This is a genomic window from Paenibacillus sp. NMA1017, from assembly GCF_058895805.1.
Window position 1 is genome coordinate 1 of sequence record NZ_JBZXYR010000001.1, and the last position, 57,671, is coordinate 57,671.

The following is a 57,671-nucleotide window of genomic DNA, read 5'->3' on the forward strand; positions in this document are numbered from 1 at the left end:
CAAACTCTCCATTAAAGACCAACCGAAGTTGGTTTATAGAAAGAGCGATAAGCTCATGTTGAAACTGACGAGATAAAAATATCTCTTGTTCGCTTCCATTTCATACAGCCTGAGGCATGTACCAAAATTTCAGCGTTGGATTTTGCAAGCAAAATTCGTACTCACTCGTTGTTCAGTTTTCAAAGATCAAATTTTCATACGGCTTTGTTTGAGCCAGAACAATAATATAACATTTTCGTCTAATTTATTCAACTCGTAAATAATTCCAGGAGATTCATCCAACCCATATTTTTAATAATTATTTTCGGGATGGACTAATAATATATCAATTTAAAGCAATTAAGTCTACCTGTAAAAATTTCCAGCTCGTTCGAACTTATTAAAAATCTTTGATCTTGTTTTATCGGCTGGACTAGTAATTTAACACGTATACCAAATTAATTCTACTTGAAATTAATTCCTTTTAATAGACAACTATAGATAAACACCACAGTAATTCATAATGCCAATAGGCGGAAGTATTACTTAATCTGTGTTATTCTAATTTTACATAAGGATTTGCTTTGTCAGTTTGCTTTATAAGCACAGGAGTAGTAGCACTGGGTTATCTGGCTGTGTTTTTAATAAAAAATGCACGTAAATGAAAACCACATTTCTAATACGGACCAAAAAACGACTCCCTTTTGCTACACACTACAATTTTGTCAGCAAGTAAGAGCATATAACTTTAAAAGTACAAGGGTTGAGAGGATGATCCATTCTGGCAGAGGAATTTATCAAAATTCTAGGGCCAAGATACTTCATATCTTACATGATAATCAGATAGACGTGTATTGTTGGATATACACTTAGTAGATCATTTAGAGGATTAAGAAATTACGAAGTAGACTAAAGAAAGATGCATGACAGAGATAATTATGCTTACGTCACTCAATGAAAGCGAGGGTATACTTAATGCGTATTCCATGGAGTTGATAACTTCATCTGTTCCATGACAGTTAGATTGACCCTGAAATACGAAAAACAGCGGTATCCTTGGATAAGTCCTAGATACCGCTGCTTTATTGAATTATCGTTCCTCGCTTGTTAAATCTCCGAATTGTGTTACAGCATACGCAAACTTCTGCTTTGAGTTCACCTCTCGACGAAGCAAGACGAAGAAGAACCTTGCGCCTACTGTAGGAACAGATTTAGGAAGCCATGACTTCAATGTTCAAGAGGATGCTGCTACCGCAAGCGTACCCGAAGAATCTGCTGTATGGTGAATACTCCGCACAAAGCGAATCGTTTTTGTTTCCGAGTGCATTACGACTGAATGGGTTTCCGCTCTGTGACCGGGAAGAGAACGAACCCCCTGCAACCACTCTCCAGGTGTCACACCTGTAGCTACAAACATTACGCCTTGGCGTCCGACCATATCCTCCATGGATAGCAAAGCACCAGGGTCAGTAATGCCCATACGTTTGCAACGCTCAATCTCTTCTTCACCATGAGGCAGCAGGCGACCCTGGATTTCTCCGCCCATGCATTTCAGCGCTGCAGCGGCCAATACACCTTCAGGAGCGCCACCAGAGCCGATGTGCAAATCTACACCGCTATCCAGGCATGTTTCAATCGCGCCCATCACATCCCCATGCCCAAGCAGTTTGATTCGAACGCCGCTTTCCCGCAGAAGCTTGATGATACCGGCGTGCCGTGTACGATCCAGAATGGACACGGTAAGATCAGACAAGGATTTACCGAGTATTCGTGCAGCTTTTGACAATGTAGTCGGGATTGGGTCCTCAAGTGACAGCTTCCCAGCCAATGCCGGGCCAACGGCCATTTTTTGCATGTACATATCCGGAGCGTGGAGTAGACTACCACGAGGTGCAGCAGCAATGACCGACAGAGCGTTATTCAAACCATTTGCCACCGTTTCGGTTCCCTCCAGTGGATCTACAGCGATGTCCATAGCCGGTCCTCTGCGATTGCCTACTCTTTCCCCGATATACAGCATGGGAGCCTCATCCATTTCGCCCTCGCCAATGACGACCGTGCCGTCCATGGATACCGCATTAAAATGAGTGCGGATGGCTACCGTAGCCGCCTCGTCTGCGCTATTCTTATCTCCACGCCCTGTCCATTGTGCTGATTGCAGTGCCGCTGCCTCTGTTACCCGAACGAATTCCAATGCCATTTGACTCTCCATACCTATCCCTCCACCTCTCCTAAAAATAATTATTACCCTTTAGCAAATGAATATATTTAGGGCAGCTCTGCTGCATTCTTTCTATTTATCTATTAAGCTCCAGTATCCTACCATTTTAATTTTAGTTATATGAGCAGCTACTAGGCTCTATAACATTCTGATAATCAAACCTGCCGTCTCTTCAATCGCCTTATCTGTAACATCAATAACCGGACAATTCAGCTCTTTAAACAAAGACTGCGCATACGCTATTTCCTCTTCCACTCTCGTCGCTGTAGCATACTGCACATTATTAGGAAGCCCCATAACCTTTAGTCGCTCACTGCGTATTTTCAACAGTAACTCTGGCTCGATCGTTAATCCGAACACTCGACCACGCTGAACATCCTTCAACTGAACAGGCGGTGTCAGCTCCGGTACAACCGGTATGTTGACCGTTTTATAACCTTTATGCGCGAGAAACATGGATAAAGGGGTTTTGGAAATACGGGATACTCCAAGCAATACAATATCCGCTTTGAGAATGGCGCTCACATCTTTGCCATCATCGTATTGAACCGCAAAATCCAAGGCCTCTACACGGCGAAAATAGTTGTCGTCCAGTCGGTGCAGCAGACCAGGCTTCTCTTTGGGATCGTTATGGAACGTATCGGCAAACGCCTGCATCATCGGTCCCATAATATCGACAGCCCGCACATTCAGCCGGACAGCCTCTTCTTTCATCGCTTCTCTCAATTCCGGCTGTACCAGCGTATAAGCTACAAAGCCTTTACGCTCGGCAACTTCCTCCATCACCCGGCTCAGCTCGTCTTCATCCCTCACGTTCATAAATCTTTTGATCTCTGTGTCCGGTAACTCAAATTGGCGCATGGTCGCCTGTACGACAGCTTCTGCCGTCTCGCCAATCGAGTCTGAACAGATCGCTATAAAATGACTGCTCGCCTGAACCATTCGATTCCTCCCATTAATCCTCTGCTACCATATCGAGCAACATTTTAATAATATTCGTTTTTGTAATGCGTCCCACGACTTTCCAGTGCTCCCCTGGCTTCTCGGAGTCAGAAGGGACGACGACAGGTAGGCTGTCGATTTGACGGGCAATAATTTTGCGTGCTGCCTCTAATACCGTGTCCTCTGGGGAAACGGTGACAACATTCGCCTGTCGAGTCATCACAAGGCTGACAGGAATGGTTGCTGCATTGGGATTCCCTAACGTTACCTTAAGCAAATCCTTGCGGGAAGCTACCCCTGCCAAATCTCCGTCTTCATCGGTGACGATCAAATTGCTCACATTTTCCAAAAAGAGAGCCACGACAGCTTCCTGAATCGTAGTTGTTTCACGTACGATGACTGGAACTCCATGAAGATCGCCGACCTTCATTTGCAACAGCCGGAATTTTTCCTCCCGGTTCGGCGTGCCCCGCTTTCCAACAAAATATCCGACCTTGGGCTTTGCATCTATGTAATTCAGAATGCCCAATTTGGATAGGTCGGTCCGAATGGTCGCCTTGCTGAGATTAAGCATTTCCGCAATCTGATCCCCGGTGATTGGGGCATGCTTTTGTACGATGTTTAAAATTTCTACTTGTCTTGCCGTAAGGTCGATGATGAACGTCCCTCCTTTTTTTATTTCGATCTAATATTGAATATAATACGTCATATATAACAATAAATCAACCTCAAAAAGCATATAAAACATCACATATATAAAATTAAAGTGGTTATTCATGTCTTTTTATCATTTAAAACAATTATTTAACACAAAAAACGGGCACTTTACACCCTGCTCTTTCGAGTAAGGCGAAGTACCCGCTCCCTTATTCGTATCTTAAAGCATCAATTGGACGCAGCTTCGACGCTTTCCGCGCCGGATATACTCCGAACAACACTCCAACTCCCATACAGCACATAAAAGAGTAAAGCACGGGCTCTATCGAATACACAATCGGCATTTGGACGAATTTCTCGAGCAACTTTGCACCTCCGAGACCCACCATTACGCCAACCAGTCCACCCATCAGACTGAGAAAAACAGCCTCAGCCACAAACTGCAGCATAATATCACTGCGTTGCGCACCAATCGCTTTGCGAATCCCAATCTCCCTTGTACGTTCCGTGACGGACACCAGCATAATATTCATAATGCCGACACCTCCAACTCCAAGCGCAATTGCAGCTACACCGACCAGCAGCATATTCATAATCCGATCAACCCCGGACACTGTTTTTAAGATTTCCGTCTGGGTCATGATCTGAAAGTCATCGCCCTCTGATGGCTTTAGCTCATGCCTGGCACGCAGAACCTGTCGTATTTCAGCACTTGCCTGATCAATTTTTTCCTCTGATGTTGCGGAGGCGTTCACCTGCTGAATGCTCATATTGCCTAGCCGTTCCATCCCCGTTGTAATCGGTACATATACCTGCTGACCGCTGTTACTCATATTGGAATTGGAATTTGCCAGCACACCGACCACCTTAAAAGGAAGCTGTTTGATCATGATCGTCTCACCAACCGCTCTGGAGGCATCCGGGCCAAAAATATTACGGGCCGCATCACTCCCTAGCACGGCCACATTCATTTGTTTATCCACTTCATAGTGCGTAAACGACCTGCCTTGAGCTAGCGACAGCTTTCTCACATGAATGAATGCCAGCGAAGTCCCTTCAATTTGCCCGCTAACCTTATTGCGACTCCACGTAATATCTGCATTGGTCATGGCACTTGGTGCTACCTCTGCTACTGCTTTTTGCTGCTCTAGCGCATTGATATCTTCCAGAGATATTCCTTTCGTCTGATTGAACGACATGGAGCTGGAGCCATCATATGGAGCATAAGGATAGATCATCAGCAGATTATTTCCCATACTGTTGATCTGAGAAGTAATCGTAGCCGTCGATCCTTTACCGATGGCTACAATCATAATCACAGCGGCCACTCCGATAATAATGCCCACCATGGTCAGCAAAGATCGCAGCATATTGGTTCGCAAACTGTTGAGCGATACACGGATAATTTCCTTAAACTTCATGCCTTCACTTCCTCTGCCGCCATTCTTCGTTTCCCAACAGGCTGATCCTCTTCAATCCGCCCATCCCGAAAATGAATCAGACGCTTGGCGTATTCCGCAACCTCCTGATCATGAGTAACCAATACAACCGTTTTTCCCTGATCGTTCAGACGCTGAAAAATCCCCATTATTTCAACACTTGTTTTGGAGTCCAATGCGCCTGTCGGTTCATCCGCCAAAAGAATGACCGGATTGTTCACAAGTGCGCGCGCAATAGACACCCGTTGCTGCTGACCGCCTGACAATTCGTTTGGCCTATTGTTCATCCGATCGCTTAGACCTACGCTAGTGAGGGCCTCCATTGCCCGCAAACGACGCTCCTTTGCAGAAATACCTGCATAGATCATAGGCAGTTCCACATTCTCCAAAGCCGTTGCTCGCGGGAGCAAATGGAATTTTTGAAATACAAATCCGATTTTCTGATTACGTATAATAGCCAGTTCATCCTCGCGGGCATCTAATATCGAATAGCCGTCCAAATAAAATTGTCCCGATGTAGGTAAATCTAGACAGCCGATGACATTCATCATCGTGGACTTGCCTGATCCAGACGGTCCCATGATCGCAACAAAATCACCGTCAGCAATATCAAGTTGTACCTCTCGCAGGGCATGGATTTCCTGATCTCCGACCTGGTACACTTTTTTCAAATCCTCAATCTGAATAACGTATCTCATACCCGTTTAAAAGCCTCCCTGCATGCCACCCATAGCGGAAGGGTCCGGCGGAGGTTCAGGAGCAGGCACAATAAGGGTATCCCCCTCCTTTACACCTGACTTGAGCTCGACTCGATCTGGCGTGTAAAATCCGAGTTCTACGGGCTTGAAAGTGCGCGCCCCTGGATTTGCAGCATTACTAGCGGCAACGTACACGCCATCCTGTCCCCCTTCGGATCTCAGCGCAGTCGCAGGTACGAACAGTACATTTTTGTGTACTCCCAAAATAACGGCCACATTCATAATCATGCCTGTTTTGAGTTTGCCTTTCGGGTCATGTACAGACAGTTCCATCAGATACGTCGTCATCCCTTCATCCGTAGAGGCTTCCGGTGAGACGAATTGCACCTTCCCTGGAAATGATTCACCAGGATATGCATTGGTAGTCAGCACGGCTGAAAGACCCTTCTTTACTTTGACAATGTCGGTCTGACTTACCTTCACAACCACCTTAAGATCGTTGGAATCCGAGTTATTCATGACAATGAATGGAGCCGTCGGACTGGTCCCAACATCCCCGTTCACCTTCAAGATTACCCCGTCCCAAGGTGCTGTGACCTGAAGCTTGTTCAGTTCATTTTTCTTCTGCTCCAGTTCCGTCGCCTGTCTTCGAACCTCTATTCGTGAGGCTTGAATATTGGATGCATCAGCCGGAACCTGAATTTTGCGAAGCTCTGCCATTGCCGTACGATATCCGATTTCAGCCTCTGAAATGGTGCGACGTTTTTGCGACATGATTTTTCGGAACTGCAGATCCAGACCATCATAGTCCGTTTGTGCTTTATCCAGCGCTTGCTCTGCCTGCTCCAATTCACTGTTGGACACCGCCCCGGCATCATGTAAAAACTTTTGGTCTTCATATGCCTTCCGCGCCTGTTCCAACTGCTTTTGGGAAGTTTTCTTCTGACTTTCGGCTTCTTCCAGCTCAAATGATTCTTGCGCTGTATCGATAGCCATTTTGGCCCGAAGTACATTTGTTTTCTGAATTTCAATGTCTTCTGCCTTCGGACCTTTCTCCAATTCAGCCAGCTTGGATTTGGATATTTCCAAAGTATCAGACGCACTCTGAATTTGCATTTTAATTTCAGAACTGTCCAGAAGAGCCAGGACTTGTCCTTTCTTCACTTTGTCTCCGGCCTTCACGTTTACCGCTGCCAGCTTATTTTCGCCTGCGCTTGTAAAATTCAACTTCACTTCCTTGGAAGCCTGTACGGTACCGGACGTATCCAGCTTCTCGCTCACATCGCCGCGTTCTACTTTAAGCTTCTCATCCTGAACCAACGGTGCCGCCTGCTCCTTGGGCAGATTCAGATATACTGCTGCTCCGCCTCCACCGACAACTAGTAGAACAATTGCAGTCCAGATCCACTTTTTTCTCCGTTTTCTCCGTAACTTGATTAAAGCATCATTTAAAACCGTTTCTGCCAACGCCTTTTCCTCCCTATGTGCTCCATGGCTTGTTCAACGTATACTCATTTTGATCCAACTCGATCGCAAGCTCTTCCATTTGCCGTTCAATCTGGTTCACTTTCAACTGATTATTTTTCAATTCCATTTCGATAATTAGACCTCTGGCCCACTTTTTGCGTGATAATTCCAAGGCCTCTTTTGCCGTACGCAAGCTTTCTTCCAATTGTACGTATTTCTTTTGATTTTCCTTAACCGTGGCATACAAATTGCGGAGAGATTCGGCAAAATCCTTTTGACCTTTGTCGAGCTCCTCCTTAGCCGTATCGACATCCATTTTAGCTAGATCGTAAGCACCTGCGCCGTTGTTAAAATCGAAATATCTCACATTGAGCTCCGAAGTCTTGATGCTATCCTCCAGCTTCCATAAATTCGGATTCATGTCCGTCAGCTGTTGTATATGTATTTCGATATCCAGCTTCTTCGGTTCCTTGTACACGGGCCGATCCACCAATTCATAAGCTGTTCCGTTGGGCTGTCCCATGAGGAAGTTTAGAGCATCCCTGGATTTTTGCAACGCAATTTTCCCCTGCTCTACGGTTTGCTGAGCTTGGCTTCTGGCCTGTGTACTCTCGTTTTTCGCATACTCAGACAGCTTGCCGCGTGCAAATTTAGCAAGTGCAATCTTTTCTTCCGCTTGGGCGATTTCAAGCGCTTCTAGATCATTTTTCACCTGATTTTCTGCTACAAACACAGCTTGGTAGCTTTTCATCACATTAAAATAGATCTGGTCTTTGGCGAACTGAGCCTGCTTTTTGCTGGCTAAATAAGAGAGAGTTGATGAATTATAATTTTTCCAGTTTGCTTCATCGCCAACATACTCACCGTCTATAAAATCAACAAATGCATTTCCCAGATCCTTTTCTGCATTTTTCAATTCCATTCTGCGACGCTCTACGTCCCGTTCGGCAGTACGCGTATTGTAACTGTTCGTCTGTGCCCATTCCGCGGCCTGCTTGAGTGTCAATGTAGGTAAAGCTTGACCCGTTACGGATGATGTCTTCGATGTAGCTGCAGTGGATGGACTAACCGACGTACTTGATGCTACATTTCCTGATAAACTCTCAGCCTGTACAGTGGAGGCCAAGCCAGATGATAAGGACAATACAAGCAGCACGGCAGCCGCTTTTTGCTTCATAGATGAATCTCTCCCCTTTCGGTGCATTCGCCAAATCTTTTCCATTTTTTTCGACATAAACTTCCACGAACTCTTTGCATTCTAATTGTACTTTCAGGTTTATGTTGGTACAAGGTGTCAAAACAATACATTTTTGTAACCTTTACTTCCAGCTTACTCGCTTTATACTACTTTTCGTCCAATCAGATATGGATTCAACCTATTTTTACCTGAACTTTACCTAATTTTCAGCTAATTTTAAGGAAACCAACAGCATCTATTAAGGTTTGGAACATATACTAGAGAAAGAATAACAGCCGCTCACGGGGAGGGTTAATAGATGATAAAAGAATCTCGCATGACAACCACTAACGAACCGTCTGATTTGTGGATGACCCGCTTTTTACGTGAATCAGAACAAAAAAAGAAACAACTAATCCGGGAAGCTCGGAAAAATAACGATATACCGCTGATGAATAGCATTTCTTTTCACCTTGCCCAACGGGATCAGCAGCATCTTATCGGATAAAATGACAAGTGAATCTTATGCTATAAATAACAGATTACCTCTAGTTATCTGCTTCGTATGCTAGATGAAAAAGAACCGGGACAAATCGCTAATGGATTTGTCCCGGTTCTTTTTGATGATCAAATCTAATATAAAACCGCATAGCTTGTTCCGTTCCTATTCTTCCATCTCCGCCTGCGGATCATAGAGATATTGATCCAGTGGAATACGCCCGCTTTCATTAAAACGTATGCCTTCCTCCTCCAAATACAGACGCTGCAGGGATGCGGACTCATCCTCCTGCAAAGCAATCTCCCCTAAACGGTTGACTACTCTATGCCAAGGAAGTCGGTGTTTTTGGCTCAACGTATGCAAAATCCGCACCACCTGTCTGGCACCTCTTGGGCTTCCGGCCTCTGCCGCAATTTGACCGTAAGTCATTACTTTTCCCTCAGGGATCAACAGTATAATTTGAATCACACGGGCAGTGAAAGGCTGCATGTTCTAATTCCTCCGTATTACTATTGCTTTTTCAATAATTATAGCACCCTGAACAGAGGCTAAAAACCCCTGCTCCTACGAATGTAAGAAACAGGGGAAAACCCATCGTTTAAATTTAGAATCCGCTCAGACCCTGCCTTTTTAAATCCTGTGCTACCAATCGGGCCAGCTCCCTTGCACCTTCATAGTTTGGATGGAGTGTATCGCCGTTCATATACAAGGACAGTGTGGCGTCTTTACCAATAGAAGTGAAATAAGCTGAGCTAAGAACATTCAGATCGACTAAAGGCGTTTGTTCCTCTTGAGCCAGCGCCAAAATAGCGCTTCTATACCATCTATTTTCTGCGTTGTGTACATTGTTAGCATTAAAGTCAGTGGCTCGTCCTTGCGGAGTTGACAGGATTACCGTGGCCCCCTTAGCCTTAACCTGCCGGATCATATCCCGCATCCAGTCCTTAAACTCCGCTTCGCTTTCGTTATGCTTTGGATTGGTGTCATTAATGCCCAATTGGAGAATAAAATAATCCCCCGGCTTAATATATTGGACGATGGCCTTCAACTGACCGTCCTGGTGGAAGCCTCTAGCAATTTGGCCTCCTGACGCCATATTGCGAATTTGAAAAGTATTCGTGTTCACAAACTCTGGCAGCAGTTGACCCCATCCCGCCTGCACGCTGCTATCTAGCGGATAATAGTTACATACCGTAGAATCTCCACCGATATAAATCGTTCGATTCGTAACCGGATTGCTAGATAATTGCCTGATTTCCAATGCACTGAGTGTGAAGACCGCGCCCTCTTTGCCTTCAGTAACCAGCAGATTTAGCTGTCCGTCTGTCACTGGAATTTGAAAGCGATCCTTGGCCCCATTCCCTGTCATATTAATGACCTGATACACCCCTTCAGCCGCAATACTCGAACGAGAGGTATCTCCTAAAGTAGCCGACACCTCATACAAACCAGGAGGAAGATCAACGTCAAAAGTATTCTCGCTTTTCGTACCTGTAGCCAGGAACCGTACCGCATCACTCGCCACTCCAGTCCCCGAAGCACTGACATTACGCATATTCTCAGGGGTACGAAAACCATAGCCACGTGCTGAGTCATAGGACAGCGAAGCGCTCACTCCACTATAACCCGTTTCGACTGTACCTCCGCCAAAATCAAATTTGTACTCGCCAGTGGATGCATGTGCCGGGGTAACTATGCCCACACCCGGTGCACCACATAAAAAAGCTGCTAAAAGCATACCGGTCAATCCTTTTTTCCATTTCATTCTTCATTCCTCCTCCAGATTTTTAATTGTACGAACCAAAGAATTTTTTGTTTTTTGTAAGCGCATACATAAAATTCTATCAATTGTTGCATGGTTATGCCTATGTAATTCTTATGCAAAAGAAAAGTAATTTATTCGTTAAGCTGAAACTTGTACTTGTACACAAAAAAGCTTCGCAGTTACAACTGCGAAGCTTTATGAAGCAATATTTCGTCAAATCAAAATTACTACATTAATCGGCAACCAAAATCCCGTCAAAGCTCTCTGGACCTACACGTATTGTACCCAGCAGGTTAGCAGAAACAAAAGCAGTATACACCAGTTGTGGCGTAATCGGCGGATTAAAATCATCTGCTGAGAACGCAATAACCTGTGGAGCTAATAAACTCAAACTAAAAGTGGATGTAGCCGAATAAACAACAGGGTCAGTTACCACAGTACCCCTTACAATAGTAATGGTAATTCCTACTAAAGCAAGCGGAAGTTGAAGCGATATGGTTCCTTTAAGTAGAACCCGTGGCGTACCTGTTGCTCCCTGTGTGTTTAATCCGATCTGCCCGAACAATTGAGGTGTATTCAAAGCAGTGATTGGAATGGCAATTGAGTTGGCTGTCGAAGCGTTTTGGGATGTTCTTCCATCAATAAATGTTCCCATGGTTTCCCCTCCTTTCTCTACCAGATACTCATAGACTATGAAAAATTTTGTTTTGTGCTTGGACTGAATAACTTGTAAAACACACAACTTCTGATGAATAGGCTAATGTGCAGCCCTTTCTCTGGCCCTGTGAATACACTAAACCAACACTGGGAAAGGAGGGATGTCATGTCTAATAAGTTTAGAGCCACCTTAAGGGGGGCTAATGAAGTGCCTCCTGTCAGAACAAATGCGACAGGAACAGCCGAATTTCGTTACCGTCCAACGAGCCAACAATTAAGCTTTGAACTGACTGTACGCAATATCTCACGGGTAACCGAAGCGCATATTCATCTGGGACGAAGAGGTGAAAATGGCCCTGTTGTTGCTACACTGTTTGGTCCTTCGAAGTTTGGGATAACCGTTAGAAGAGGCGTCGTTAGCGGCGTGCTCCGTGCATGTGATCTTACTGGTCCACTCAGAGGCAGAACCATTTATGATTTGGTGTGCCAAATTAGAGAGGGTAATGCCTACGTCAATGTCCACACGATCCGTCATCCGAATGGTGCTATTCGTGGACAAATTAGACGCGCACCTATCAAACGCTGCAAATAACGAATGATATGAGTATAAAAAAGAACTTCCATACCACTCATTTTGAGGCTATGGAAGTTCTTTTTTATTCAGGATTTTGAAAATTCGATTCCAGTCGCTCCGAAGTGCAAAATATAGACGAACTAAACCATCTCGATCTATATCTTGTTCATTGGAAGTCGCTTATGGAATTTTTGCAAAATCCTCAATTCTTAACAAAAGTTAAGAAGTTCATAAGCGTTTCTTAAGCCGTTCCCTTTAGGGGTGTTAAGAACTTTATCTTTTAATAGAAAGAGTTCAACAAGATACAGTTCACTCCTGAAAGGAAATGAAGCTTATGAAGCCTAAGACCAAAGAAAAAATTCCCGAATTGCAGTTGGTCAGAGCCATGGCGATTTTAGCCGTCATGATGGTACATGCCACTTCTTATGCAACGGTTCAGCTTACAAATTCCAGTCTTTATTTTGTATACAATGCGCTCAATGTGTTGATGAAGTATGGAACCCCCGTATTTATCGCGCTTAGTAGCATGGTGCTGTTCTACAACTACAAGGATCGTCCAATGGGACGACAGCTCTTAAGTCGCTTTTATAAGCAGAGATTGCTGTATATTCTCTTACCTTACGTCATGTTCTCTCTGTTTTATTGCATCCTGTCTCTTATGGCTAGCAGTTCCGGACCATGGAGTTTAGCTACACTTGCGAAAAGCTTTGCTCTGAAGCTGGCCACTGGCAAAGCATATACACATTTATATTATATTTTTATCATGATGCAATTCTATCTTGCATTTCCATTCGTACTGTGGCTGTTCCAGCGTTATCGGCAACTTCCACAATGGTCTATTGTCCTTGGGCTGTTGCTACAGTGGTCATTTGTAATTGGCAATAAATTTCTATTTCAGGTGCAAAATAAGGGCAGTTGGGCACTGTCTTATGTAGCCTGTTACATGCTGGGTGCTGCTCTCGGTTATTACTACCCACAGCTGAAAACGTGGTTTCTGATGCGTAAGGGGCAACGAAATGTTGCCGGAGTGCTGACATGGATCGCAATTTGGGCTTTATGGCTGATTTCAGCCACCATGCATGTCTATATGTGGTATGAAAATAGAATGTACGGAACCTCGTACAACTCTCTAGTTTTTGAACTTATGTATAATGTGTACAGCCTGTCTAGCACGCTGGTATTACTACAGATTTCCTTTTTAATGTATAGACCACAACATTCCTTTGTTACTCGCAAACTGGAACGTCTGGGCACACTGTCCTTTGGTGTGTATCTGATTCATCCGTTCTTCCTACTCCTGTATCGGCAGTTTTCACCACATATCGGTTCTCCGCAGCTTATTCATGTGTGGTATGCTGGAAGTTTTTTCTTTGCACTTCTTTGCTCTTGGCTCGTCGTGTCGATCATCTCCCGTTTCCTGCCATTTGCTTGGATCTTGTTCGGTCAACTACCGGGAATAGAAAAAAGACAATTCAAGCAGGAAAACTGTATTTCTTCAACTCAAACAGGACTATCCAAAGGCTGACGACCCCAAGCAAGCGAACTGAGATGAGTGTCCATAGCCTCCATCTATAAAAAAGGTTTATAATACGCCCATATTGTATACTGCTGGAAAGAACAGAAAGGGTGCACGGGCCATGCATAACGGAACCATTTTATTAGTAGACGATGAACCTGAAATTATTAAGCTGATGCAAATTTATTTGGAAAATGAAGGATATCGACTGCTTATGGCACGAGACGGACTGGAAGCTCTGGAGCAAATCAGTCGGGAATCGATAGATGTGATGGTACTTGATGTGATGATGCCCAATATGGACGGGGTTGAAGCTTGCATGAAGATCAGGGAAACCGAGCGTTTTCCGATTGTTATGTTGTCTGCGAAGGGACAAGATATGGACAAAATCACAGGACTTAGCGTTGGGGCCGATGATTATGTCACCAAGCCGTTCAGTCCGTTGGAACTGGTGGCACGCATCAAATCCCAGCTGCGCAGAGTTCGGAAATATACCCACTCCTCCCCTGCATTGGAGCATGAAATGATACTGGATGAACTCTCCATTAATTCTGCTACGCATGAGGTCACTCTCGCCGGAGAATCCATTAAGCTGACCCCACGAGAATTTGCCATTGTCGAGCTGTTGGCCCGTAATCGTGGTCAAGTGCTGAGCATGGAGCAGATCTATGAAAAAGTGTGGAAGGAGCAATATCTGGAATCCAACAACACGCTGATGGTTCATGTGCGTAAAATTCGCGAGAAAATTGAGGCTGATCCGAGAAAACCCAAATATCTAAAAACGGTGTGGGGCATCGGCTATAAAATGGAAAAATTCGATTAATGGAGGATTCACGTCTTGAAGGCAAAACGATACGATACGTTAGGATGGAAGCTGGCAGCCCTTAGCCTTGCCGCTTTCACTTTAACTGGACTGATTTTGATGGTGTTTTATTATGGAGCATCTTTGCTGCTATGGCTGAACCCTTCCCGTTCATTTTTTGGCACCCGTCTGGTTCGCTGGACCGTAAATCACATTGGGTCCCCACTGATCATGCTGGTAGGCGGGCTACCTACATATATTTATTTCTTTTTCCTTTTTACCAAAAATACGATTGGCTACCTTCGCGAAATTACGACGGGGATGCAGGAGTTTGCTGACGGAGACCTGTCCTATACGATTCCTGTTTCTTCAGCGGACGAGCTGGGTACCTTGGCGAAAAATATGAACACCATGGCGGACAAGCTCCGTCTCTCGCTGGAAGAAGAACGAGCTTCCGCCAAGGCCAAAAACGACCTGATCACTGGCGTATCCCATGATCTTCGTACCCCGCTAACATCCGTGATCGGTTTTTTGGAATATATTGAAACCGACCGCTATCGGGATGAAATTGAGCTTCGCTATTATGTGAACATTGCTTATGAAAAGTCATTGACGCTAAAAAAGCTGATCGACGAGCTGTTTGAATACACGCGTGTGAGCGGTAGCAGTCTACCACTGGAACTGGAGCCTGTAGATCTCGGCAAATTGCTCACCCAGCTTGCTGAGGAATTTGTACCCTCGCTGGAACAGGCGGACATGTCCTACCGTGTCCGAATCGTCGAGCCTGTTCGGATTCTAGCCGATACCGACGAGTTGGTACGCCTGTATGAAAATTTGTTTTCCAACGCTATTCGATACGGAAAAGACGGCAAACGCCTCGATATCACCATAGGACGCGAAGACGACGAGGCGGTGGTAATCTGCACCAACTACGGCACCCCAATTCCTGCGGAAGATGTCCCGTACTTGTTTGAACGGTTTTACCGGGTGGACAAATCACGTTCCAAGGAAACCGGAGGCACCGGACTGGGCCTTGCGATTACAAAAAGTATTACCGAGCTGCACGATGGCCGCATTTCGGTTAGGAGCAATCGCAGACAAACAGATTTTGAAACCCGCTTCCCCCTCTATCATACTCGGTAGGCGGTGTACACGCTAACCCATTAACAACGTATAGACGATGCCGGGTCCATGTACGCCAATCGTCAGATCATTTTCAATATCCGACGAGCGGCTGGGTCCGGTAATAAAATGAATGCCTGCGGGCAGTTGCTCACGCCCAGCTTCGTCAAAACGGCTTAGAATCTCGCCCAGTCGTGTTCGCAAGCGCTCTACTGGCAGAAGAATGATCAGTGCGGTTGGCAAAAGGCTGACCGCGCGGCCTTTCTCCGGCGAGGATAGCACCGCTACTGAACCGGTGTAAGCAGCCGCTTCGTCGGCGATGACGATGCCGATATCCGCCTCGGCGGCGCGGGCCTTCCAGTCCTCGACTGGATCGGTGTTCCACACCGATAGACGGACTTCCGGCAGCGCCAATTCCAGCTGGAGCGCATCCAGGTCCGGCTCATTCTGCCGGACGATATAGGCCGCTCCCAGCTCTCGCGCTTTGTGCGCGATCCAGTCTGCGGTCTGCTCCAGATCCGGCAGACGCACGACATGTCCGCCAACACTTGTAAAGTTGGCGGTGAACTCCTCGATGCGCTGCTCCGCGCTCCATTCGAATTCGCGCCAAAATGTAGGTGCCCCGCGAAACGGCTGAACTGGTGGCTCCGTCTGTCGTGGACGCTTGAGCCGCGTCGCGATGCCGTCCATAAAGCGTACCTGCTTGGCACGGGATTCTGCTTCCATTTGATGAAGCCACGCTTCATGGGCCGCTTTTGCTTGCGAAGAAGGATTACTCTGCTCACTCATACTGCGTCCCTCCTTTACTTCTATCTGCCAAAATCTTCTCCATTCGGCTGAGAACATCCGGCTGCATCACGTTGCGTTCCTGCTCCAGCTTATGCTCCAGCGTGTTCCATTGCTGACGGAAGGATTTTTTCGCCAGAGAGGGAGCCACACGGTACGTATTCCAGCCCTTTAACGGGCCCAGCTTCAGGGTAATTTCGCCCTTACGGACGATCGCTTTCTGGGCGATCTGCCCGAGCCGAATCGCCGCTGTGAATCTCTTCGAACTGGAAACCACTGTCGCAAAACCTTTCATCCCTGCCGTTTCCAGCTTATCTCCTTGTCCCGCCTCCACCTTGCGTCTGCGCAAATATACCAGCATATCATGCAGCGGTATTTTGACCGGACAGGCTTCATAGCACGCACCACATAGACTGGACGCACTCGCAATATCGTTCCACTCTTCGATGTTGCCATGAAGGGCAGGCGTAAGCACCGCACCGATAGGGCCACTATATGTCCCGCCATACGCGTGCCCGCCAATGTGCCGGTACACCGGACAGGCATTCAGGCAAGCCCCACAGCGAATGCAATTCAGCAACTCTTGAAACTCGGGATTGCCTAGCTGTAGTGAACGTCCGTTATCTACGATGATGATGTGCATTTCGTCAGGCCCATCGGCATCTTGGCTGCGCCGAGGGCCTGAAATACCAGACATGTACATGGTCAGCTTCTGTCCGGTAGCAGATCGTGGCAGTAATGTAGCCATCACCTCCAAATCCGTCCAGGATGGAATAATCCGTTCCATGCCCATCAGCGTAATTTGCGTTTTGGGCAAAGTGGATACCATTCGTGCGTTGCCTTCATTTTCAAACAGGACCATGGAGCCTGTCTCGGCGATGGCAAAATTACACCCGGTCATGCCAATATCCGCTTCTAGAAACTTTTCACGCAGCTTTTTGCGGACAAAGCCCGCCAAAATCGTCGTATCCGCGGACAGTTTCTCCCCTGCTTCTTTGGATAACAGTTCGGCAATCTGATAGCGGTTTTTGTGAATCGCCGGAATGACGATATGAGATGGGGGCTCTCCTGCCAGTTGAATAATATATTCACCGAGGTCACTTTCAATCGTCTCGATATCCGCACCCTCCAGCGCCTGATTCAAGTGTAACTCCTCCGACACCATCGACTTGGATTTGACGACGGAACGAGCTTGGCTATGTGCAGCAATATCCAGTGTAATGCGTACGGCATCGGCTGCTGTATCGGCAAAATGAATATGCACACCGTTGGCACGGGCATTTTCTACAAATAGATTTAAATAATAATCCAGATGGGCAATGGTATGCAGACGAATTTGACGGCCCCGTTCACGCCATTCTTCCCAATTTCCGTGCTGCTCTGAAGCCAACTGCTTTCCGTTGCGCAAACGCTCTGTAGTGAAACGAACTGCATTCCGCAGAAAATCATCATTTAGGGCCAGCTCTGCGCGTTTTTTGACCTTTTGGTTCATGGAATGTGAGTGTAGGGCGGTCATGCGTGCTTCACCCCTTCGTACAGTAGCTCAGCCAGATGCATCACCCGAACTGGCTCCTTCCGATACCGAAGATTTCCGGCAATATTCATCAAGCAGGCCATATCTAGTCCGACCAGTACCTCGGCTTCGGTCTCCCTGATATGATCCACTTTCTCAGTCACCATCGCTCCCGAAATATCCGGCATTTTCACCGCGAAAGTCCCGCCAAAGCCACAGCAGTCCTCAGCAAAGGGAAGTGGTACTAATTGTAGTCCCTTTACACTGCCAAGCAGCTTCATCGGTTCCTCCTTCACGCCGAGCAAACGTGTGCCATGGCAAGACGGATGGTAGGTTACCGTATGCGGAAAAGACGCGCCCACATCGGTCACGCCAAGCACTTGTACCATAAATTGCGTAAACTCATACGTCTTGTGCTTCAGCCTCCGTGCCGAATCGAGCCATTCGGGCTCATCCTTAAACAACTCCGGGTAATGATGAATCATATATGTGCAGGAACCGGAGGGGGATACGACAAAATCGCTATCGTTAAACGCTTTCAAAATCGTTTTGGCCGCAGCCCTCGTTTCATCCCAATAGCCGCTGTTATAGGACGGCTGCCCGCAACATGTCTGCACCTTCGGAAAATCCAGCTGAACACCATATCTGGCAAGCAAGCGTGCCATTGCTTCCCCCACCCTGGGATAAATCGCATCACTCAGGCAGGTAATAAATAAAGATACCTTCATACGGAACACCCCTTCCGTCCATGGAATAGCTATTACTTTATAACTGAAAGGCTACCTATAGTGCCACTGCTAGTGCCACTGCGCAGTCAGATGGTGCTTCCCATCGCTGTTACCCCCAGATTCTTTACTCAGTGCTAAAAATCCGGGGAAGTGATACTTTAGAGGCTTGCAGTGGATTCTCACTTATAACTTTTTTACATCAAAGAATCCCACTGCAACAGCGATCGTAAGATCAAATGAACCGCGGAGCGGCCTCTCCCCCGAAAACTACACGCTTTACACAACCGTAACTGGAATAGCCAGCTCCGCAAGTTGACTACGAATCGGGTCCGACAACCGCGAATCCGTGATAATCTCGGATACCTGCGACAGGTTCACGACATGTGTAAACGCTTGTTGCCCAAATTTGCTCGCATCCGCCAGTAAAATCACACGGTCTGCGATGCTGACCATTTTCTGCTTCAAACGAGCTTGCAGTTCATTCGATTCGCTAATACCGCGATCCAGATGAACCCCCTGGCTGGAGAAAAACAATTTATCCACATAATAGGTTTCTAGTGAACGCTCTGCGAGCGGGCCTACAAATGACAGCGAGCGTTGAAGCAACTGCCCCCCTGTCGAAATGACCTCGATTTTTTCCTTACCCGCCAGCTCTGTAGCTACCCGAATCGAATTCGTTAATATGGTCAAAGGAATATCCGGCAAACTCGAGGCCATATACCAGGCGGTTGTGCTGGCATCCAGCAATATACGATCATGCGGCTGTATCTGCTTGACCGCTTCCTCAGCAATCCGACGCTTTTCCTCTGCGTTCATAATTTCCCGCACCGCATAGGGGGTTTCAGGCTGCTCATTTTTGACACTGACCGCCCCACCATGCGAACGGCGCAGTCGTCCCGCCTGCTCCAGGCGGTCCAGATCACGGCGGATCGTTTCCTCCGTTACTTTGCACAACTCACTCAATTCGGACACCCGTATGCTTCCTTTTTCATTCACGAGCTGCACAATCATCTCATATCTTTCTGCGACCAGCATGGCAATCTCACTCCACATCTTTAATGTACAAAAAGTCCCGCCACCCGCCGGAATTGCCCGTAGGCATCCTCCCACGCTTCTGACTCGGCAGGTTCATATTCATCCACGGAAATAGAATCCGCGATGACCCGGCGTGCTTCCCATATATCGGCGAACTTTCCCTGTGTCATCCATTGTACCGCAAGATTGCCGATTGCGCTCGCTTCTGCGGGTCCCGCCCACACTGGTTTTTGAATCGAATTGGCCGTCCATTGGCACAGCAAGCGATTTTGAATCCCTCCTCCAACCATATGCAAACCATTAAACTGTTGTCCTGACACCCGTTCTGTAAGGTCCAAAATGTAACGGTACTTTAACGCCAGACTCTCCAAAATACAGCGCGTGATCTCTCCCGGCGTCTCCGGCAATGGCTGTCCGGTATTGCGGCAATATTGGCGGATACGTGTTTTCATATCCCCGGCATGCAGAAACAGTTCATCGTCCGGGTCAATCAAAGAAGTGAATGCTGGAGCCTGTTCTGCCATATGAACCAGTTCGGGGAAGGAATAGGAATATCCCTGCCGCTCCCACTCTCTACGCGCCTCTTGTAAAATCCACAAACCCATAATGTTTTTAAGCAGCCTGTAAGTTCGACCGACCCCACCTTCGTTCGTAAAATTAAAACGAAGCGTATCGTCATTGATTACAGGCTGTGCCGTTTCCGTTCCCATCAGGGACCATGTTCCGCAGCTCAAGTACGCAAACGAGCGCTCCAGCGCAGGCACGGCAGCCACAGCAGATCCCGTATCGTGCTCTGCTACAGCAATCACAGGAATCGCTCCAATGCCCAGATCGGTCATGACCGACGAGCGGATAGTTCCTGCAACATTTCCTGGCTCCAGTACCTCACCAAACCAGGAACGAGGGATGTTGATTCCAAACAAAAGCTCATCATCCCATTTTTGCTGCAACGGATTATATAATTGCGTGCTGGTCGCATTCGAAAACTCATTGTACATTTCACCTGTCAGAAAATACCGCAGCAGATCTGGAATCATCAAGAAATGCTTTGCCTGCTCCAGCAATGGTGAACTCGCATTTCGCATAGCAGCCAGCTGATAAATCGTATTAAACGTCAAAAACTGAATGCCTGTACGCTGAAAAATGAACTCTTTTCCCAGCCGTCCCTGTATTTCTTCCATCACCCCGTGGGTATGCCAATCCCGATAATGATAAGGGTTGCCCAGCAATTCTCCGGTTTCCCCAATCAATCCAAAATCGACCGCCCAGGAGTCAATCGCAAGACTGGACGGATTCACTCCCATATGCTTGGCTTTGAGCAATCCTTGCTGAACCTCGTGATACAGACGCAACAGATCCCAGTGCAGACGTTCCCCAACCTTGACCGGATCATTCGAAAAGCGATGGATTTCCTCCACCACTATACGTGAATCTGTCAATTCTCCGAGTAGAACCCTGCCACTGCTTGCCCCCAAATCATAAGCGAGGATACTCACCAGCTTGCACCACCCTTGCCTCTTTGCAAAATCTGCGTGCCATACTCAGACGCTAAGTAAGCTTTCATCGGGTCTGCTGGTAATCCTTGCTCTTCACGGATCACTCTAAGCAATGGTGCCACATCAAACTCAAACGCTTGGCGCACAGCATCCTCTGCACCCAGCACATCCTGGCGGCTCGCCGCTTCCTCTACTTCTGCATGATTGATCAGGAGTGCCTTCGCATATTGAGTCTGCACATTCAGCACCGAACGAATCATCGCCGGAATTTTTTGCTCAATATTGTGCGACTGATCGATCAAATAAGCAATTTTGTCCACCGTATGCCGAATATCTTTATCCACATCCTGAGCCGCATTTAAAATTTGATAAAAAATTAAGAACAGTTCATACGGATTCGCAGAGCCCACGATCAGATCATCATCCGCATATTTGTAGCTATTAAAATGAAAACCACCTAATCGCTTCTCATCAATTAAAAACGCGACAATATGCTCCACATTGGCTCCCGGCAGATGATGCCCTGTATCCACCAGCACCTGTGCCTGCGTCCCCAGCTTGGTTGCGAAATTGTACGCCATGCCCCAATCGGCAATATCCGTATGATAAAAGGCTGGCTCGAACGCCTTGTATTCAATCAGCATGCGCATGTCAGGAGTGAGCGCCTTATACATTTCACTGAGCGCTTCCAGCATCCAATTTTTCCGTTTGCGAATGTCCCCCTGACCCGGATAGTTTGTTCCGTCTGCAAACCATAAGCTAAAATCGTTAGAGTCCGTCTCCTTCGCAATATCCACGCATTCCAGCAAATGGTTGATGGCCTTGCGGCGGATGGCCGGGTCTACATTGGTGACACTGCCGAGCATGTAGTCCTCGTCTTGAAACAGATTGGGATTCACGGCCCCAATCCGCAGACCGAGGCTTTCGGCATGACTGCGAAGCTTGCCGTAATTGTCTACTTTATCCCACGGAATGTGGATCGCAACGGATGGACATAAGCCTGTCACGGCATGAACTTGCGCGGCATCCTCCAACTTTTCGAACGGATCACGCGGCACGCCCGTTTTCTGAAAGACTTTAAACCGTGTACCTGAGTCGCCATATCCCCAGGATGGTGTTTCTATGCTGAGCGCTTTCAGCTTTGCCTTTACTTGCTCCAGGTCAATGCCTCGTTGTTGCTGTTGTTCCTCGAATAAGGCGTACGCTTTGTCACTCATCGTGGTTCCTCCTTGGAAAAATGAAGTGAGTTATGGGAGATCACTTCGCGTGCGGATTGTTCTTCCGATTGCTGTTGCAAAGGCGAACACTTCGTTTCTTCAGAACAATTCCGCCCGCTCCGCTGCTGACCACCCATAAAGTCACTTCTATTTTTAAAGTGTTAGTGTGTATATAAAGGATGAGAGCACGTAAATACGTTATATAACTCATTTACGTGTTCTCAACTAATTAATAAGCCCTTCGGAACTATCGTCATGTGGCTTGGATTAATGAAATAGATTAGTACATTAAATTAGTTCGTTATAATCCTAAGTGTTGAGCCGTTGAAATGAGTCTATCACTTACATAGGTTCATTTTAATTCGGCTAGCGTGTAAAGGCAGCGGGGACGCCGCCGTCGATGGTCAGCATACAGCCTGTCGTTTTCTCTGCCTTGGATGAGGCGAAAAAGGCAATGCCCTCGGCGATATCCTGCGGGTAAATGTTGACCAGCAGCGTCGTCCGTTTGCGGTAATGCTCCTCCAGCTGGTCGGGCTCGATGCCGTAGGCGGCAGCGCGCTCGTTGCGCCAATTAGAGTTCCAGATTGCCGAGCCTTGCAGAATCGCATCCGGCAAAATAGTGTTCACACGGATGCCATATTCACCGCCTTCTGCGGCAATACAACGGGCTAAATGTGCTTCCAGCGCCTTGACCGAGCTATAGGCCGTTACATTTTTACCTGCGTAGACCGAGTTTTTGGAGCCGACGAACACCATGCTGCCGCCAAGTGTCTGCTCCTTCATGAGCTTGAACGCTTCTCGTGCAACCAGAAAATAACCTGTTCCCAGCACATTCACATTTAAATTCCATTCCTTTAATGATGTTTCATCGAACGGACTGGATGTAGCAAGGCCTGCATTGTTGACGATGATATCTACACCGCCATAGTTCAATGCCGTTTCTGCATAGGCAGCCTGAATTTGCTCCTCCTGAGTCACATCCATTTTTACGGCGATGGCACGGTTTTCTCCGTAGCTGCTATTTATCTCTGCGGCTACCTTTTGCGCGCCTTCTAGATTCAGATCTGCCAGTACGACATGTGCGCCTTCATCCACCAAACGACGTGCGGTTGCACTGCCAATTCCGCCCGCACCGCCTGTAATGAACGCAATTTTACGGGAAAATTCAGCTTCTGCTGGCGCGAGTGACAGCTTATAAAGCTCCAGCGGCCAATATTCCACGTTATATGACTCGTTCTCACTGAGCGAAACAAACTCTCCTAACGTCGTTGCCCCTCGCATAACAGCGATAGCCCGATGGTACAGAGCACCGCTCACCTGCGCATTGCTCCAGCTTTTACCTGTGTTGATCATACCGACACCCGGAATCAAAATTACACGTGGCGCAGCCTCAAACATAACATCTCCCTCATGCCGATTACGGTCGAAATAAGCTTGGTACTGCTCTTTATAGGCTGCTATACCCTCGGCAAGCTTAACTCTCAAGCCCTCTACATCCTCCACATCCGGTGTCCAATCTACATAGAGTGGCTTCATCTTGGTATGGACCAGATGATCCGGGCATGCCGCCCCGACCTGGGATAAAACAGCAGAATCCCGGGCGTCCACAAAATCCAACACATCCTCCGCGTCATCAAAGGTGAGGATCATCTTTTTCTCATCACTGACAGCACCCCGGACGGATGGCATAACTTGGGACGCAATGCTTCGGCGCTCTTTAGAAGTAAGCGCTTTATATTTTACGCCTCCAAACGCCTGTTTTTCCTCTTGACGAGCTTTAATATAGCTTTCTGCTTCTTGAATGATTTCGATCGTTTTGGCATAAGCCGCTTCGGATGTGTCTCCCCACGTAACCAGACCATGCTTTTCCATCAATACCAATTCAGCTTGTGGATGATCGATTACACCTTGGGCAATCATTTTCGACAGCTTAAAGCCAGGACGGATATAAGGCACCCATACAAAACGGTCACCGAAAATTTCCTTTGCGATTTCCTTGCCGTTGTGCGCACAGCACAAGCTGATAATCGCGTCCGGGTGTGTATGATCCACATGTCTAAAAGGCAAAAAAGCATGCAATAGCGTCTCAATCGAGGCACGCGGATGCTTGGCATCTATCATACAATTCGCCAGATAAGCAACCATATCCTCGTCAGACATATCTTCCCGCTCAAACAAAGGACGGATATCCTCCATGCGAAGACCTGTAAAGTTATGCGCTTTCATTGTTGCAAGATCGGAACCACTGCCCTTGACGTACATCACTTCCACTTCACGTCCGCGGAAATCCTGTATCGTTGTTTTGGCCGAAGTATTGCCGCCTCCCCAGTTGCACACGCTTCTATCCGTACCAATGAGGTTGGAACGGTATACGAGCTGTTCCAGCGTGTTTTTTTGCTCAGATGCTTGTGAAGAATTCCACAGACTTTGTACCATAGGAAAAAGACCTCCAAGTTCTGTTTGGTTTTGAATCGCTTTATTATAGTGTTTGTTTTTGCTTACGGAGACTATAACACTTTTGTTTAAATTTGAAAATATGAAATACAAAAATAATCAAAAAATAAATTTAATTTTTACTAACTGTAAACCGAGTATATTAGCTTAAAATATAATAAGGCCGTGCCGGGTCAGGTCATAAGAACCTTTTCCAGTACAGCCTTTTGACAAGTAAATCACTTCATTGCCAAGTATATTGCTGCGAATTTGAATGCGCTCTGTTCCAAGGGAAGAAAGCTCAGGGTATATCAAGTCGTTTTTTAACGACAGCTGGTACACCTGCAGCCATGGTAAATTCGGGTATATCCTCTTTAACAAAGGCCCCACCACCGATCATAGACCAACATCCGATGTGACGTTTCTCCCGTACCGAGGCACCAATGCCGATATAGACTCCCTCATCTATGGTTACATTGCCTGCCAGATTCACACCGGGTGCTATAGTTACATAATCGCCAATAACCGCATCATGACTCACGTTAACACTCCGATTGATAATTACATGCTGTCCGATCTTAATATTGTCCGACAGGACAGCCCCTTCAAAGATCATGCTTCCCTCTCCAATGGTGTTTCTTCGAGACAAACGAACACGTGGATGTATTAGCGGGGCTGCGATACGAAATCCCGATTGAATTGTATGATAAGCGAATCGCTTCTTTAATGCTGGGTCACCCACTCCCGCACATATTAGCTCCACCTCATATTTTAACGCTTCAATGTCGGTCAACGTCCCCAGTACAGGAACCCCATTTACGCTCTGCCCTTTCGTCTCAGGCCGTTCGTCTAAGAAACCTATCACTCGAACACCTAACTCTTCACATAACCAGTTAATTTCCCTGGCATGTCCGCCCGATCCCCAAATAACGAGTTTCCTCATCTGGCTGTCTCTCTTCCCAAGCTTCCTAGAACATTTACAATTCTTCGAACGATAATCTCATCCAGTTCCTCCCACAAGGGCAGGCTGACAATATGTTTAGTAATATGCTCGGTAACATGAAGAGTAGACCGGGGATAACTTTGGAACTGCTTCTGCTGATGGCACGCCGGAGAAAAATAGGTTCTGGCTTCTATTGAATTAGAGGCTAATAACTTAACGACCTCTTGATTCGTGTGTGAATCCGGACTAAGAATAGGGATAAATTGATGAACAACCGATCCTTGTGTTTTTTGTACAGACCATCCTCGTTCTAATAAGTCTGCTTGGAGCAGCTCTTGAAGATAATATTCGTAGATCGTCCTTCTATTTTCCCGTACAGTCTTGAAGTGATCGAGAGTGGCTAAAGCGATAGCTGCGGTATACTCGGATATCTTACTGTTAAGACCTTGGGTGACAGACTCTCTGCTGCTGGAGAAACCGAAATTCCCCGCCTGACGAATTCGCTTAATGAGATCCTGGTCCAAACTGTATACCAATCCACCTTCTCCAATACCAAATGATTTGGTGGCATGAAAGCTGAATACTACGGCTCCTCCAAAGCCTTTACCAAAATGGATGGCTTCCTCGGGAGTTATAGTTCCAAAACTGGCAGCAGCATCAATGACTACCGGAATTCCTTGCTCCTGCAGCTTATTGTATACAGATAAATCAATGGCTGTACCGAAAGTGGCATAAGGAACGATTACCGCAATCTCATCCCCCAGCAGCTTGACTGCCTGCTCTAACTGCTCCCTATTCATTTGCCAATTCTCCGGTTCAATGTCAAGGAAATAGGGTTCTAACCCGCACCACTCAGCAGCAAGTGGGGTGGCAGCAAAAGTAAAACTTGGCATAACTGCATATTTGCCCTGTGGTCGCTTGCTTTGGGCGATCGCCAAAATCAAGCCGATGGTAGCGTTATGAACGGTCACAGCCGAACCGATTCCATTAAACATTTGCGCAATGACTCGCTCTTCAAACAGGTTATTTAAGGGGCCATAATTGGAGTAAATCCGCGTCTCTTCTATTTTCTCAAAATTGGCAATAAATCGTTCCTTTTTTACTAAACTAGGTCGTAAGAAGGGAATGTCAAACATAAGCCAGCCTCCTTTGCACATGGGATGAGCAAGTTAGGATTCCAATGTTTTTAATATCATTTCAATTCGCTTGATATCTGCAACAAATTGTGGACGGCCTTTTATACGTTCATGATAAGAAAGAAGTGCAGTTTTAAACAAATCGTTGGTATCAAGAAATCCATCATCTCTCGAGGCAATCATAATATCTAACCATTCCGTGAACGCATTTTGACCAAGCGTTTGATTATTTTGATTGGGATGTATTCGAAAATAGCTTAGCGCTTCAGGAATATAAACTGCTTTTCCTTTGGATAGTAAGTTCAACCAGGAAGCTAAATCATTAAGAAGAGAATACTGTTTTCCTTTATAAACCCCAAACCGTTCGATAAGATCTGTTTTTTTGAAAAACACTGTTGTAGGTTCACCAATCACATTTAAACAACGAGTTAATGCAACGTTTGCCAACATTCTTCCGTCCATTATCCTTGTTTCTTCGTATAACTTTTCCGTTGCATAGAGCGGTGGGAGAATAGTACCTGATTCATTCATGGTTTGTCGATACGAGGTAACCAGTGTGATGTTTTCGAAATTTTCAAAAAAATAGAGCATCCTTGCTATTTTTTCTTTATGAAACATATCGTCATCCATCAAGTAATTGATATATTCACCTGATGCCAAATCAAAACATTTATGCCAATTTCCAAGAAAAAGATTTTTATCATTTTTATAATATTTAACTTTGGGAAAAGAATCTAAATAAGAATCAATCATTTCTTGGACTTCATTCGTTGTACTGTCATCACAGATAATGATTTCGATGTTCGGGTAAGTTTGTTCCAATACACTGTCGATGGCGATTTTTAGTGTATGCGGCCGGTTATATGCAGGTATAACTACACTTACTAATGGGCATTCCACACTTACTCCACCTTTCTTTTATGCTTAGGTGTTTACGTCGGAGGTTTCAAACGGTTTATTCGCTATGTTCATATGGGCTGGCATTTTCCTCACATCCCCGAACACATACACATACACATACACATACACATACATATATACTACTGGGAAATAAAATGATGCCAGGAAAATGGTTGTTTCAATAAAAATAATAACTTACGTCTGAACGGCACCTCCCTCTCGTTGGTGTTCGAAACTGGTAAAGGGGAATGATCATGTCATTGAATTTCACTCCGCTACTGACAACTCATTTATTTGTATCGAAGAAGGTTTTAAAGGATCATGTAAAAGAATTGATAGATAGATTGGAAGAAAATCACATTACAATAAACTTGTATGAGGCTGATCAGCCACTTATAGACAATAGCCTCCAAAAGCCTCGGGTTTACGTCTCGATCGGAGAAGAGTGGGGAGAATTTTCAGCACTAAAAGCGTTGCCTGGTCACGAAAAAAAACGCTGGTTGCACTTCCAATCACCAAACGAAATTCAACCTATGCATTTATTTTTCTGCTGGCTTAAGGCAACAGATCCTCTGCCGGAGAATAGAACGATTCCTCCAACACATTTTTCTTCAAACACACCTTTAATATCCGTCTTTACTGCCAGCTACAGATCAAAGGAAAAAATTCAACGACCTTATCAATCTTTATTGAAGCAGACCTACAAGAACTGGGAATGGGTAATCGTGGATGATTCCGGTGATGAAGATGAGACGTACAAGGAGTATTTACTCCCTTTAGAGGATCACCGTGTGCGGAGATATCGCCAGGATTCCCGCAATGGCTATATAGGGGCCATCAAAAGGTTTGCGGCAGGTCTATGTACAGGGGAAATTTTGGTAGAAGTCGATCATGATGATGAGCTAACTCCTGACTGCCTAGAGAAAATCGTCAAAGCATTTCAACAAAACCCTGACTGTGGCTTTGTTTATGGGGATTGTGCTGAGGTGTATGCAGGGAGCAATCATGCACATTGGTATGGCTGGGATTGTGGCTTTGGTTACAGTGTTCATTATCGAGTCTGGCTGCATGAAATGAACAGATGGCAAAATGTACAAAAACATACGACCATTAATGGCAAAACCATTCGCCATTTGGTCGGTTTACCCAATCATCCACGTGCGTGGACGAGGGACTGCTATCATCTGATCGGAGGCCATCGCAATGAACTACTGGTAGCAGATGATTACGATATGCTAGTCCGGACGTTTCTTTGTACTAAAATAGTAAACGTCCCTGATTTGATATATATCCAATATCGTAACGAACATGGGAATAACACTACATTCCTCAGAAATAAGCAGATTCAGGTTCTTGTAGGGGAACTATATAGATGCTATTTTCAAAGAATCCAAATGAGATTGAAAGAGCTCGATTTACCAGAGCTATTGCCTTATCGTCGTATATGGGAGACTTCTACGGATGATCCTGCCCGGAAATCTGCTCACGTTATTCAAGAAGATACTTCAAGATTCTCGATATTGTTCCCTATCCCCCATTCCTGCCCTGAAATAGAGCATACCCAATTAATTAAGACACTCCAAAAGGGCATTGAAAACAACTTTAGAGAGATCGAAATTGTGGTTGTAGGTCGAATTCCATCAGAAATCGAAACCTATGCCTCCAAAGTTCCCAGGGGAGCCATACGATGGTGGCCTATGGAGCCAAATGATTCATTAGAAACTTGTATTCAATATGGAAAATTTGTTGCGTCCTGCAAAGAGAAAGTGGTTGTGTTGCCCTAAATTACAACAAGGCTGATTAGAATATTAGCCAACAATTATTTCTATAGTTAGCGCGTGCCGATACTCAATCGCACGCGCTCTTTAAGTTTAGCTTTAAAGAATTTAATCGTGTATTATATGCTTGAGACATGTACTGAAAACTCTGATCCGAACGGAGTACGACTTCCGATATGTCTCTTTTTTGCGTCCACTGCTCAAGTGGTATCAGCACCAGCATGACATCGATCCGATTCTACCTGGGTCGCCAGATATTCTCACTCCTCTCAGCTCTCACGCGACAAAATGACCCAAAGGTTATAAATAGCCTTTGGGTCATCTAAATTTACATATAGCTTAACATTAATTAGACAATGCCTTGAGGTCCTTGATCACCTTGCGGGCCTTGAACGCCTTGAGGTCCTTGGTCGCCTTGTACGCCCTGAACACCCTGAGGTCCTTGGTCGCCTTGGACGCCCTGAACACCCTGAGGTCCTTGGTCGCCTTGGACGCCCTGAACTCCCTGAGGTCCTTGGTCGCCTTGGACGCCCTGAACTCCCTGAGGTCCTTGGTCGCCTTGTGGTCCTTGAGGTCCTTGGTCACCTTGTGGTCCTTGAACTCCTTGAGGGCCTCCAGCACCTTGTGGACCTAGAGGGCCTTGAGCACCTAGAGGGCCTTGAACACCTTGTGGACCTAGAGGGCCTTGAGCACCTTGTGGTCCTTGAACACCCTGAGGTCCTTGATCGCCTTGGACGCCCTGAACACCCTGAGGTCCTTGGTCACCTTGGACGCCTTGAACTCCTTGAGGTCCTTGGTCGCCTTGGACGCCTTGAACTCCTTGAGGTCCTTGATCGCCTTGGACGCCTTGAACTCCTTGAGGTCCTTGGTCGCCTTGGACGCCTTGAACTCCTTGAGGTCCTTGGTCACCTTGGACGCCCTGAACACCCTGAGGTCCTTGATCGCCTTGGACGCCTTGGACACCTTGAGGTCCTTGGTCACCTTGGACGCCCTGAACTCCTTGAGGTCCTTGGTCGCCTTGGACGCCCTGAACACCCTGAGGTCCTTGGTCACCTTGGACGCCTTGAACTCCTTGAGGTCCTTGGTCGCCTTGGGCTCCTTGAACACCCTGAGGTCCTTGGTCGCCTTGGACGCCTTGAACGCCTTGAGGTCCTTGGTCGCCTTGGATGCCTTGAACGCCTTGAGGTCCTTGGTCGCCTTGGATGCCTTGAACGCCTTGAGGTCCTTGGTCACCTTGGACGCCTTGAACACCCTGAGGTCCTTGGTCACCTTGGTCACCTTGAACTCCCTGAGGTCCTTGGTCGCCTTGGGCTCCTTGAACACCCTGAGGTCCTTGGTCGCCTTGTACGCCTTGAACTCCTTGAGGTCCTTGGTCACCTTGGACGCCCTGAACACCCTGAGGTCCTTGATCGCCTTGGACGCCTTGGACACCTTGAGGGCCTTGGTCACCTTGGACGCCCTGAACTCCTTGAGGTCCTTGGTCGCCTTGGACGCCCTGAACTCCCTGAGGGCCTTGGTCGCCTTGGACGCCCTGAACTCCCTGAGGTCCTTGGTCGCCTTGGACGCCCTGAACTCCCTGAGGTCCTTGGTCGCCTTGGACGCCCTGAACACCCTGAGGTCCTTGGTCGCCTTGGGCTCCTTGAACACCCTGAGGTCCTTGGTTGCCTTGGTCGCCTTGAACTCCCTGAGGTCCTTGGTCGCCTTGCACGCCTTGAACTCCTTGAGGTCCTTGGTCGCCTTGCACGCCTTGAACTCCTTGAGGTCCTTGGTCACCTTGGGCTCCTTGAACACCCTGAGGTCCTTGGTCGCCTTGGGCTCCTTGAACACCCTGAGGTCCTTGGTCGCCTTGGGCTCCTTGAACTCCTTGAGGTCCTTGAACACCTTGTGCTCCTTGAACACCCTGCGGCCCTTGAACACCTTGAGGTCCTTGATCGCCTTGCACGCCTTGAACGCCCTGAGGTCCTTGGTCGCCTTGGGCTCCTTGGGCTCCTTGAACACCTTGAGGTCCTTGGACGCCTTGATCGGTTCCTAAAAGTTCATCAGATACTAAACGATGCGCAGGTACTAATTGCCCCAATGCATCTTTACCCCAAACAGAAATTTGAGTTTCATCCTCTGCTGGTCCGCTTGTGGTAAACACGAATTCAAATGCGTCTAAATTTGCAAAGAAATTCCTAGTTATAACCGCATTTGGTCCCACTGGCACTAGTTGTTGTATATATAATGTTCTGCTGCCGTTTAAAATAAAACCCTCGATCAAAACAGTAGAAGAATTTACAGAATCTCGGTTATCTATTTTTACTGTGACCAGTTGGGTGGGTCTGACTCCTAGAACAGGATCGTTTGCAATGGGTCCAGTAGATAATACTGCCATTTAGACATTCCCTCCTTTCTAGTAAAAGCAAGCTTTTCTTGTGAACAATGAGGTCTTTCTCAAGATCATGTTCCCTCTATTTTATTTCTAAAATATGTGATATGATTGTGGCTTTACCTCTGTACATTTGTTGAGTTTTAAGACTCTAACTGCTCATCCGCAACAATACGCTGAGCACCAATGATTGTACCACTCCCGTTTTTTCCCCATATAGAAATATCAGTACTTTCTTCTGCCAAACCGCTTGTGGTAAAAACGAATTCGTATGCGTTGAAATTTGCTGTATAATTTCTCGTAATAACTGCATTGGGGGCTAAAGCTATTTGTTCTAGTGCATTCAATGTTCGTAAACCATTTAAAAAGTATTCCTGAATTAAAATAATTGAAGAATTGACTAAATCGCGGTTAATTATTTTAACAGTAACCTGCTGGATAGGCCTGATCCCACTAACAGGACTATTCTCAATAGGTCCAGTTGATAATACAGCCATTTAGTTGGTCTCCCCTTTCCTATTTATTAACTACAAATCCATATCATATAAAAATACTATATATATATCGAACTTTAAAAATTTATATTTGAGTTTAAATACACTATATTTATTTTGCAGTTCAATCTATATAGAACAGAATAGGATTACTGTAGTTCCATTATCATATTAGTAATTAGTTTCATTTGATTGTTTGGTTGCCTATTAAAAATAAAATAGATATATACTTATTCAAGCCTTTTTAAATTCCGGGGATATTAAAAGGTAGTGACCGAGCACTAAGTAAGCTGATTCTTCAATTCATTTCCAATCATAAAAAGGATAAAGGCCCCCTGAGAAAAAAGGTGCCTTTATCCTTGTAAATCTACAACACTCTAACAGATTTATTTTTTAATTCCTCGAATTGTTCCAACCTTTGTTTTTCATCCCATAAATAATGAAATCCCCATCTATTTGCCGTGTCCCCTTCTCGCAGCCCTTGTTTTAAAGCCGGGAAACGTGAATTTATATAGTCAAGTCCCAAGTATTTATAATGTAGCAATAAAACATCATTGTTGGATGGCTTTTTGACGTCTCCTGTAGGTGAAGCAGTATGCCTGCCAGGACTGAAATTTATTTCTTGTATCGCATTTGGATTAAATATTTGAGGCTTATCGTACGTTTGACTTCTTACACCATTCCTTACCGTCTCATGTAATGGTTGATCGCTACTCGGAAAAAAATTAGAAACCATCTCATAACCATCAGGGACAATCAACGTTATTCCTTTAGAGGTGCATTCTTGCAGATATATTCTAAGGTTAGGGTGATAGAAATGTTCATCAGCGTCACAGACAATAACCCAGTCTGCCTTTCCTCTACTTCCTTTCCAAAATTGATTGAATTTATCTTGTGCTGATTTCACGAGAGAATTACCTTCTATTTCGAATCTATCTATAACAACTTTGGGATTTTCCCTTAACATGGATATAGAATTATCAGTTGAGCCGTTATCGAAAATATAGTATTGATCCGCTATATTATCATAGTGCTTAAAAAAAAACGGGAGCATTTTTTCTTCATTCCAGCATAAAGCATAAACATGGATTATCACATACTCTTCCCCTTTCAAACTCAAAGCTTATGGACCAACTTGCTTGATAATATATGCAACTTATATTTGTGGGGTTCAAGTCGTGGAAGACAAGCTTTTCGTTAAGCGAGTATGTGAGAGATGATAAATCATAATGCTGAATTGTCGGATTGCACCAGGCTTTAATCATTCTGATCGTAGCTAAGTAGTGTCTCTGCGTACAGTTTACGTTGGGTTTGAACAAGCTCCCGAAAAACGATCTCCATAACAAAGCCTTTTCACTTTACGGCAGTTATCTGATCAACAGCTACTGTCACGCGTGGAGCTGCACCCCAACCTATTTGATTCGTAAATATAAGCTTTAAAATATAATAAGGCCATGCCAGGATCAGGTTATGAGAACCTTTTCCGGCACGGCCTTATGGTTTGACCAACTACTCGTCTGTTCGCATCACTTTGGCTAGCAGTTCGTACGAGCGCAAGCGCGCCTGATGGTCATATACCTGAGAGGTTGTAATCAGCTCATTGGCTCTAGTCTGGTCGATTATCCAATCCATCTTTTGCTTGACGGTGTCAGGACTGCCGATGGCTGAATACCCCAGCATATTACCACGAACCATCTCCTTCTCGTGCTCACTCCAAAGCTTTTCCATGTCATCCACTGGTGGCTTCAGTCCTCCGCTGTTCCCACGTAGCACATTTAGAAACTGCTGTTCTTGTGAAGTAAAGAGCCATTTTGCTTCCTCATCAGAATCTGCAACAAGCACATTAACACCGACCATCACATAGGGCTTATCCAGTGCTTTGGATGGCCGAAAATTGCGATGATACAACTCCAGAGCCTGTAGCAAATGGGCCGGGGCAAAGTGGCTGGCGAACGCGAACGGCAGCCCAAGCTGACCTGCCAGCTGTGCGCTGAATCCGCTTGATCCCAGTAACCAGATGGGAATATCCAGCCCTTCTCCAGGAATCGCTCTGACCCCCGGAACGGCTCCGTTTAGCGCTGGATTCAGGTAAGAACGCAGCTCATTCAATTGCTCGGGGAAATCCTCCCCAGTACTGTGAAGCCCTCGCCGCAGTGCCCTCATCGCGGGTTGGTCCGTGCCTGGAGCCCGACCAAGTCCAAGATCAATTCGTCCCGGATAGAGCGACTCTAACGTTCCAAACTGCTCCGCAATCATGAGTGGAGCATGGTTAGCCAGCATAATGCCGCCAGAGCCGACTCGAATCTTGTTTGTATGTGCAGCTACATGCCCGATGATCACGGACGTAGCCGCACTGGCAACCGCCTGCATATTATGATGCTCCGTTAGCCAGTACCGATGGTACCCCCATTGTTCGGCATGCTGGGCAAGATCCACCGTGTCGCGGAAGGAATCAGCAGGAGTACCGCCTTCAATGACAGGTGCAAGATCTAATATAGATAGTGAAACGTTCCGCGTAGTCATTATATATCAATCCCCTATCAAAATATTATTTTATGAATTTTCCTCAACGCCTTAATTCTTTGACCCATCAATTGATACGTCAATTATGATAATGTGTCCCGTTATAAATTGCAAATGATTTAAATTTTTAGTTTTTGTTCAAAAACAGTTTACTTTTACGAGAAGCTCGTCTATCATGCATTTATGTAGATAATCATTATCCACATTAGCCTGGTTATAAATATTGAGGTGATTGCTAGTGCATATGAAAACAGGTGTCGAACAATCTGTCTACGCTCTTCTTCTACTCACGATGCTGCCGGACAAAGCTGTTTTACCTGGGGAGGCCATTAGCCAGCAGTTAGGTGCTTCGCCTACTTATTTTCATAAACTGTTACGTAAATTGGTTAGCTCCGATTTGATTACTTCTGTGCCTGGTGTCAAGGGCGGGTTCAAATTAAAGAAAAAACCTGAGGATATACGGGTATTTGATATTTATCTAGCGATTGAGGGACAACAAACCCTTTATTCTTCCAGTGGTATATACAACGAAATACTTGAATTAAAGAAAGACGATCAGTGTTGTTTACTGGCAAATTTGATGGAAGAAGCGGAAGCCTCCTGGAAAGCCGTTCTGAAAAGAGAAACTATCGCGTCACTATCCGCTGACTTTTTTAAAGAAGGATATGATGCCAAAATTACTTCTTTGGAGAACTGGATTCAGGAAAAAATGGTCTTGTAAAGAACTCTAATTATCAGAAAGGAACATGAACATGAACGATTATTTAGTAAAAGCTCTTGCCTACAATAATCAGGTACGGGCTTATGCCGTGAGAACAACGGAAACGGTAAGTGAAGCCCAACGGCGTCATTATACCTGGCCCACAGCATCGGCTGCATTGGGACGTTCTATGACGGTCGGCGTCATGCTGGGAGCCATGCTTAAAGATGAGGATAAACTGACGATCAGGATTAATGGCGGCGGACCTATCGGCACTATTCTTGTCGATACCAACTCCAAAGGTGAAGTTAGAGGTTATGTAAAAAATCCACAAACCCATTTTGAGCTTAATCAGATAGGGAAATTAGATGTCGCCAGAGCTGTCGGAACAGATGGAGCGCTAATTGTATCTAAAGATATAGGCTTAAAACACCCGTTTGTTGGACAAGTCCCTCTCATATCGGGTGAACTGGGCGAGGATTTCACATCTTATCTCGTCCAATCCGAACAAATTCCCTCTTCTGTAGGAGCGGGAGTTATTGTTAACCCGGATAACTCTATTCAGGCGGCTGGAGGTTTCATTATTCAGCTGATGCCAGATACGCAGGAAGAGGTTATCAGTTTTATCGAGAGACGCATTGAGAGCATTCCAAGCATTTCCGCAATGGTCATGGAAGGTCTTACACCAGAGCAGATTCTGGGTCAGATTTTGGGAGAAAGTAACCTGAACATACTGGAAACCATGCCTGTACAATTTCATTGTCCCTGCTCAGAAGAAAGAGTTACCCATGCCATTATCAGCTTAGGGAATAAAGAAATAGAAGATATGATTCATACCGATGGACAGGCTGAAGCTCATTGCCACTTTTGTAACGCACACTACCATCTTACCAAAGAAGATCTCGAAGGCATGCTGGAAACAAACATCATTTAAATAGGGCTGTTCCCAAAAAGTAGGTTTAGCTACTGGGGAACAGCTTTTTTCTTTCCCAATGCTTCCGATGGTCTCTTTATCCCAATCACGGTAGACTTGTTCATGATACAAGTGTTAATGTTATATTATTCCAATCACTTGAGATGAGGTGCGCTATGCTCGAAAAAGATACGCATGAAATTCTGGCTTATTATGATGGCGGTGCAGAAATAGGCAGATTAGAGCAAGGCATCGGAAAAATAGAGCTGGAAAGATCAAAAGAAATCATTTCCCGTTATCTCAGCAAGTCTACTCATGTTATTTATGATATTGGCGGCGGTGTAGGGGTCTACTCTTCGTGGCTGGCAGAACTGGGATATGAAGTTCATCTATTTGATCTTTCTTCTCAAGCCATTGAATTCGCTCGTCAGCAGCAACTGAATAACCCTATCATCAGCAAGCTGGAAACCGCAGATGCCAGAAATCTTGATCGTAAAGATGAAAGCGCGGACATCGTGCTATTAATGGGACCTTTGTATCATTTAACGGAACAGAAGGAACGAGTAAAAGCACTGCAAGAAGCGGCGCGTGTCTTAAAGAAGGGCGGAACGCTGATTACTTCAGCTATTTCCAGGTTTGGCTCGTTACTGTGGGGACTATCGGTGTACGGCGAGCGCAATACCATTGTGGAGGAAGATGAGTTCATGGATATGGTCAGACAGGAGCTGGCAGATGGTCAGCATGTGCGCCCTGCTGCTTATCCCTCTTTTCTCACACGCTCCTACTTCCATACACCAGATGCTTTGCGCGCAGACTGGAAGGCGGCTGGATTGCCGAAGCCTCGTGTACTGGGCGTGGAAGGTCCCGTCTGGATTGCACCCGGATTTGAGGAAAAGTGGGCGGTTCCTTCCCATCGTAGTCGCTTGCTGGATATATCACGGCAGGTTGAAGAACAGGAACCTGTAATCGGTATGAGCCCGCATATGCTTGCGGTCGGTACCAAGTCTTGAAGCTCATCACCTCTACAACTATGGAGAGATATAGCCTATGAGAAGATGTAATCGTTACATCGTTAAGTCTGCAATCATTCTGATCGCAGTTATAATCGGAATGATTTATACCGTAAATCTGGATACTTCTTTTAGAAAAGTCATTTTGGATCGCATGGATACATCCAAGATTAATACTATTCTTATTAGCAAATCGCCAGACTATACAGACCAATTGGTAAAAGACAAGAATGAAATTCAAAGTATCCTCAATGCTCTCGCTGAAATGAAATTAAGAAAATCCAGTGTATTAGATAAAGGTCTTAATTCCGCATACATGCTCAGTATTTTCGTAGATCACGAAAACGAAAGGGACTTATTTGGCATAACACTGTATGACCAAAACTATATAGAAATATATGATGAAACCAAAACGAAAAATAAAGTTACTTCCTATAAAATTACGAGTGATTATGATGTAGAGCCCATTCGTAAACTATTCAAATAGGCCACCAGATATGGCGGCCTTCCTCTATTGCATTCTATCCTTTTATTCAATCGATTCAGCAAGAGTACGAGCAATCTGCTCGCTGTTTGCTTCCTTATAAATAAAATCATGATAATGTGGCTGATGGATGTCGATCCATCCCTTCTCGATTGCCTTCTGATAATAATGTCGTGCGCGTTTTTGTTCACCCGTCAAATAAAACATGCAGGCGGCATTCCAATATAGCCCCGCATCTCCACTCCAATCCCAGCCTTGATCAAGTGCTTGTGCGTAACTCCAGGCTGAGCGGGCATAATCAGGTGCTACACCATATTTTATATTGCCATGCATATAATAGTTCCCGTTCACCAGAAGATTGTTTAAGGGAAGATTCCATCCAAACAGAATCGGAAAATCCGCAAGCAATGTAAAGCCTACAGATAAGGCTGTTCTTTGAGAAGCTATATTATCGGACCAGCACTGCCAGCCGACTCTAGCGATCCCCCGTTGTTTGGCCAGAGAAAGCGCACCGAGAGCTACCTTTCGGGCCCATCCTTTTTTCTGATAGCTCGCAACAGTTTGAATGCCTAACTCACACTCTTGACCCACGACCCAATCGGTCAAGCACCAGCTGACAATAGCCGGGCCTTCCTCCGTATGTTGAATGGCAGCGCATCCAAATCCATTTTTTTCATAAGCAGCCTGAGAGGGCCAACCGTCCAGGATCTCATGAATGATATCCTCAAGACCCGCCAGATGCCGCTGCTTTAATAGTTCACGATCTATTGCTACGATATCCTCCCCAAGCGGGCTAGCTATACTGTCCAAATGCTGAGTAAACGTCATTCGGCCACTCTTCATAGGCCGTACATCCTTCATCACGGTTTCAAGAGCAGCTTCCCACTTCTCATCTGCCGGGTAATATAGCACATAGTCTAATTTTCCTTTAAATGCAAGTTGAGGTAATAGGATTTCTTGAAGCAACATGTTGATTTCTTTAAAGAAGGCTTTATTGTCCAGGCTTCCTCCCAGAAAAATGCCTTGGGGGTTGCTCAATACAGCGGTATTCCCATCATTAGATACAAAAATTCTACCCGGTATGATGCCGCTAATGACACCTTGAATCGATATGTGATGCTTCATTGTATCAAAAAGACCGAATGCCTTATAAAAATAAGATTCCGCGAGTTCCATTCCTTGAATCATGTGATGAGCACACATTTGTCTGTTTTGCCTCCCATAAACCTATGAGAGATTCTTATTCATCTAAAGACATAAACCTCTCATAAGCTTTTTGATTTGTTTGTTCGTATTCAAACATCATCACTCCTTTAAACGTATTAGAGGATTAGGCTCTAAGATGGTCTGTACTTGATGCCTCCGCTTCATTATGGATAACACATACAATTCGGTCAAGTGTACTTTTGGTAATAAAGATGGCCTCGTCTGCACTGTTGAATGGCTTCTGTCTATAGGCTATTGTAAGGATAGGAGACTTTTCCAGATAAAAGAACTTACAGGAGGTTGTTTTCCTTGATGATCCTTGAGCTAGTGGCCATTATTTCTATTGCTCCCTTGTCCATGTTTTTCTCCTTTAGATGCCGCTTGTGGAGACAACTATTATGAGAAGTGAACATGAAATGCTTCATACCATTCTCCATTTTGCTCAAGAGGACGAACGGGTACGTGCCGTGATTCTGAATGGTTCACGCGCCAATCCACATGCCCCACGGGACATTTTTCAGGATTATGATATCGTCTTTCTCGTATCCTCCATGGACAGCTTATTCAGGAACGTCGCTGGATCAACCATTTTGGTGAATTGATCATTATGCAGACGCCCGATGAGCATATGGAACCTACTTCGACGCCCCGTGATCGTTTTGCTTTTCTCATGTTATTTACGGACGGCAATCGCATAGATCTTACACTCTACCCTGCGAATAACATCGCCAATTGGACCCGAGACAGCTTAAGTGTACTGCTGCTGGATAAAGACGGGCTTGTGGAGCCTTTCCCACCGCCAAGTCTTCAAGATTATAAGACATTACCTCCAACCGCCCAAGTCTATGCGAATTCCTGCAACGAGTTCTGGTGGGTCAGTACTTATGTAGCTAAAGGATTATGGCGACAGGAGCTGCCCTATGCCAAATTTATGCTGGATCGGCCTGTGAGAGATGCGCTTCACTTGATGCTGGAATGGCATATTGGTATACGAACAGACTTCGCGGCAGATCCGGGTAAACAGGGAAAATATTTCGAGAACCACCTTGAACCTGGACTTTGGACGCTCTACATCCAAACGTTTGCGGATGCAGATTATGAACATATGTGGCAGTCTCTTTTGATCATGGGAAATTTATTTAGAGAAGCCGCCTTGGAAGTAGCGAACCATTATGGTTACGAATATCCGACTCTGGACGATCAACGTGTTACGAACTATCTCCATCACGTAAAAGCTCTCCCCGCAGATGCTAAGGACATTTATTGATAAAAAACCAGTCTGCACTTGATTTATATGTGCTAGGCTGGTTTTATTTTTATACACTAACGTTATTCTGTCCTATGTGCTGCTTTAGATATTGCGCTGTTCGTTCCGGTTGCGAGATCGGAAAATGATGAGCTGCCGGAATATTCAGCGTATGCAGGGCATGAAATGGCTCGGGCAACTTATAGATCTGATCCTTCACACCCCATAGAATCGAAACCTCCTCTTTATACATTCTTTCGGATATCTCAGGGACTGACCGGAAGCTATCGGACTTCGTTAGCATGGCTAGGGCTTGCGCAGTCGTCTTTCTTACGCGTGGGGAACGCATTTCTTCAAGAACATACGTGATGTATGCTGGCGGGATATCGTCGATACTTTCAAAACAAGTCTGCGCAAGCAATTGCTTGCGTAAGCCTGAATCGCTGAATCTGCCTAGCATACTCTCCGTAATTCGTGCGCTCCGATATCTGCGCGGAGCAGTATGCAATACAGGCTGCAATAGGTGTAAGCTACTGATACGCTCAGGTACGCGTTCCCATGCCTTAGCAGCTAGTAGTCCGCCGAACGAATGACCTACAAGGCAGATTGGCGTTTCCAAAGCCTGAATAGCCTGCACTAACGATTCAATGTGGCCTTCTAGTACATCCTCCTTATGATGGTATGGGGAACGGCCAAAACCGGGAAGATCCACCAAGCAAACAGAGGATTCCGGAAATTGATTTGCCAGCGATATCAAACAATCTGCCCCGCTGAAAGTACCGTGAACTAATACGATCGTTGGATTTCCATTCTTCACCCTTCGCTCCAGTGTAGCTAATGGCCCACGTCTGTTGCGGACATATCCATCTGTATCTATGGTGGAATGAGCAATCCTGAAATCAAGATCAGTAATGACAAATGGGAACACACTTTTGTTCATCGCCTGTGACAACCCGTATTTACGCTGAATCTCTCGTGCTGCATTCAGTGGGTAGTCCACATCCACGATAAAATCAAGTGATTCCTTCGGAATACCTAACTTTTGGCCCAGAGGAGTACCCAGTATACTGGTTAGCCAAGCTGGCGAAATCGAACCGAGCGGTTTACAGACACGAAGCTCCTTCGCCATATTCGTTCCCAGCTCTATCATCGTTGGACTCTGCTGTCTGTCATCCATCAAGTAGTATGTTTCACTAGCAGGATGTGATTCCTTCGTAAGAACACTGATCAATTCGGCTGCATGATCTACATGGACCAAGGGGAGCCAATGAGATTTTCCTCCGGGGACAAGTCCCATAAGCTTGCGCGCTGTAGAACCTACGAGAATGCCTAGTCCACCAGTTTGGGGCGTATCCCCAGACTCTGAGTCACCAATGACAACGCTCAAATGGACAACCGAAAGCGGAAATCCTTCCTTGTGTGCTCCTTGACGGATACGCAAATCAGCCAAAAATTTCATCCGTTCATATGGAGGTGCCTGTTCCAAATGATCGATGACGGGCTCGGGAGTAATCCAGTTATGATCATTAAAAGGGCTTTTGTACCCAACCAAATGGATAAAATGTCGTACCCTTTGCTCGTATGAATATGTGTAGCCAACGTTATCATTTCTTCTGCCGCTTGTAGAAAAGCTGCTCTCGCATCCTCCTCTCCCAGCAGAATATCCATCGGACCTCCTGCGTGAATTACCACATCTGCTGTCTCCACGAGTTGCCTGTCAACAGGATTTAATCCTAGAGCAGGTATACTCAAATCGCCAATAACCGGTGTTAATTTCCCGATATGCCATGCTGTCTCCAAATCCATTTGCCTGCATATTTGTTCCCACTTTTGCTGCGAACGAACCAGGACGGTAATAGTGTGTTCCTCCTTGGAAAGTTGCCGTAACGTATGCATGCCGATAAATCCTGTGCCGCCCGTGATAAAGATATGTGTCATATACGAAACCTGCCTTTTTTATTTTTTAGTACTTCATAGTACTAATAAAGATTAAAAAAAATCACTTTAGCAGAAGTGCTAAAGTAAATTTTAAATTTTCAAGTATGCTCGGGTCCTGGCTTGCATGCTGCAGAAAGAGCGCACCTTCAATGGCCGAGACGATGAATTGGGCCGTCGACCTCGCAGGAAGTTCAGCCTGAATCTCTAATCTCTCCCTTCCCTCGTTCAGCAATATTTCTACGGTAGTGATCTGGCTTTGGAAGAACTGGCTTATTTTATTCCGAAACAAGGCGCTATCTTGAGGCATTTGCGTATAAAGAGTAATAAAGGGACAGCCTCCCAAATAATCTGTCTCTTGCTCTGTCAGCAATTGAAGAAGGATTTCAAAACGTTCCTGAACGGACTGATCCTTACGCGAAACAACTTCATAAATCATCTCATTATACGTTTGAATCAGTTGATCCAGAATGGCTGAAAGTAGCTCTTCTTTACTTTTAAAATAATAGTAAATGTTCGTTTTGGACACATTGCTCACAGCCACAATTTCATCCATACTTGTTGCATGATATCCTTGGGTAAGAAACAATGAAGTAGCGATGCGCAGAACAACATCCCGATTAGTGATTTTATTTTTTTTCATCATATTTAGCACTATACAGTACTAAAAAAGACTTGTCAACCTTCGTTGGAACATGTCTGCTCCAAAATATTACTTTTCAGTCAGAACCCGGTCACCTCTGCTCGCAGGCTGAGAAATAACCAAAAATTCAACATCCTGATTCGTTTCATTAAACATTTGATGAGGCACCATAGGAGGAACCTCACACCCTTCCTGAGATCCTAATTGGATTCGTTCACCATCCACTTCAAGTACCGCTGTACCTGATAAAATAAAGAAAAATTGGCGCGCATGATGATGATAATGTCTGGCCTCTTGTGTATTTCCGGGCATCCGCTCATGAATAATGCTCAAATCATTATTTTTCACCAAGCGCCAACCATCACATTGATCTCCCCATATATAATGTTCAGCATTATTTTTACTAATTTTCATTATTGAACTCCTCCTTTTGCAATTACAGTTTATTTTAAATATAAATTCATAGAGCTACAATCTTAATTATAAAACGGCGAGACAAATGAAAAAAACACTCCGATTTAGTCAGACTGTTTTTTTTATATATCCGCCTCGATAATTTCCTCCAACTTAATCCAGCTAAAATCCTCTTCCCCACGGGACAGCTTCACTTCTCGCCGACTTGTATTAATTACCGTGACCAGTCCACGCAGCTCCTCATCATCAAACGGATTGAACACTTTTAGCGTAATAGGCTTACGTTCGTTATAGGATACGATGATGGCCTGTTCAATCTGCTGCATTTCCTGATCGTCCAGTGCTGGCTTGCCGCGCCTTCCTTGCTCCTTCATTAGTCTTAAATATGCCTCCCGATGCTCAGGCAAAATCATGCGCGAGCTTTCCCATATGCCATTTCCTTCAAGCTTTTTCCCCATCGTAAGCCCCTCCTATGCTGTTCTGGTTACCGGATGCCATGCCAATACATGATCTAATCGAAAAACACGTGGCTGGCCTGTCTGTAAACAGGTGGCTCGTATCAAGCCATTCTGCACACGATGCACCTCGATACGCCGATGAGACAGTTTGCCCTTCCGATCCAAATACACGATTTCCACGATCTGCCCCACGTATTTTTCCAACATGATCCTTCACTCCTTATCAGAACGTTTGTTTGTATTATATGCGAACATGCGTTTGATTATCAATGTAAAAAAATCCCCTGAGGGATTTGACTCTCTCAAGGGAATTAAAATTCATAGGTGGATAGCTTAATATCTTCTTTATTCAAATCTTTCAGCGGATAGACAGGGCCATTCCAATAAGTCAGAATATCAAGCGGCTCATTAGTACCATGTTCTTTTAAAGAAAGAGATAATTCAAGTAATAAATGTGGAAGTTGATAAGAGCTTGTTAAAAACTGATATTCCTCTGGACTTTCACAGTCTTCTGCTCGATAGAATACAAAGTATCCCTCGGTATGATCCCCAATGAGTACAATGTAGCGAGCAAGAAACATAATTTCGCCATTGGCAAAAGGAATGGAATATGTCGAAGCAGAGATCAAATCAGTCTCTAATCCCTCAATACGAAGGGTAAGTTCATTGTTAAGAGCATCCATTCTTTCTCTTTGTTCGCTTACGAGGTGTTCATAATTTACAGGGACAAGCCCTCCATTCTTGATCGTAGCGATCAGTTCGTCTATAAATACTTTTTGAGACAACACTCGATTGCTCATCCTATTCATCTCCATATTCGTGAAAATAAGCATGGAATTCTCGCTTTAACATGTTCAATATTTATGTATTAAAAATCTTGATTCATTAACTCCCTAGCATTTTTGTGACTGCATTCACGACCCTTTCCATCTCAAATGGTTTAACAATAAAGTCTTTTGCACCTGCCTGAAATGCTTTTATAATCGCTTCCTGCTGCCCCAAAGCAGAACACATCAAAATGTTGGCTTGGGGATCAAGCTCTACAATCTTTTTAACAGCCTCAAGTCCGTCCATCTTAGGCATATTAATATCCATGGTGATTAAATCGGGACGAAAGTGTGCGTATTTCAAAACAGCATCATACCCATTTTCTGCTTCCGCGATAACAGCGTGACCTAAATCCAAAAGAATATCCTTAAGCACAGAACGCATAAATAAAGAGTCATCCACTACTATAACTGTTGCCAAATTAACCTCTCCAATCCGTTGTCAAATGATATGCACGCCCAAACTTCAATATCGGTGAATAAACTGATAATATTAATAGAAAGAATCTGTAAAAATAAAAACGCTACCAATGAATTATAAAAGAAATTTGAAACTAGCTACTACAGAATTAGTTTTCAAAAAAACGTTTCACAATGACGTAAATCATTTCTGAAAAGCAAATTACAAAGGACTATATAGCTACTGTATCTAGAGAACTAGCCAAAAAAGCACATTTTTCTTAGATAGTTATAAAAAAACTGACGCCGGTATCCTTCCGACGTCAGTTTATAAACTTATTCGTTTTAAGAATTTCTTATTCATTCAGAGCTTTTTTCAAAGCCTCCAGATTGTTTTTCATCACACCAAGGTAATCCAGGTTCTTCTGTTTGTCCTCATCCGTCAATCCTTCGAGCGGATTCAGTACATCAGTTTTTGAACCGATTTCAGTAGCTACGGTCTCAGCGACCTTCGGATCAACAAGAGTTTCGAAGAAAATCGTTTTAACATTATTTTCTTTAGCGAATTTGATAATACCCGCCAACTTGTCTGGTGTAGGCTCTTGCTCTGGAGAAAGTCCGGCAATCGGCACTTGAGTCAAACCGTATTGCTTAGCCAAATAGCTAAAAGCAGCATGCTGTGTAATAAAGTCTTTACGTTTTACATCCTTCAGACCTGTTTTGAACTCGGTATCCAGCTCTTTCAGCTTGGCGATATAAGCATCAGCATTTTTCTCATAGTCCGCTTTGTTTGCAGGATCGGCTTTTACAAGTCCTGCTTCTATAGCTTCTACTTCTTTTTGAGCTAAGACTGGGTCAAGCCATACATGGGGATCCAGCACATGATCGTGATCATGGCCTTCCTCTGCGTGCGCTTCTTCTCCTTCTTCCTCAGCCGTGCCTTCCATCAGGTTTAACCCTTTGCTCGCTTCAACTACAACACGCTTATCATTGGACGCGCTGCTCAAAGCCTGTTCTGCCCAACCTTCGACGATACCGTTATAAACAAACACGTCAGCATCCTTAACCTGTGCCATATCTTTGGCGCTCGGTTCCCAGTCATGCGGCTCAGCACCAGCAGGAATCAACGCGGTTACGTTAGCATGGTCTCCAGCAACCTGCTTGGTAAATTCATACATCGGATAAAAAGTGGTAACCACATTCAGCTTCTTACCACTGTCTGCTGTTTGCGCCGCATTCGGCTCGGTTTGGGAAGCATTTGTAGCTGCATTATCAGATTTGGCTCCGCAGCCAGACAAAATAAGTGCTAGTCCCGCAGACATGACAAATGATTTTTTGAACCATGTATTCATATTCATTACTCCTTTATGCGTTAGATATTTAGTCATTCTCACTGTAATTACACTCACTGGCCTGTCGCATTCTTTCGCCGGGAAGCCTGTTGCTTGCCCAGCTTGCGGACCAGCTTTTGAATACCAGCTCCTACAATCAGGAATAATAACAGCACCATGGCAATCGTCCCCCCTGGGGGTGTACTGAGTTCATACGATGCCGTTAAACCCATAAATACGCCGATCAACGCAGTGACCATAGATATCCAGATGGCTGCCGCGAAGCTCGGTGCAATTCGAATCGCCAGCGCCGCAGGGAGCACGATGAGTGAGGAGACAAGCAGCACACCGACAATCGGCATTGCAGCAGCTACAATCATCCCTGTTAAAATACTAAATGCAAATGAAATGGACTTGACAGGAAGACCATTAGTCTTCGCCGTTTCTTCATCAAAGGTAATCTGATACAAAGGGCGCCGAAACACGAAAAAGAAAATACCTCCGATGACAGCCACAACGATCATCAACATCAGCTCTGTCTGATTGACCGCTACGACCGAACCGAACAAATAAGCGGAAAACCCTTTGTTGATGCTCTGATTCAGATTCATTAAAATAACGGCCGTCGAGAGGCCACCTACCATAATAATAGCCACAGATATCTCACTATATGTTTTATAAGACCTGCGGACGTATTCAACGATAATCGCGCCGATTACGGCAACAATAAATCCGGTTATCGTCGGGTTAATGCCTAAATAGGCACCTGCTGCCACCCCTGCCAGCGATACATGCGATAGCATGTCCGCCATGAGAGCCTGACGCCGTAGCATCAGGTATACTCCAAGCACCGAGGCCAGCAGTGCAATTACCCCACCGGCACAAAATGCCCGCTGCATGAAGTCGTAGTGCAGCATTTCCATCCGCCATCTTCCTTCCTCTCAAGCTCAATAATTCGATCCAGATAATGTTGCACTTCCGATAGTCCATGGGTCACCATGACCACGGTTCTTCCATATTCCTTAACCTGCTGATTCATCAGATCGTAGAAATGATGGCGGCTTTCCTGATCCATTCCGGTTGTGGGCTCATCCAAAATGAGCAAATCCGATTCCTGAGCGAGCGCTCTTGCCACACAAATACGTTGCTTCTGTCCACCGGACAATTCGCCGATTTTACGGTGACGCAAATCCCACATCCCTACCTGACGCAGCGCCTGCTCAGTCAGATCATGATCCTCAGACCGCATACGACGTAACCAAGAGCCATGAGTATATCTTCCTGAACGAACAAATTCCAAAATGGTACTTGGAAATCCGCCATTGAAGGCAGCAATCTGTTGGGATACAAAGCCGACAACAAGCTTTTTGCCTTCACCTGTACGGCTAGACATGAACACCTTGCCCTTCCAAGGCTGAAGCAAGCCGAGCAACAGTTTGAGCATGGTTGATTTGGAAGCACCATTCGGTCCGGTAATAGCCACAAATTCTCCCGAAAAAATTTCAACATTGGCATCCACCAAGTTAGGAACATCTCCGTAGCCAAATGTGACCTGTTCCAATGAGGCCAATAACATGACGCAAATCTCCTTTTCCTTTAAAAAGCCTGGAGCCATCTGAGCGATCATCATTTGCGCAGATTCTCCAGGTCGTTTATGATCATTAAACCATCTACCGTAATTATTACGATTTGGTAATAAAAAAATAAGCGTTTGATAAACGTAACCTTTACGCATTAGCAAGTTTAACAGTTTAGGCAAGGTTCGTCAACGTTTTGGCAACTCTTTTGTTTGTTTACTTCACCTTGTCCGGGTATAAGCCTGCCGCCAAGGTTTTCAACGCGATCGGAGCGCGCACGCCTTCAGCCGCTGCGGATAATGGCAGCACTATAAACCGTTTGTTTTTGATCGCTTCCACACCAGCCAGCGCAGGCTTGCTCAGGAGCAGCTTCTCTTTATCCGCCAGTGAAGTATCACCATAGTCGAGGATGACGATCACATCAGGGTTACGGTTCACAACCTCTTCCCAGCTTACCTCGGTAAAACTTTTGTCGATATCATCAAAAATATTTTTCGCCTTCACACTTTCAATCAAAGACGTTAGGTAATTGTTGGCAGCCGTAAAGGGCTTGTCTTCTCCGCTGTCATAGACAAACACCTTGGGTGCCTGTTCAACAACACCAATTTGAGTCTGAATAGACTGCACTTGTTCACGAATGTCATTTACCAGCTTTTCTGCACGCTCCTCAATCCTGAAAATACGCCCAATATTTAGTATATCCTGATACACATCTTCTAACGTGGGACCCGGTTTATTGGAGGACTCTTGTACATAGGTCAGCACCCCTTGTTTGGCTAGCTCCTCACGGGAACCCAGATTTTTATCATTAAAGGCACTCTTCCAGCCGGCATAGGCAAAATCCGGTGCAGCGGCCATAAACACCTCTTTGGACGGATATTGTTCGGCCAGTACCGGGATTTTGTCATATTGAGCCTTATATTTTGGCAAAATCTGATCATCTAAATACGCAGTTCCTACCATAGAGGATTCTAGTCCAAGAGCTAGCATAACCTCAGTCGCGTGCTGGTTCAATGTAACCGCGCGTTTGGGCGCCTCGGGAAATGCCATTTTAACGCCCATGTTCTCAAGCTCTACCGACGTCTTATTGGTTGCCGATTGCAATGCGGCAGGTTGCTGCCCGTTTGCCAATGGATCGCTTGTTTGAGCCGTGTTTCCTGCTGCGCAGGCTGATAACAACAGCATCATCGCCAAAGCGAGCATAACCAGCGGTAACGCGGGCTTGCTATATTTTTTCATATGTACCGTCTCCTCTTTTATTTGTAGTTTACTTACCTCATCGTATCACCTTTTCTGTTGACGTTATGGATAGCCTCCTCTCCTGAGAGAATCCGGTAAAAAGGTAATATTCGGCTTCCCGGTTTTTGGATGAATGCAGATTTCTGTCTCCACCCCGAATACACTCCATAGCAGGTCTGGCTGAAGCACATCCTCCGTTATGCCAGAGGCTACCACTTTGCCTTCTTTTAATACATACATTCGATCACAATAAAATGCCGCCAAATTCAAATCATGTAGTGCAGCTAGCGTAGTTATCCGAAGTGTTTTGACCAAATCCAAAATTTGCAGCTGATACCGGATGTCCAGATGATTTGTTGGCTCATCCAAAACAAGAAATTTCGCCTGCCCGGCCAAAGCTCTGGCGATCAATACCCGTTGCTTTTCGCCGCCGGACAAGGTGGCAAAGCCCTGATCCGCCTGAGCATTCATGCCTACCCGCTCCAGCGCCTGCTCGACCAGTTCATGATCGACGACAGTATCTGCTTCCAGCAGTTTCTTATGCGGATGGCGACCCATCAGGACGATGTCCCGTACTGAAAAATCAAACGTTTGCGGCGCATCCTGACTCACCACTGCCATTTGTCGGGCCGTCTCTTTATACTTCATCCGCAGCATATCCTGGCCATCCAACGTAACCACACCACTGTCAGGCTTTAGCACACGATACATATTTTTGAGCAACGTCGATTTCCCGCTGCCATTCGGACCGATCAATCCGACCAGCTCCCCTGCTTTTACCTGGAGACAGATGCCGTCGATCAGTCGTTTATTGTGAATACTGAAGGTCACGCATTCGACTTCTATAATCATTTTTCGCCTCCAAACGAGTAGGAACTACGACGCAGCAGCCACACAAAAAAGGGTCCTCCGCACACAGCCGTCACAATACCAATCGGTAGCTCCTGTGGAGCCAGCACGAGCCGGGCACATACATCAGCCCACACGACAAAAATAGCTCCCGCCAACAGACTGACGGGCAGTACACGCCGATGATCTGATCCCACTATCAGCCTAACGATGTGCGGAATCATAAGCCCGACAAAGCCAATCGAGCCACTAACTGATACGACTGCCCCGGTTAAAAGAGACGCCACGATAACCAGTAATACGCGGAACGCCTGTACGTTCACACCGAGCGTTACTGCGGTCTCCTCACCTGTTAGCAAAGCATTCAGCGACCGGTATCGGGTCAGGAGCACAGCTGTTCCAACGGCTACAATGAGGCTTGGAATAAAAAGCGTGTCCCATTGAGCACCTGCCAGACTTCCCATCATCCAATACATCGCGTCACGAATGCCTTTTTCATTCGGGGCCATCGTCACGATAAAGCTAGTCACAGCCGACAGCATCATAGACACCGCCACCCCTGCCAGCAATAAGCGGGTCGTCGATATGCTCCCAGCCACACGGGCTAACGCGAACACCATAAGCATTGCAGTTAACGAACCTATAAAAGCAGATAAAGGCAGCGCAAGTCGTCCTAAAAATCCGAAAGCTCCGAACACAATCACCAACGTGGCTGTTACCGAAGCCCCAGACGAGACTCCTAAAATATAGGGGTCCGCTAACGAATTACGAATTAATGCCTGTATAGTCGCCCCTGTAACAGCAAGTCCTGCTCCTACGACAACCCCTAGCAGCACGCGTGGAAAGCGGATTTCCCAAACGATATATTGCTCAGGCTTGGTCCATGTCACGGGTATCCACTGGTCCAGCCAGGGAAGATGGGACAGTGCAATTCGCCATATCGTCCCTGGTGCGACAGCTACAGGACCCAGCATGACCGCGAGTGTGACGGAAAGTAACAGCCCAGCAGTTAGCAGCAGAATTGTTGTAAATCCCCAAGTAGGCTTGCCAGCTAGGTGTGCGCGAGAATTATGTTGTGATGGATTAGGTCTTGATGGATTAAGGTTGCTCGTTCTCGAAGTCATGAACTACTCAATGGCTTTTCGGCCGCTTCCAGCTTTCTCAATTGTTCCTCGACCTCGGAAGCAGAGAAATTCTCACCCATGACAACCGCTACATCGTTCACCGGCTTTTGCGGGCGGATCGGAATGATCTCCAACTCCCGATAGGCAAATTGAAACATCATCTGACCCTCTGATTCCAGAAACCGCACAATTCCTTTGGCACGGTAAATTTCAGCTGGCAAACTACGGAACAACTGTTCAAACTCGGAGCGTGGCACAGGTTGTCCAAAGAAATGCGTGTGAACCACTACATGGTCGTAGGAATGATAATGCTCCCCATGTTCGTGGTCATGGGCGTGGTCATGGGCGTGGTCATGGTGATCATGAGACTGATGGTCTGTATGGTCATCATGATCATACGTGTGCAGATGATTTGCCGAATGAGGATGTTCACTCTCAATATCGACTGTGGATTCCTTTTGCTGCGAAACGTCCATACGCCCCTCTCCTTGAGTGGAGAAAAAGGTACTCGCGTCCACGTCACTTCGTTGCGTGCTTACAGTCAAAGCATATGGATTTAACTCTTTTATGAGGGCCTGTACTTTCTGTAACTCGCCCGCAGCCAATAAATCAGTCTTGTTAATAATCAGTTTGGAAGCGCACCGAAGCTGATCCTGCATCAAACGAAGCGACTTGCTTCTCTCGTTCCCCGTGACAAAATCCAGAAATTGACGCGCATCTATGACCGTGATAACGGATTGTAAAATCATAGAAGAATAGATGGAGGCGTCTGTCACTGCATCTACAATTTCCATCGGGTTAGCCACTCCGGTACATTCTACAATAATCACGTCCGGCTTATATTCTTCAGCAAGATTCATGAGCTCGACGCCCAAATCCCCGCGAATGGTACAGCATATACAGCCACTGAGCATTTCCTTCATGGGTGCTTGGCCATTCACCAAACTGCCGTCCAGATTAACATCACCCAACTCATTCATCAAAATGGCTGGCTTGAGCCCCTCCTCCTTGTAGTAAGCCAGCGCATGCTGAAGAAGAGTGGTTTTACCGCTACCCAAAAAACCGGATAAAACAACTATCGGTATCATATAACCCCTCCTTGTCTTTACAACATTTAATATGGATCGTACCGTAAAAGTTTCCTTCTTGCAATCATTTATCGGAATTTAATCGTAATAATTACTAATAACAAACATAAATATATATGACCACTCTTTGAATTGTCAATATAGGAGGTGAGACAAGCACAATCCAGCGGGCATGATTGTCCCTCTACAGACATAGGATGTAGATAAGAACCCTTATTCCCAAGGAGACGTGGAATGAAAAACAGTACGCTGTTGAAGATGCTGCCTTTTATGATTCCGTTTGCCTTTCTCATCCCTGTACTTGTTACGCTATCTCCCCAGTGGCTTCGTTTGTTAGATATGGGCCAGCTGCAACCGTTAAAAACGGTATTTATGGGTATTTTTCTGGAAGCTGTTCCGTTTCTCCTTATCGGCGTGCTCGTTTCATCTCTTTTGCAGTGGCTTGTACCGGAGACATGGATTCGCAAAATAGCGCCTGCGCATCCTGTACCGGGTGTCCTGCTGGCCTCCTTACTAGGTATGCTGTTTCCCATCTGTGAATGCGGCATGATCCCTGTCGTTCGCCAATTAATGCTCAAGGGAATGCCTGCTTATATGGGTATCACTTTTATTTTAAGCGGGCCCATTATCAATCCCGTGGTACTGGCTGCGACGATGATGGCTTTCCCTTCCCATCCCGAGGTCACTGCCGTTCGAATGGGTTTGGCTTTTGCCGTTTCCGCAATCATTGGGCTGATCGTGTATGCCTTTGTGCGAGTGCATCCGCTCAAACGGTCGTTGCTCTCTTTTAACCAGCAAAAGCAGAACAATCAGACTCATCGGCATAGTCGCACATGGCGGGGATTTTTTGTACATGCTGGTGACGAGTTTTTGGACATGAGTAGATATCTCATTATCGGCGCATTATTAACAGCCTGTATCCAAAGCTTCATCCCACGCGATGAAATGCTTTCGTTAAGCGAAGGAACGGTCGGAGCGTACGCCTTTATGATGGGTTTTGCCTATATACTGTCGCTGTGTTCCACCTCCGATGCCTTTGTAGCCACTGCTTTTTCACATACCTTTACACTGGGCCCGCTGGCAGCCTTTCTTGTACTCGGTCCGATGCTAGACTTCAAAGGCACGCTCATGCTGCTCAGCACCTTCCGCACCAAATTTGTCGCCATCTTGGGCTTGCTCATTGTTTCACTCGTCCTAGTGGGTTCTATAGCTGCAGAATGGTTATTGGGGAGGTGAATACAAACGTGAATTCAACCTTTAGCATCCGCTGGCAATACGGCATGCGCTCCTTGCTCCTGATCGGATTGGCTGTGTACATTATCTCATTAAACCGTACGAATGCACTTCATTACTACTTGGCACCCCATATGCAAAAGTTGCTCCTACTCTGTCCTGTACCACTCTTGTTCATCGCATTGGCGATGGCATGGCACGGAATCATCGGGGAGCGGGACGGTGAGGATGTATGTGATTGTGAGCATCCGTTGCCGCAAAGCTGGTTCAAAAAAACACTCGTATATGGAATGCTGCTCATCCCGCTCCTGTTCGGTTCTCTGCTGCCCAATCAGGCACTTGGTAGTGATATGGCCGCCAAAAAAGGCATGTCCTTCACGTATCCCAACCCGGATATCCGACGAAAAACAGATATACAGACCACGAAAGCATCCACCACCTCCCGTTTTTCAACTGCATCTTCTGTCCCAACTTCACCCCCTCCAGAGGGAAAATGGAGTCAGGAAACGCTGGATAAGCTGTTCGTTCCGCCTGATAAGTACAATGTAGAATTCGCTGAGCTGGCGAAACGCCTATATCAGCAACCTATCATACAGATCAAGCCGGAGATTTTTTCCGAAACTATTGGAGCTATTGAATTATATAAACAAGCTTTTGAAGGAAAAAAAGTACAGGTGACTGGCTTCGTCTATAAAGATGACAACCTGCCGGGTAAAGGCCTATTTGCAGTAGGAAGATTCCTCGTCATGTGTTGTACTGCCGATGCCATGCCCTTCGGGATCATCGTCCAATCCCAGAAAGCCCCGTCCTTTGACAAGGATACCTGGGTGACCATTGAAGGAACACTGCATGCCACACAAAAGGGCAACGCTCCGGTACTTGAAATTCGATCCGAAAAAATAACCGCTGTCGAGCAGCCAGAATCCCCTTATGTCTATACCGAAGCAGACTCGGTAGCTACCTTTGATCGCCTGAACACAGCACAATAAACCCGCCAAGGAGGAAAAATGATGAACAAAGTTCCTGTTATTTTAATCAGTGGTTTTCTTGGAAGCGGCAAAACAACACTGCTTTTGCGCCTGTTAGCCCATACCCGCCAAATTCCCCTTCGTGCTGCTGTTTTAATGAACGAAATGGGTGAATATGATGTAGACAGCGCTATAATTTCAGAGGAAATGCCTGACGTAACCGTAGAAGGATTGCTAGAAGGCTGCATTTGTTGCAGCAAAAGAAATGAGCTGGCAGGGGCTCTGCATACCCTGCTCAGCCAGAAGCCAGATCTGATCTTCATGGAAACCACCGGGGTAGCCAACCCCGAACAAGTACTGGAGGAGCTGCGCTCCCCTCAACTGGCAGATCGGCTTTATCTGGTTCACAGCATCAGTGTTGTGGATGCTGAGCTGTTCCATGAATACAATAGCCGCTTTACGGCTGATAAAGAACTGGTTCGCACCCTGCACGGACAGCTGCGCACCGCAGACTTTATTGTGGTGAACAAGACGGATGCAGCAAGCAGCCGTGAAGTGACGAAGGTCGTCAAGAGCATCCGCAAGCTCAACGATACGGCCAAGCTGCAAACTACTGAATATAGCCGGGTTGACCTTGAACCACTACTAGAGCCTGTTCTGGCCTCCGCATCCGTTGCCGCGAAACCTGTACAAACACTTCAACCAGCACCTGCACAAGTCCAGTCCACCGATGCAGGTGTACCGTCCGTTTCCGTTCCCGTCAAAAGTATCAGAAGCACCAGTAGTGTCTCCCGAAGTACGGCTTTCAAAGTTATTTCGGCACACAGTCATGACCACGATCCTAAGCAGCCTCATTCGTTCTCCCGTCTGGAGAGCTTAACGCTGCATCAATATTCTCCTCAGCCACTCGAAAAACAACGATTAGAAAACTTTCTAACCGGGTTAGGTTCCTCGCTGCTTCGAGCGAAAGGTTATTGCGTGCTTCCTCAGGAAGGTACAATGCTTTTGCAATTTTCAGGAAATCACTTGGAGTGGCAGCCTACTGCACTTCCCGTGAGTCAGGGGTATGTCACGCTCATTGGGGAGCAACTGGACAAAGCATCCATTGCCGACCAATGGGAACAGTGCTTCACTTCGCTATAAATAACAGGTCTGGATTAAGACAAAAAAACCTCCTGCAGATGCAGGAGGTTTTTTAAAAAGCGATGTTCACGGATTATTGACATAATCCATGAACATAACGCTCGACTGTTCTTACTTAAGGTTATATTTTTTGTTAAAGCGATCCACACGGCCACCGATATCCACGTTTCTTTGTTTACCAGTAAAGAACGGGTGGGAAGCAGAGCTAGTATCTACACGGATAACTGGGTATGTGTTGCCATCTTCCCATTCCATTGTTTCTTGCGAATATTTAGTGGATGCACTCAGAAAAGTAAATCCACAGCTAGGGTCCAAAAAGATAACTTTGTTCAATGTTGGATGAATATCTTTTTTCATTAGTTTCACCTAATCTTTCATATAGTTTTAGTTTCAAACTCAAACGTACTGGCGCAATACTCCATCAGTTGGCAAAAGGAACGGTTATGTCCCAGAAAAAAAGACGACAGATCATAACGGTTGCGCTCAAGCTCGTAAACGACTAACAAACGATGCCGCATATATCGCATCGCCCATTGCACGAACGCTCCGGATCTTTCGTCAGCCTTCATCGTTATATAAGCATATAGTGAATGGTCCTCCGGCTCGTCCCAAATGCTGACACCAGCACAGGAGAACTCGGTAGCCACGTGCTTTCGATTCAAAAGGCAAAGCGTGCCCTATAGCTCGGCATCTATCATACAGCCTTGAAAAAAAGCCGTTTTCTTAGGTGCAAGCTTTAACTTTGGACGCTCTGTCCACTGGACTAATTCAAGTTTTCGCCGGTTCCATAACGCAGGCTTTTGCAAACTTAACACGATTTCTTCATCGTTAACTGGAGTTATCTAGTTTCACGGTGGATCGTGTACTTTTTCAGACGCGGAGAGTATTTTTTCATTTCAAGACGGTCCGGATGATTTCTTTTGTTCTTGGTTGTTGTATAGTTGCGATCACCGGATTCGGTGCATGCCAAGGTAACAATTACGCGCATTTCTCTTCCTCCTTAATTGGAATACATGGTATACAATTACAATAGTAATTTTTACGATTAGTTCTATTCTATAATTCATGCTCCACTTTGTCAACCTTAGAGTCACGGTTTGTCGCTTCTTCTACCGTATTCCAGCGATTACGGTACTGTGCAAGCTTCGGATGAAGTTCCTGGGGTTCGCTCGAAAGCACCAATCTGACATTTCTAATCCATTCTCCGAACGATGCATAGGAAGCGCACAAATTTGCAGTTTCAGGACTCATGTACAAAAAAAGTGGGGGCGTATACTTTTCCGCCAAAAAACGGATGGCTGCTTCAATCGGCGTATATTTTTTACGCTTACCTTCCCAGCTCTCAATCACAACAGCACTCACAGCCTGCTCCCGCTGCCACTCTCCCAGCTCGTTCACCCGCTTGTAATACGAACGTACCGGCTGCTTCCACATTCTTCTGACGGTTTCTTCATGTAGCGGATACAGCACCAGCTTTGTAAAAGATAATGCAGTCCCCGTTTCGGCAAAAAGCTCCAGCTCTCTGGCTGTAATCTGCTCGAATGTATCATAGTAGACCATGGTCCCTTTATGCGTCTCGATCGGTGGCTCATAACCATAGGGTACATATTGAAGGTTTCTTGTCATACCGGACACTCCGTCCTTCCATAAATGAACTTTTCCTTCTATATTATACCCTTGTTTTGGCATGAGTTTGCATTAAATGTTTATCCTTGTTCAACAGCAGGCGTATTACGGCGTGAACCCCTTCGGAATTGCAGCGCATAAAGTCCCATCGTCACAAGCGCAATCAGCGCGAGCACCGTAAATATATTACTAAAGTTGAACACCTGCACATTAGATACGACAGGATTCAGATGAAAGGACGACGAACTATCCAGCGTTTTGCCCAAAATACTTGTCGTAATCGCCCCGGCAATGAAATTCAGCAGAGATAGCAGCCCCATTCCAACACCAATCTGGTCTTTCGACAAGGTACGAGAAATCGTGTTGGACATGGCAATTTGCATGAAGGTCTGA

59 protein-coding genes and 1 pseudogene (1 of these 60 running past the window's edge) are annotated in these 57,671 nt (G+C 45.8%); 14 read left to right on the forward strand and 46 right to left on the reverse strand.

Annotated features, from left to right (window positions below; translation table 11 throughout):
- Nucleotides 1-1,213: 1,213 nt before the first annotated feature.
- From glpX to AC5ELV_RS00035, 7 genes are all read right to left on the reverse strand, one after another.
- A complete protein-coding gene (gene glpX, locus AC5ELV_RS00005; protein WP_493428658.1) occupies nt 1,214-2,191 on the reverse strand; it encodes a class II fructose-bisphosphatase in 978 nt (325 codons plus the stop codon).
- A gap of 147 nt (nt 2,192-2,338) precedes the next feature.
- Complete coding sequence (locus tag AC5ELV_RS00010; protein ID WP_039275150.1) at nt 2,339-3,142, reverse strand: pyruvate, water dikinase regulatory protein; 804 nt, start codon at nt 3,140-3,142, stop codon at nt 2,339-2,341.
- A gap of 13 nt (nt 3,143-3,155) precedes the next feature.
- The gene (locus AC5ELV_RS00015; RefSeq protein ID WP_493429331.1) at nt 3,156-3,827 is read right to left on the reverse strand and encodes a helix-turn-helix transcriptional regulator; all 672 of its coding nucleotides are present in this window, start codon (nt 3,825-3,827) and stop codon (nt 3,156-3,158) included.
- 181 nt (nt 3,828-4,008) lie between these two features.
- Nucleotides 4,009-5,220 carry an ABC transporter permease gene (locus tag AC5ELV_RS00020; protein ID WP_493428659.1) on the reverse strand — a complete coding sequence of 404 codons (1,212 nt, stop codon included), beginning with the start codon at nt 5,218-5,220 and terminating at the stop codon, nt 4,009-4,011.
- Entirely contained in the window at nt 5,217-5,936 is a 720-nt protein-coding gene (locus tag AC5ELV_RS00025; RefSeq protein WP_493428660.1) for an ABC transporter ATP-binding protein, read from the reverse strand. Before AC5ELV_RS00025 ends, AC5ELV_RS00020 begins: the two co-directional genes overlap by 4 nt.
- A 6-nt stretch (nt 5,937-5,942) precedes the next feature.
- Complete coding sequence (locus AC5ELV_RS00030; protein WP_493428661.1) at nt 5,943-7,403, reverse strand: efflux RND transporter periplasmic adaptor subunit; 1,461 nt, start codon at nt 7,401-7,403, stop codon at nt 5,943-5,945.
- 13 nt (nt 7,404-7,416) lie between these two features.
- Nucleotides 7,417-8,580 (reverse strand): TolC family protein, encoded by a 1,164-nt coding sequence (locus AC5ELV_RS00035; protein ID WP_493428662.1) that lies wholly within the window; start codon nt 8,578-8,580, stop codon nt 7,417-7,419.
- 319 nt (nt 8,581-8,899) lie between these two features.
- Here AC5ELV_RS00035 and AC5ELV_RS00040 point away from each other — a divergent pair, with 319 nt between their 5' ends.
- Nucleotides 8,900-9,088: a hypothetical protein gene (locus AC5ELV_RS00040; protein ID WP_013370989.1), complete on the forward strand. Its 189-nt coding sequence runs from the start codon at nt 8,900-8,902 to the stop codon at nt 9,086-9,088.
- A gap of 156 nt (nt 9,089-9,244) precedes the next feature.
- Here the strand turns inward: AC5ELV_RS00040 and AC5ELV_RS00045 are convergent, their stop codons facing one another.
- From AC5ELV_RS00045 to AC5ELV_RS00055, 3 genes are all read right to left on the reverse strand, one after another.
- Nucleotides 9,245-9,568, reverse strand: coding sequence for an MGMT family protein (locus AC5ELV_RS00045; RefSeq protein WP_493428663.1), 324 nt, complete (start codon nt 9,566-9,568; stop codon nt 9,245-9,247).
- A 115-nt stretch (nt 9,569-9,683) separates the two neighbouring features.
- Nucleotides 9,684-10,844: a rhamnogalacturonan acetylesterase gene (locus tag AC5ELV_RS00050; protein WP_493428664.1), complete on the reverse strand. Its 1,161-nt coding sequence runs from the start codon at nt 10,842-10,844 to the stop codon at nt 9,684-9,686.
- A gap of 232 nt (nt 10,845-11,076) precedes the next feature.
- Nucleotides 11,077-11,499, reverse strand: a complete 423-nt coding sequence (locus tag AC5ELV_RS00055) for a hypothetical protein (RefSeq protein WP_307350337.1) — start codon at nt 11,497-11,499, stop codon at nt 11,077-11,079.
- Between the two features lie 168 nt (nt 11,500-11,667).
- On the opposite strand from AC5ELV_RS00055, the gene AC5ELV_RS00060 reads away from it, so the two are divergent.
- From AC5ELV_RS00060 to AC5ELV_RS00075, 4 genes are all read left to right on the forward strand, one after another.
- On the forward strand, nt 11,668-12,093 hold the full coding sequence (locus AC5ELV_RS00060; protein ID WP_023988435.1) for a CHRD domain-containing protein: 426 nt from the start codon (nt 11,668-11,670) through the stop codon (nt 12,091-12,093).
- Between the two features lie 316 nt (nt 12,094-12,409).
- Nucleotides 12,410-13,600: an acyltransferase gene (locus AC5ELV_RS00065; RefSeq protein ID WP_493428665.1), complete on the forward strand. Its 1,191-nt coding sequence runs from the start codon at nt 12,410-12,412 to the stop codon at nt 13,598-13,600.
- A gap of 112 nt (nt 13,601-13,712) precedes the next feature.
- Nucleotides 13,713-14,414, forward strand: coding sequence for a response regulator transcription factor (locus AC5ELV_RS00070; protein ID WP_493428666.1), 702 nt, complete (start codon nt 13,713-13,715; stop codon nt 14,412-14,414).
- Between the two features lie 15 nt (nt 14,415-14,429).
- A complete protein-coding gene (locus tag AC5ELV_RS00075; protein ID WP_493428667.1) occupies nt 14,430-15,536 on the forward strand; it encodes a sensor histidine kinase in 1,107 nt (368 codons plus the stop codon).
- 12 nt (nt 15,537-15,548) lie between these two features.
- On the opposite strand, the gene AC5ELV_RS00080 is transcribed toward AC5ELV_RS00075, so the two are convergent.
- From AC5ELV_RS00080 to AC5ELV_RS00125, 10 genes are all read right to left on the reverse strand, one after another.
- Nucleotides 15,549-16,304, reverse strand: a complete 756-nt coding sequence (locus AC5ELV_RS00080; protein ID WP_493428668.1) for a LutC/YkgG family protein — start codon at nt 16,302-16,304, stop codon at nt 15,549-15,551.
- Nucleotides 16,297-17,817 carry a LutB/LldF family L-lactate oxidation iron-sulfur protein gene (locus AC5ELV_RS00085; RefSeq protein WP_493428669.1) on the reverse strand — a complete coding sequence of 507 codons (1,521 nt, stop codon included), beginning with the start codon at nt 17,815-17,817 and terminating at the stop codon, nt 16,297-16,299. Before AC5ELV_RS00085 ends, AC5ELV_RS00080 begins: the two co-directional genes overlap by 8 nt.
- Nucleotides 17,814-18,542 carry a (Fe-S)-binding protein gene (locus tag AC5ELV_RS00090; RefSeq protein ID WP_493428670.1) on the reverse strand — a complete coding sequence of 243 codons (729 nt, stop codon included), beginning with the start codon at nt 18,540-18,542 and terminating at the stop codon, nt 17,814-17,816. The genes AC5ELV_RS00085 and AC5ELV_RS00090 overlap by 4 nt, the downstream gene beginning before the upstream one ends.
- 276 nt (nt 18,543-18,818) lie before the next feature.
- A complete protein-coding gene (locus AC5ELV_RS00095) occupies nt 18,819-19,577 on the reverse strand; it encodes a DeoR/GlpR family DNA-binding transcription regulator (protein ID WP_493428671.1) in 759 nt (252 codons plus the stop codon).
- A 20-nt stretch (nt 19,578-19,597) separates the two neighbouring features.
- Nucleotides 19,598-21,073, reverse strand: a complete 1,476-nt coding sequence (gene rhaB, locus AC5ELV_RS00100) for a rhamnulokinase (protein WP_493428672.1) — start codon at nt 21,071-21,073, stop codon at nt 19,598-19,600.
- Complete coding sequence (gene rhaI / locus AC5ELV_RS00105) at nt 21,070-22,290, reverse strand: L-rhamnose isomerase (protein WP_493428673.1); 1,221 nt, start codon at nt 22,288-22,290, stop codon at nt 21,070-21,072. Before rhaI ends, rhaB begins: the two co-directional genes overlap by 4 nt.
- A 366-nt stretch (nt 22,291-22,656) precedes the next feature.
- Nucleotides 22,657-24,726: a bifunctional aldolase/short-chain dehydrogenase gene (locus AC5ELV_RS00110; RefSeq protein ID WP_493428674.1), complete on the reverse strand. Its 2,070-nt coding sequence runs from the start codon at nt 24,724-24,726 to the stop codon at nt 22,657-22,659.
- A gap of 298 nt (nt 24,727-25,024) precedes the next feature.
- The gene (locus tag AC5ELV_RS00115; RefSeq protein WP_493428675.1) at nt 25,025-25,666 is read right to left on the reverse strand and encodes an acetyltransferase; all 642 of its coding nucleotides are present in this window, start codon (nt 25,664-25,666) and stop codon (nt 25,025-25,027) included.
- On the reverse strand, nt 25,663-26,802 hold the full coding sequence (locus AC5ELV_RS00120) for a DegT/DnrJ/EryC1/StrS family aminotransferase (protein WP_493428676.1): 1,140 nt from the start codon (nt 26,800-26,802) through the stop codon (nt 25,663-25,665). The genes AC5ELV_RS00115 and AC5ELV_RS00120 overlap by 4 nt, the downstream gene beginning before the upstream one ends.
- A 33-nt stretch (nt 26,803-26,835) precedes the next feature.
- Complete coding sequence (locus AC5ELV_RS00125; protein WP_493428677.1) at nt 26,836-27,702, reverse strand: glycosyltransferase family 2 protein; 867 nt, start codon at nt 27,700-27,702, stop codon at nt 26,836-26,838.
- A gap of 254 nt (nt 27,703-27,956) precedes the next feature.
- Here AC5ELV_RS00125 and AC5ELV_RS00130 point away from each other — a divergent pair, with 254 nt between their 5' ends.
- Nucleotides 27,957-29,486, forward strand: a complete 1,530-nt coding sequence (locus AC5ELV_RS00130; protein WP_493428678.1) for a glycosyltransferase — start codon at nt 27,957-27,959, stop codon at nt 29,484-29,486.
- A gap of 339 nt (nt 29,487-29,825) precedes the next feature.
- On the opposite strand, the gene AC5ELV_RS00135 is transcribed toward AC5ELV_RS00130, so the two are convergent.
- The 5 genes from AC5ELV_RS00135 to AC5ELV_RS00155 all read right to left on the reverse strand — a co-directional run bounded on the left by AC5ELV_RS00135 (nt 29,826) and on the right by AC5ELV_RS00155 (nt 34,865).
- On the reverse strand, nt 29,826-30,101 hold the full coding sequence (locus AC5ELV_RS00135; protein ID WP_493428679.1) for a hypothetical protein: 276 nt from the start codon (nt 30,099-30,101) through the stop codon (nt 29,826-29,828).
- 54 nt (nt 30,102-30,155) lie between these two features.
- Complete coding sequence (locus AC5ELV_RS00140) at nt 30,156-31,478, reverse strand: BspA family leucine-rich repeat surface protein (RefSeq protein ID WP_493428680.1); 1,323 nt, start codon at nt 31,476-31,478, stop codon at nt 30,156-30,158.
- A gap of 513 nt (nt 31,479-31,991) precedes the next feature.
- Entirely contained in the window at nt 31,992-32,345 is a 354-nt protein-coding gene (locus AC5ELV_RS00145) for a hypothetical protein (protein ID WP_493428681.1), read from the reverse strand.
- Between the two features lie 364 nt (nt 32,346-32,709).
- Entirely contained in the window at nt 32,710-33,438 is a 729-nt protein-coding gene (locus AC5ELV_RS00150; RefSeq protein ID WP_493428682.1) for a glycosyltransferase family 2 protein, read from the reverse strand.
- A 413-nt stretch (nt 33,439-33,851) separates the two neighbouring features.
- The gene (locus AC5ELV_RS00155; protein ID WP_493428683.1) at nt 33,852-34,865 is read right to left on the reverse strand and encodes an LLM class flavin-dependent oxidoreductase; all 1,014 of its coding nucleotides are present in this window, start codon (nt 34,863-34,865) and stop codon (nt 33,852-33,854) included.
- 238 nt (nt 34,866-35,103) lie between these two features.
- Between AC5ELV_RS00155 and AC5ELV_RS00160 the strand changes: the two genes are divergently transcribed.
- The 4 genes from AC5ELV_RS00160 (at nt 35,104) to AC5ELV_RS00175 (ending at nt 37,975) form a co-directional block, all read left to right on the forward strand.
- The gene (locus AC5ELV_RS00160) at nt 35,104-35,586 is read left to right on the forward strand and encodes an RrF2 family transcriptional regulator (protein WP_493428684.1); all 483 of its coding nucleotides are present in this window, start codon (nt 35,104-35,106) and stop codon (nt 35,584-35,586) included.
- A gap of 31 nt (nt 35,587-35,617) precedes the next feature.
- Nucleotides 35,618-36,499 (forward strand): Hsp33 family molecular chaperone HslO, encoded by an 882-nt coding sequence (gene hslO / locus AC5ELV_RS00165; RefSeq protein ID WP_493428685.1) that lies wholly within the window; start codon nt 35,618-35,620, stop codon nt 36,497-36,499.
- Nucleotides 36,500-36,654: 155 nt separating this feature from the next.
- Nucleotides 36,655-37,488: a class I SAM-dependent methyltransferase gene (locus AC5ELV_RS00170; protein WP_493428686.1), complete on the forward strand. Its 834-nt coding sequence runs from the start codon at nt 36,655-36,657 to the stop codon at nt 37,486-37,488.
- A gap of 37 nt (nt 37,489-37,525) precedes the next feature.
- Nucleotides 37,526-37,975 (forward strand): DUF5301 domain-containing protein, encoded by a 450-nt coding sequence (locus tag AC5ELV_RS00175; RefSeq protein WP_493428687.1) that lies wholly within the window; start codon nt 37,526-37,528, stop codon nt 37,973-37,975.
- Nucleotides 37,976-38,017: 42 nt separating this feature from the next.
- On the opposite strand, the gene AC5ELV_RS00180 is transcribed toward AC5ELV_RS00175, so the two are convergent.
- A complete protein-coding gene (locus tag AC5ELV_RS00180; RefSeq protein WP_493428688.1) occupies nt 38,018-39,175 on the reverse strand; it encodes a GNAT family N-acetyltransferase in 1,158 nt (385 codons plus the stop codon).
- A 401-nt stretch (nt 39,176-39,576) separates the two neighbouring features.
- On the opposite strand from AC5ELV_RS00180, the pseudogene AC5ELV_RS00185 reads away from it, so the two are divergent.
- A pseudogene (locus AC5ELV_RS00185) lies at nt 39,577-40,445 on the forward strand (aminoglycoside 6-adenylyltransferase).
- Nucleotides 40,446-40,494: 49 nt separating this feature from the next.
- Here AC5ELV_RS00185 and AC5ELV_RS00190 read toward each other — a convergent pair.
- The 15 genes from AC5ELV_RS00190 to AC5ELV_RS00260 form a co-directional block, all read right to left on the reverse strand.
- The gene (locus AC5ELV_RS00190; protein WP_493428689.1) at nt 40,495-41,874 is read right to left on the reverse strand and encodes an alpha/beta fold hydrolase; all 1,380 of its coding nucleotides are present in this window, start codon (nt 41,872-41,874) and stop codon (nt 40,495-40,497) included.
- A 5-nt stretch (nt 41,875-41,879) separates the two neighbouring features.
- Entirely contained in the window at nt 41,880-42,362 is a 483-nt protein-coding gene (locus AC5ELV_RS00195) for an SDR family oxidoreductase (RefSeq protein ID WP_493428690.1), read from the reverse strand.
- A 61-nt stretch (nt 42,363-42,423) separates the two neighbouring features.
- Nucleotides 42,424-43,005 (reverse strand): TetR/AcrR family transcriptional regulator, encoded by a 582-nt coding sequence (locus tag AC5ELV_RS00200; protein ID WP_341161606.1) that lies wholly within the window; start codon nt 43,003-43,005, stop codon nt 42,424-42,426.
- A gap of 66 nt (nt 43,006-43,071) precedes the next feature.
- Entirely contained in the window at nt 43,072-43,416 is a 345-nt protein-coding gene (locus AC5ELV_RS00205) for a cupin domain-containing protein (protein WP_493428691.1), read from the reverse strand.
- Between the two features lie 122 nt (nt 43,417-43,538).
- Complete coding sequence (locus AC5ELV_RS00210) at nt 43,539-43,874, reverse strand: YolD-like family protein (RefSeq protein WP_013310132.1); 336 nt, start codon at nt 43,872-43,874, stop codon at nt 43,539-43,541.
- Nucleotides 43,875-43,886: 12 nt separating this feature from the next.
- Nucleotides 43,887-44,081: a hypothetical protein gene (locus AC5ELV_RS00215; RefSeq protein WP_013310131.1), complete on the reverse strand. Its 195-nt coding sequence runs from the start codon at nt 44,079-44,081 to the stop codon at nt 43,887-43,889.
- A gap of 104 nt (nt 44,082-44,185) precedes the next feature.
- A complete protein-coding gene (locus tag AC5ELV_RS00220) occupies nt 44,186-44,674 on the reverse strand; it encodes a hypothetical protein (RefSeq protein WP_493428692.1) in 489 nt (162 codons plus the stop codon).
- A gap of 85 nt (nt 44,675-44,759) precedes the next feature.
- On the reverse strand, nt 44,760-45,122 hold the full coding sequence (locus AC5ELV_RS00225) for a response regulator (protein ID WP_023988407.1): 363 nt from the start codon (nt 45,120-45,122) through the stop codon (nt 44,760-44,762).
- A 334-nt stretch (nt 45,123-45,456) separates the two neighbouring features.
- Nucleotides 45,457-46,452 carry a metal ABC transporter substrate-binding protein gene (locus AC5ELV_RS00230; protein ID WP_493428693.1) on the reverse strand — a complete coding sequence of 332 codons (996 nt, stop codon included), beginning with the start codon at nt 46,450-46,452 and terminating at the stop codon, nt 45,457-45,459.
- Nucleotides 46,453-46,505: 53 nt separating this feature from the next.
- Entirely contained in the window at nt 46,506-47,354 is an 849-nt protein-coding gene (locus tag AC5ELV_RS00235) for a metal ABC transporter permease (protein WP_023988405.1), read from the reverse strand.
- The gene (locus AC5ELV_RS00240; protein WP_250268195.1) at nt 47,300-48,007 is read right to left on the reverse strand and encodes a metal ABC transporter ATP-binding protein; all 708 of its coding nucleotides are present in this window, start codon (nt 48,005-48,007) and stop codon (nt 47,300-47,302) included. Before AC5ELV_RS00240 ends, AC5ELV_RS00235 begins: the two co-directional genes overlap by 55 nt.
- 217 nt (nt 48,008-48,224) lie before the next feature.
- A complete protein-coding gene (locus AC5ELV_RS00245; RefSeq protein WP_493428694.1) occupies nt 48,225-49,247 on the reverse strand; it encodes an ABC transporter substrate-binding protein in 1,023 nt (340 codons plus the stop codon).
- A gap of 63 nt (nt 49,248-49,310) precedes the next feature.
- Entirely contained in the window at nt 49,311-50,099 is a 789-nt protein-coding gene (locus AC5ELV_RS00250) for an ABC transporter ATP-binding protein (protein WP_493428695.1), read from the reverse strand.
- Nucleotides 50,096-51,220: a FecCD family ABC transporter permease gene (locus tag AC5ELV_RS00255; protein WP_493428696.1), complete on the reverse strand. Its 1,125-nt coding sequence runs from the start codon at nt 51,218-51,220 to the stop codon at nt 50,096-50,098. Before AC5ELV_RS00255 ends, AC5ELV_RS00250 begins: the two co-directional genes overlap by 4 nt.
- A complete protein-coding gene (locus AC5ELV_RS00260; protein ID WP_493428697.1) occupies nt 51,217-52,308 on the reverse strand; it encodes a CobW family GTP-binding protein in 1,092 nt (363 codons plus the stop codon). Before AC5ELV_RS00260 ends, AC5ELV_RS00255 begins: the two co-directional genes overlap by 4 nt.
- Before the next feature lie 234 nt (nt 52,309-52,542).
- Here AC5ELV_RS00260 and AC5ELV_RS00265 point away from each other — a divergent pair, with 234 nt between their 5' ends.
- Genes AC5ELV_RS00265 through AC5ELV_RS00275 form a run of 3 tightly spaced genes read left to right on the forward strand, consistent with a single transcriptional unit; the run spans nt 52,543 to nt 55,652 of the window.
- Complete coding sequence (locus tag AC5ELV_RS00265; protein WP_493428698.1) at nt 52,543-53,544, forward strand: permease; 1,002 nt, start codon at nt 52,543-52,545, stop codon at nt 53,542-53,544.
- A gap of 8 nt (nt 53,545-53,552) precedes the next feature.
- On the forward strand, nt 53,553-54,530 hold the full coding sequence (locus AC5ELV_RS00270) for a TIGR03943 family putative permease subunit (protein ID WP_493428699.1): 978 nt from the start codon (nt 53,553-53,555) through the stop codon (nt 54,528-54,530).
- Nucleotides 54,531-54,548: 18 nt separating this feature from the next.
- Nucleotides 54,549-55,652 carry a CobW family GTP-binding protein gene (locus tag AC5ELV_RS00275; RefSeq protein ID WP_493428700.1) on the forward strand — a complete coding sequence of 368 codons (1,104 nt, stop codon included), beginning with the start codon at nt 54,549-54,551 and terminating at the stop codon, nt 55,650-55,652.
- 111 nt (nt 55,653-55,763) lie between these two features.
- Here the strand turns inward: AC5ELV_RS00275 and AC5ELV_RS00280 are convergent, their stop codons facing one another.
- The 5 genes from AC5ELV_RS00280 to AC5ELV_RS00300 all read right to left on the reverse strand — a co-directional run.
- Complete coding sequence (locus AC5ELV_RS00280) at nt 55,764-56,009, reverse strand: type B 50S ribosomal protein L31 (protein ID WP_013310118.1); 246 nt, start codon at nt 56,007-56,009, stop codon at nt 55,764-55,766.
- 17 nt (nt 56,010-56,026) lie between these two features.
- Entirely contained in the window at nt 56,027-56,314 is a 288-nt protein-coding gene (locus AC5ELV_RS00285) for a hypothetical protein (RefSeq protein ID WP_230486430.1), read from the reverse strand.
- Between the two features lie 176 nt (nt 56,315-56,490).
- A complete protein-coding gene (gene rpmG / locus AC5ELV_RS00290) occupies nt 56,491-56,640 on the reverse strand; it encodes a 50S ribosomal protein L33 (RefSeq protein ID WP_013310116.1) in 150 nt (49 codons plus the stop codon).
- 68 nt (nt 56,641-56,708) lie between these two features.
- Nucleotides 56,709-57,278, reverse strand: coding sequence for a hypothetical protein (locus tag AC5ELV_RS00295; protein ID WP_493428701.1), 570 nt, complete (start codon nt 57,276-57,278; stop codon nt 56,709-56,711).
- Nucleotides 57,279-57,358: 80 nt separating this feature from the next.
- A protein-coding gene (locus tag AC5ELV_RS00300; protein ID WP_049827761.1) for an MFS transporter crosses the window boundary here: on the reverse strand, nt 57,359-57,671 show its 3' end. The gene runs 1,070 nt beyond the window's last position; only the last 313 of its 1,383 coding nucleotides appear in the window; its start codon lies off the right edge, out of view; its stop codon occupies nt 57,359-57,361.

Bases quoted from the DNA above. Each gene is read 5' to 3' on its own strand.
- glpX (WP_493428658.1), bottom strand. From the start codon at position 2,191: ATGGAGAGTCAAATGGCATTGGAATTCGTTCGGGTAACAGAGGCAGCG.
- AC5ELV_RS00010 (WP_039275150.1), bottom strand. From the start codon at position 3,142: ATGGTTCAGGCGAGCAGTCATTTTATAGCGATCTGTTCAGACTCGATT.
- AC5ELV_RS00020 (WP_493428659.1), bottom strand. From the start codon at position 5,220: ATGAAGTTTAAGGAAATTATCCGTGTATCGCTCAACAGTTTGCGAACC.
- AC5ELV_RS00025 (WP_493428660.1), bottom strand. From the start codon at position 5,936: ATGAGATACGTTATTCAGATTGAGGATTTGAAAAAAGTGTACCAGGTC.
- AC5ELV_RS00035 (WP_493428662.1), bottom strand. From the start codon at position 8,580: ATGAAGCAAAAAGCGGCTGCCGTGCTGCTTGTATTGTCCTTATCATCT.
- AC5ELV_RS00040 (WP_013370989.1), top strand. From the start codon at position 8,900: ATGATAAAAGAATCTCGCATGACAACCACTAACGAACCGTCTGATTTG.
- AC5ELV_RS00045 (WP_493428663.1), bottom strand. From the start codon at position 9,568: ATGCAGCCTTTCACTGCCCGTGTGATTCAAATTATACTGTTGATCCCT.
- AC5ELV_RS00050 (WP_493428664.1), bottom strand. From the start codon at position 10,844: ATGAAATGGAAAAAAGGATTGACCGGTATGCTTTTAGCAGCTTTTTTA.
- AC5ELV_RS00055 (WP_307350337.1), bottom strand. From the start codon at position 11,499: ATGGGAACATTTATTGATGGAAGAACATCCCAAAACGCTTCGACAGCC.
- AC5ELV_RS00060 (WP_023988435.1), top strand. From the start codon at position 11,668: ATGTCTAATAAGTTTAGAGCCACCTTAAGGGGGGCTAATGAAGTGCCT.
- AC5ELV_RS00065 (WP_493428665.1), top strand. From the start codon at position 12,410: ATGAAGCCTAAGACCAAAGAAAAAATTCCCGAATTGCAGTTGGTCAGA.
- AC5ELV_RS00070 (WP_493428666.1), top strand. From the start codon at position 13,713: ATGCATAACGGAACCATTTTATTAGTAGACGATGAACCTGAAATTATT.
- AC5ELV_RS00080 (WP_493428668.1), bottom strand. From the start codon at position 16,304: ATGAGTGAGCAGAGTAATCCTTCTTCGCAAGCAAAAGCGGCCCATGAA.
- AC5ELV_RS00085 (WP_493428669.1), bottom strand. From the start codon at position 17,817: ATGACCGCCCTACACTCACATTCCATGAACCAAAAGGTCAAAAAACGC.
- AC5ELV_RS00090 (WP_493428670.1), bottom strand. From the start codon at position 18,542: ATGAAGGTATCTTTATTTATTACCTGCCTGAGTGATGCGATTTATCCC.
- AC5ELV_RS00095 (WP_493428671.1), bottom strand. From the start codon at position 19,577: ATGCTGGTCGCAGAAAGATATGAGATGATTGTGCAGCTCGTGAATGAA.
- rhaI (WP_493428673.1), bottom strand. From the start codon at position 22,290: ATGAGTGACAAAGCGTACGCCTTATTCGAGGAACAACAGCAACAACGA.
- AC5ELV_RS00110 (WP_493428674.1), bottom strand. From the start codon at position 24,726: ATGGTACAAAGTCTGTGGAATTCTTCACAAGCATCTGAGCAAAAAAAC.
- AC5ELV_RS00115 (WP_493428675.1), bottom strand. From the start codon at position 25,666: ATGAGGAAACTCGTTATTTGGGGATCGGGCGGACATGCCAGGGAAATT.
- AC5ELV_RS00120 (WP_493428676.1), bottom strand. From the start codon at position 26,802: ATGTTTGACATTCCCTTCTTACGACCTAGTTTAGTAAAAAAGGAACGA.
- AC5ELV_RS00130 (WP_493428678.1), top strand. From the start codon at position 27,957: ATGTCATTGAATTTCACTCCGCTACTGACAACTCATTTATTTGTATCG.
- AC5ELV_RS00145 (WP_493428681.1), bottom strand. From the start codon at position 32,345: ATGGCTGTATTATCAACTGGACCTATTGAGAATAGTCCTGTTAGTGGG.
- AC5ELV_RS00155 (WP_493428683.1), bottom strand. From the start codon at position 34,865: ATGACTACGCGGAACGTTTCACTATCTATATTAGATCTTGCACCTGTC.
- hslO (WP_493428685.1), top strand. From the start codon at position 35,618: ATGAACGATTATTTAGTAAAAGCTCTTGCCTACAATAATCAGGTACGG.
- AC5ELV_RS00170 (WP_493428686.1), top strand. From the start codon at position 36,655: ATGCTCGAAAAAGATACGCATGAAATTCTGGCTTATTATGATGGCGGT.
- AC5ELV_RS00175 (WP_493428687.1), top strand. From the start codon at position 37,526: ATGAGAAGATGTAATCGTTACATCGTTAAGTCTGCAATCATTCTGATC.
- AC5ELV_RS00180 (WP_493428688.1), bottom strand. From the start codon at position 39,175: ATGTGTGCTCATCACATGATTCAAGGAATGGAACTCGCGGAATCTTAT.
- AC5ELV_RS00195 (WP_493428690.1), bottom strand. From the start codon at position 42,362: ATGACACATATCTTTATCACGGGCGGCACAGGATTTATCGGCATGCAT.
- AC5ELV_RS00200 (WP_341161606.1), bottom strand. From the start codon at position 43,005: ATGATGAAAAAAAATAAAATCACTAATCGGGATGTTGTTCTGCGCATC.
- AC5ELV_RS00205 (WP_493428691.1), bottom strand. From the start codon at position 43,416: ATGAAAATTAGTAAAAATAATGCTGAACATTATATATGGGGAGATCAA.
- AC5ELV_RS00210 (WP_013310132.1), bottom strand. From the start codon at position 43,874: ATGGGGAAAAAGCTTGAAGGAAATGGCATATGGGAAAGCTCGCGCATG.
- AC5ELV_RS00215 (WP_013310131.1), bottom strand. From the start codon at position 44,081: ATGTTGGAAAAATACGTGGGGCAGATCGTGGAAATCGTGTATTTGGAT.
- AC5ELV_RS00220 (WP_493428692.1), bottom strand. From the start codon at position 44,674: ATGAGCAATCGAGTGTTGTCTCAAAAAGTATTTATAGACGAACTGATC.
- AC5ELV_RS00230 (WP_493428693.1), bottom strand. From the start codon at position 46,452: ATGAATACATGGTTCAAAAAATCATTTGTCATGTCTGCGGGACTAGCA.
- AC5ELV_RS00235 (WP_023988405.1), bottom strand. From the start codon at position 47,354: ATGGAAATGCTGCACTACGACTTCATGCAGCGGGCATTTTGTGCCGGT.
- AC5ELV_RS00240 (WP_250268195.1), bottom strand. From the start codon at position 48,007: ATGTTATTGGCCTCATTGGAACAGGTCACATTTGGCTACGGAGATGTT.
- AC5ELV_RS00245 (WP_493428694.1), bottom strand. From the start codon at position 49,247: ATGAAAAAATATAGCAAGCCCGCGTTACCGCTGGTTATGCTCGCTTTG.
- AC5ELV_RS00250 (WP_493428695.1), bottom strand. From the start codon at position 50,099: ATGATTATAGAAGTCGAATGCGTGACCTTCAGTATTCACAATAAACGA.
- AC5ELV_RS00255 (WP_493428696.1), bottom strand. From the start codon at position 51,220: ATGACTTCGAGAACGAGCAACCTTAATCCATCAAGACCTAATCCATCA.
- AC5ELV_RS00260 (WP_493428697.1), bottom strand. From the start codon at position 52,308: ATGATACCGATAGTTGTTTTATCCGGTTTTTTGGGTAGCGGTAAAACC.
- AC5ELV_RS00265 (WP_493428698.1), top strand. From the start codon at position 52,543: ATGAAAAACAGTACGCTGTTGAAGATGCTGCCTTTTATGATTCCGTTT.
- AC5ELV_RS00275 (WP_493428700.1), top strand. From the start codon at position 54,549: ATGATGAACAAAGTTCCTGTTATTTTAATCAGTGGTTTTCTTGGAAGC.
- AC5ELV_RS00280 (WP_013310118.1), bottom strand. From the start codon at position 56,009: ATGAAAAAAGATATTCATCCAACATTGAACAAAGTTATCTTTTTGGAC.
- rpmG (WP_013310116.1), bottom strand. From the start codon at position 56,640: ATGCGCGTAATTGTTACCTTGGCATGCACCGAATCCGGTGATCGCAAC.
- AC5ELV_RS00295 (WP_493428701.1), bottom strand. From the start codon at position 57,278: ATGACAAGAAACCTTCAATATGTACCCTATGGTTATGAGCCACCGATC.